Here is a 56549-nt window from a genome sequence, read left to right as displayed (position 1 = left end):
TCGGCACGATGTCGTGGCCCTTTATCCTGCCGAGGCCGCCGCGCATGCACTCGCGCTCGCCGAAGCTCTCGGTGTGATCCGCCCTGACACCTCCCCCGGCTATGAGCACCGGAACCGGGTCGCCGCTGTGGTTCATCACTTCGCAGGGCGTCGAGTGGTCACCGGTTATGGCGATGACAACGTCCTCAAGGTCAATGTTGTCAACTATGTAGCCTATCATCCTGTCCGCCTTTTCAATCATCTCTGCCTTGAGCCTCGGGTTGTTGTCGTGGCCAGCGGCATCGGTCGGCTTGAAGTGCAGGAAGACGAAGTCGTATTCCTTGAGGAGCTCCACGACCTTCCTTGCTTTGGCCATCTCGTCGGTGTTGTACTCGCCGGTGGCTCCGTCGGGGGTGTATATGTCGAAGCCTATCGCCCTGGCGACGCCCTTAACGAGGGAAACCGCAACAACCGCTGCCGCTTTCACCTTCCACTGCTCGGTGAACTTCATCGGTATGTCGGGGTACGTCCCGGCGCCCCTAACGAGGAGGTAGTTGGCCACGGGCTTGCCTGCCTTCCTGCGCTCCTCATTAACTGGATGTCTTTCGAGAACCTCATGTGCCTGCCTGACGAAATCGTTGAGTATCTCGGCAACGCGCCTGCTCTCCTCGTCCTCCCAGGTGAACTCGTGGGGCGGCTTTCCGGCCTCGTGGGGGTCGTTCTCGCCGACGCGGTATCCCTTGGCCATGCCCTTGAGCACGAGAACGGCCCTGTGGCCGGTCGCACCGACGAAGATGAACTCAACTGGAAGCTTCACCTCCTCCTGAATGGCCTTCGCCAGCTCGTGTGCTTCTTCAGTGCTTATCCTCCCGGCCCTTCTGTCAGTTATGATGCCATTCTCGATGGTCGCGAAGTTCACGCGGAAGGCCAGGTCGTCCCTATCGAGGTCAAGGCCAACGCCAACAGCTTCCAGGAAACCTCTCCCGCGGTAGACCTTGTAGGGGTCGTAGCCAAAGATGCTAAGGTGGGCGGTGTCGCTACCGGCAGGCTGACCGGGCTTTATCGGATCCTGCTGGCCCAACATTCCCCATCTCGCGAGCCCGTCCATGTTGGGCGTGTTTGCGTACTCAAGAGGGGTTTTCCCGCCGAACTCCTTTACCGGCCTGTCCCCGAGACCGTCAAGGATTATGAGAAGTCCCTTTCTCTTCTTCATGTCTATCACCTGGAGTGAGTAGCGGCCTGGAGTTAAAAGCTTTGTTGACCGGATTTGGACTGTCACCACCAGGCGTTTCAAAAAAGCTTTTAACCCTTCCCCCTTTCTCCCACTGGAGGTGAGGGAATGAAAATAATGTGGGCCCCGTGGCGCATCGAGTACATACGCTCACCAAAGCACGACGGCTGCATATTCTGCGATTTCCCCAAAGAAAACCGCGATAGGGAGAGGCTCATCCTCTACCGCGGGGAGCACTGCTTCATAATAATGAACAACTACCCGTACAACCCGGGCCATGTTATGATAGTCCCTTACCGGCACGTTGGGAAATGGGAGGATTTAACGGACCAAGAGCTGCTTGAGATGATGCAGCTTTCCCAGCTCGTGATAAAGGCCCTAAGGAGGACCATGAACCCCCACGGCTTCAACATGGGTGTGAACCTCGGCCGCGTTGCCGGCGCTGGAATAGACGACCACGTGCACCTCCACATAGTGCCGAGGTGGAACGGAGATACAAACTTCATGCCGGTGATAGCCGACACCAAGGTAATACCCGAATCGCTTGAAGAAGCCTACGATGAACTCAAGGCAGCGATAGATGAAATAGTTGAGGAGACGTTTAAATCCTCCTGACCTTTATCTTAAACGTATCGTCCAAGGGAAGACCCTCAAAGAGTTCAGGACCTATCTCCAGCACCGGGAGGTCCGCCTCGACCACCGTTTCTTTGTTGAGCGGATCCCTCACCGTGAGCCTAACGAGCCTGCCTTCCCTCACGGTCACAGAGAGCCTGACACCCTTCTCGGACACACCTTCGAGGACGAAGTCCTCGCCCCTGAGCTCCCAGACTATCCTCTTGATGAGAGCCGGGGCGCTCTCGGGGGTAACGTGATGAACCACGCCCTCATCGGACTCCAGCTCCAGCACCGGGCAGGTCGCTTGAGCACTGCAGAAGTCCTTTATGGCCTCCGCTATTCCTCTGGCGAAGTTCTCCAAGGGCTTGCCCATGAGAAGCTCGCCGAATCCAGACCAGCTGGCGGTCACCTTAAGCCTGTTTCCCTCCATCTCAAAGGTTACCGTAAGCACGCCCTTCTCCCCGGTAAATGTGTACACTGCACCGTTCTTTCTGAAGCCCAAGGCCAGCTTGAACTCATAACCAAAGTCAAAGATGAACCGGGGGACCTTGAATCTAACCGTGTCATCGTGTAAGCTCTCGAAGTAAGGGAAGAACGGGAGGGTCTTTTTAGGTTCGCTAAGGATTACCTGGAGGCTCTCCCATGAATGGGGCAGTTCCACCTCACAGCTCTTGATTTTCATAATTACTCACCGGGGATTTGTAGAGAAAAGCCATGTAAAAAGGTTTCTTAAACCGTTGGTTTGGAACCCGCCAGGGCCTTCCACTTCTCCCTCGTCCTCCTCCAGCAGCCGGGCGGCATCAGCTCGCCCTCCGGACAGTAGCCGAGATGGATGCATCTCGGCCCGAGCTTTGCCCACTTTATCACCGGCCTGAGTTCCTCGTTCCTCGCTATCTCTTCGAGCATCTTCCACGCGACTTCCCGTATCTCCCACTGGGCCCTCTCACAGGCCCTAAGACCGAGGAAGTGCTTGAGCTCGCGGAGGTTCATCGTAACGACAAGCTTTGTCCTGACCGCCTGAGGGAGTATAAAGCGGGCATCCTCCTGGTGTCGGCCGCGCTCGATACTCTTCCTGTACAGCTCAATGCTCTTCTTCATGAGCTCCTTCCACTCCTCAAGGAGCTCGGGGTCTTCCTTTATACCGTTGGGGATCACGAAGGTCTCCTCTATATCATTTAAGTTTAATTTTATATACCTCTGTGACTGTTGGGTATAACTTGCAAGCCTGTGCCTTACGAGCTGGTGCGAACAAACGCGAGAACACCCCTCTATCGCAAAGGTCAGCGTTGCGTGCTCCAAGATGGACTCGTGCCCGTAGCCGAGAACCTTGGGAAGGTGCATCTCGACGTCCTTCTGACCCATGCGCTCGAAAGCCTCCGTCTCCCATTCATCCCAGTAGCTTATCAATGCTGCCCATGTGACGGTTTCCAGGGGCTTTTTTGTATAATTGACAAGGGTAACCTTGATTCCATTCCCCATACGTGCCACCAGAGATAGAAGAGGGATGAGTTTATTAGGTTTACCGAGGGGTTAAAGAGGGCTGTTTGAAGGGCAAAATACCCCCGACACCCACTCGGCTGAATTTTCTTCAATGGACACTTCATCAGCCCCAGAATTTTCAAAGCTTTTCATAAGCCCGCCGGTTCGGGGTACTGGTTCTGTATAAAAGACGAAAAGAACAGAGACCAGTGTTCCAATCAGGAAACCGGTACTGGCTCCTCCGCGGACTGGGAGATCTCATCGGGCAGGGAGAAGAAGGCCACTATCTCAAGGATTGCCGCTATAACTATGAGCAGCATGCCAATCATGACTATCATCAGTATCGCTCCCACCAGGTACAGCAGTGCCGTCGTGTGGAACAGACCGACGCCCGTTTCCTCTGAAATCATGTCATAGCTCTGCTTCATGAACCAGACACCGACTATCATCAGGATCGCGGCTATTATGCCCCCGGCCCCCAGCATTCCGAGGCCAATCCCAGGGGATTCTATCATTCCCATCCCGAGTATCGATCCCCAGACTGTTCCGACCCAGACGAGGGTGGCTATTATGCTGAGTATCGCCGCCCAGAGGTATTTGCTGAATATCTCGTCCCTGCCAGTGGCCTCTGCGATGTTCTTCACCGCAAAGAGCTTCAGGATGAAGCCAATGAAGCCAAGCCCCACCACAGTAAGTATGGCTCCTATGCCACCCAACATCTTCGCGTTCTTAAGGTCTGCCATTCGAACCACCTCAACGTTAATAAAAGCTCTAATCTTATAAAAGGATTTCCACTTACACCAATAAAATCTCGGACACATTTCCATCCGAACTGCATTGATGGATGTATATATGCTTCAATGCCCATTACATTTGGAAAGCTCCCGAGCGTTAGTGCTCAAAAGATTTCAGCCGGAAGCAGATTTATCCGACGAAAGGGTTATTAAAAGGGAGCGCCAGCATTAAACGGTGATGCACATGGTGGTTAGCCTTGCAGGAAGGGACGTTCTCTGCCTTCAGGACTTCACGAGGGAGGAGATTGAAACTATTCTCAAAACCGCCGAAATGATGAAGATATGGAACAAGATAGGCAAGCCGCACCGCGTTCTTGAGGGTAAAACTCTGGCCATGATCTTCCAGAAGCCCTCTACCAGGACGAGGATTTCCTTCGAGGTTGGAATCTACCAGCTCGGAGGCTACGGCCTCTATCTCAACGCCCAGGACCTTCAGCTCAGGCGCGGCGAGACGATAGCCGACACCGCCCGCGTCCTCAGCAGGTACGTCGACGGAATAATGGCGAGGGTTTACGCCCACAAGGACGTTGAGGACCTCGCCAAGTACGCCGACGTTCCCGTTATCAACGGCCTCTCCGACTTCTCCCATCCGTGCCAGGCTCTTGCCGACTACCAGACCATACTTGAGAAGAAGGGCAGGATTCAGGGACTCAAGGTCGTCTACGTCGGTGACGGAAACAACGTCGCCCACTCCCTCATGATAGCCGGAACCAAGCTTGGGGCGAACGTTGTCGTCGCAACTCCGGAAGGCTACGAGCCGGACAAGAAGGTCATCAAGTGGGCGGAGCAGAACGCGGCCGAGAGCGGCGGCTCATTCGAGCTCCTCCACGACCCGATTAAAGCCGTCAAGGACGCTGACGTCATCTACACCGACGTCTGGGCGAGCATGGGTCAGGAAGCGGAAGCCGAGGAGAGGAGGAAGATATTCCAGCCATTCCAGGTCAACAGGGAGCTCGTCAAGCACGCCAAGCCGGACTATATCTTCATGCACTGCCTCCCGGCTCACAGGGGCGAGGAGGTCACCGACGACGTCGTTGACAGCCCGAACAGCGTCGTCTTCGACGAGGCCGAGAACAGGCTCCACGCCCAGAAGGCCGTCATGGCCCTGGTTATGGGTGGCATTAAGGTTTGAGGGCTTTTTCTTCACTTTGTTTTCCTTCTAACACTTGGCCTTCCCTGAAAGTCAGTTTTTATGGGGGCGGTTTGTGAAAGTCTTCTTCCATAAAACGGCACTTTTGTGAAAGTACGGTTTCACAAATGGGCTGATTTGTGAAAGTGGGTAATCCGTTGTTGTGATGCAGTCCCAGCTGACGAGGAGAACTGGGGATAACTACTTCTCCAATTTTGATTGGTAACTCGCCCTCCACTGCCTCAAGAGGAGAGAACTCGAAAAGGCAGAGAAAACCTTCACGAGGCTTTAGCGGACGAGCCTTTCAAGGTCGTTCAGGTCCATCATCTCCTCGCCTTTTCCTTCAATCCTCTTTGCGACGAGCAAAAACCTCTTGTTCTCGGCGTTGAAGCTCTCTGCCTTCGCCTTCAGATCTTCAAGAACCCTCTCAGCTTCCCTCTTCTTCAGCTCGCTCCACTTCACCTCGACGAAGAGCAGGCCGTCTTCAAGCTCCGCGACGGCATCTATCTCTTCCCCCTTGTGCCACCACCTTGCAACCTTCCTCTGCCCGAGGTCGAGGATTCTGAGCCTGAGCATCTCCCTAACAAGGCGTTCGAACATCTTGCCATAGTAGGCGTTAAGCTCGCGCTCAATCTTCTTCCATACCTCACCCACCAGTCCGAGCTCTAAGTCGGCCAAGTTGGGATAGACGAAGCGGAACCAGAAGTTGAAGAAGTTGTCCCTGATGTAGTAGCGCCCCCTCTTTCTCCTCCCGTAGGGGAGCTCGTAGGCAATCAAATCAAGCCGCTCAAGGACGTCGAGGTACCTTGAGATGTTGCCTCTGTCCAGGCCAGTGAAGCTGACCAGCTCCCCAAGGGTTTCATAGCCGAGGGAAATGCCCTTGAGTATCAGCTTGTAAACCCTCGGCTCCCTAAGCTCCTCCCGTAGAAGGAACTCTGGCTCCTCGTAGAGGACCTCACCCTTCCTCAGGACCTTTTCCCTGACGGCTTCCTCAGCGGACAGGTTCTTCACGATATCGAGGTAGAACGGAACCCCTCCAAAGATGGCGTAAACCTTCACGAGCTCCTCCATGTCCCTATCCGGGAGCATCCTGACTATTCCCCTGATGTCGAACGGCTCAACCTTCCACTGCCCCGTCCTCCTCCCGTAGAGCGGGCTCTTGTACTCGAGTGTCCTCTCCATCATCCCGATGGAGGAGCCGCAGAGCACGAGGAACACCCCAGTATCAATGAGGTGCTCGTCCCAGACCTTCTGAAGAACGCTCAGAATCCCGGGATTGAGCTTCATCAGGTACTGAAACTCGTCCAGAACTATGAGGACCCTCTTGCCACGCGTTTCGTCGGCAAGGTAGCGGAGGAGCTTCCCGAAATCGTTCACGTCTCTGAAGTATTCCCTACCGGTGAGTTCCGAGAGCTTTCCCGCGAGTTCTTTAACGTTCTCATCCACAGAATCAGCTGTGGCAAGGAAGTAAACGCCCCTCTTGTCCTTCAGGAACTCCTTGAGGAGCATCGTCTTCCCGACCCTTCTCCGCCCGTATATTACTATGAGCTGGGCCCCGCTTTTCTTCCACTTTCTTTCGAGGAACGCCAGCTCCCGCTCCCTGTCCACGAACATGAGACCACCGTTAAAATGATGTTCACAAAGTATAATAATCTTTCTACATCATTCTGTCCCGACGAAGAACCTTTTAAACCCTTCCCCCAACTCCCAAACATGCTAGAAAAGCTCTTCAGCCTCGGCTACTCAAAGACCTTTGCGGAGAGGTATTACGCCCTCTGGGGCGAGAGGGCTTTAGCAATAGCCGAGGCGATGGAGAAGCCCCTGCCGAGGTGCTTCCGCGTTAATACACTCCGAATAGAGGTTCCAAAGCTCACCAAGCTCCTCAACAAGAAGGGCTTCCAGTTTAAGCGCGTCCCCTGGGCGAGGGAAGGCTTCTGCCTCACGCGCGAGCCCTTCTCGATAACCTCCACTTCGGAATACCTGAGCGGCCTCCTCTACATTCAGGAAGCAAGCTCAATGTATCCTCCCGTGGCTCTTGATCCGAAGCCCGGCGAGACCGTCGCCGACATGGCGGCAGCGCCGGGCGGGAAAACCTCTTACCTCGCCCAGCTGATGGAGAACGAGGGCATCATTTACGCCTTCGACGTCGGCGAGGAGAGGCTTAAGGAGACGAGGCTTAATCTTTCTCGCCTTGGCGTTACCAACACGGTTCTAATCCACCGGTCGTCCCTCTACATCGATGAACTCGGAGTTGAGTTCGACAAAATTCTCCTCGACGCACCCTGCACCGGCTCAGGGACGATACACAAGAACCCCGAGAGGAAGGCCAACCGCACTATGGACGACGTGAAGTTCTGCCAGAACCTGCAGATGAAGCTCCTTGAGAAGGGTCTAAGCGTCCTAAGGAAAGGTGGAGTCCTCGTCTACTCCACCTGCTCCCTTGAGCCGGAGGAGAACGAGTTCGTGATCCAGTGGGTTCTCGACACCTTTGACGTCGAACTGCTCCCGCTCCGCCATGGCGAGCCAGCTTTGACGAACCCCTTGGGAATAGAGCTGAGTGAAGAAATAGCAAAGGCGAGAAGGTTCTACCCAGACAGGCACGGTACGAGCGGCTTCTTCGTGGCAAAGATAAAGAAGCTGTGAGTTAGGCCTTGGACTCCGCGGCGAGCCTTTCTTCGAGCTCACTGAGCCTCCTAAGGACGTCCTCGCTGAGGTGCTTTTCAAGCTCTTCCCTCGCGGCCCTCGCCAGCTCGAACTTTGAGTCATACTTCCCCAGGGAAGTCCAGTGGATTTTCTTGCCCTCAAGGAAGACGTCTATGTCACAGAGCCTCTTGTAGCCGACGTATTCGATGCCCTTGAGGAGGAACTTGACGCGCACGGGGTCTTCCCACGTCAGGAGTTTCAGCTTGTAGACCGGGACGCGCATGAAGGGCCTCGGGTAGTCCCAGTCCCAGCCCTCACCGACGATGAATCCAAGGTCGAGGTCTTCGATAACCATCATGAGCCGCTCGATGTTCTCCTCGTAGCGCTTGTCGGTGTCGTAGATTTTGATGGTAATCTCCTTCCACTCGGGCATCAGCTTGAGGAGCAGAATAGGGATATCAAGGCTGAGCTCTCTGTAAACCTGAAGAAAGTTCCTCCTTATGAGAACCGCGCCCTCTATCTCATCCGGGCCTATCGGTGAGCTGAGCCTTTGCCTCGTGATTCCTATTATCGTGTCTCCAGCCTCGCCCTCATCAAGGGCCGCCCTTACATCCATCACCTCACCACTGTACTTCTCGGCTATGAGCTTCAGAGCCTCATCGACCTTTTGGGGAACGCGGAGAAAGATCAGTGTGCTCTCCACGTGAACCTTCTCCACGGGGAGGTTACTGTTTATTACTTGGCTTAGAACCAGGGGAGCGTGAGACTTTATCAGAAAACCTGTCTCAGGCGGGAGAGTCTCCTTCTGCCACTTGTCGGTGACGAACAGGACGGTTTCGAACTCGCTGCTGTTCCTTATCGCGGTCTCGGTAGCAACTTCATCCACACCGAAAACATTCTTTAGGGCACCTTTAACCACCTCAGCGTGGGCCGTTCTTAGAAACACTATGGATGGCCCAAAGCGGAGAACCCTCATCACATACCCCTCCACATCTTGTAACCCCTATCAAAGTCCGTTCCTCCGGGATACTTTACCTTGTACGTCCTCTTGCTCGGGAGGAGAACGAAGTTGACGCCGAGAACACCGTTTAAGCCCCCCTCAATCAGCTTGAAGTTGTGGCCGTAGAGCCTGAAGTCGGCATCTTTATCGACCACATCCTGCCAGCTGTGGCCGAGGGCGAACCTGACTCCCTCTATCTCGACGACAGTGCCGGGCTCGACGACGGAACTCCCAAAGAACTCCTGAAGGAGTCCGGGGTCATCCTCGTTGCCCGGGACGATGTAGAGAACCGCACCGGATCCTTTGAGGACACGCGCCAGTTTTCTCAGAGCGCCCCTGTAAAGGGGCACCAGCTCGGGCTTTCTCTCAAGCTTTACGTTGTCGGCCACGTCCCCAGTGTGGATTATGTAGTCGGGCCCAATCCTCTCTATGAGCTCCCCGATGAAGTGGTAGACGCTCTCTGGAGTGTCGCTTATGTGCATGACCTTGGTCTCATCGGAGGAAGAGAGCACTTCCAGCACCTTTTTCCGGAAGATTGGTAGCTTGAACTGCATTGATAGGGGTAGGAGCAGGGCTTATATATACCTTCCCACAAGTTTCAAGGGGTGTTACCATGAAGGTTCTCGTTCTCGGTGCCGGAAACGTTGGGAGGGCAATAGCGTGGGATTTGAGGGAGGAGTTCGACGTCCACGTTGGAGACGTCAGTGAGGAGAGACTGAAGACCGTTTCTGAGTTCGCAACCACTCTCAAGGTGAACGCGGCGAACTTCGATGAACTGGTCGAGGTCATGAAGGGATTCGAGCTGGTTGTTGGGGCCCTGCCGGGCAGGTTCGGGTACCAATCCGTTAAGGCGGCCATAAGGGCTGGCGTTGACATGGTTGACGTTTCGTTCATGCCCGAAAATCCGCTGGAACTTCGCGATGAGGCCGAGAGGGCACAGGTGACGATCATATTCGACGCGGGCTTTGCTCCAGGACTGAGCCACATCCTGATGGGCAGGATATGGCAGGAAATGGACGAGCTGAAGGAGGGCTACATCTACGTTGGAGGCCTTCCGAAGGAGCCAAGACCACCACTTTATTACAGAATTACATGGTCACCAAAGGATTTAATTGAGGAGTACACGAGGCCGGCAAGGGTCATAAGAGACGGTCAAATCACCTCAATCGACCCCTTCGAGAGGATTGAACGGGTCTCAATCGGCGACTTTGAGTTTGAGGCCTTTGTGAGCGACGGTCTGAGGAGCCTCCTGGAAAGCGTGAGGGCAGATCGGCTTGAGGAGTGGACTCTCCGCTGGCCGGGGCATCTGGAAAAGATGAAGGTTCTGAGGGAGCTTGGATTTTTCAAACCCGAGCACGTTGACAATACTCTCGACGTTATAGTCCCCCTCATGAGCTACGAGAGCCCGGACTTCTCGATAATGCGGGTTATTGGGAAGGGCACTCTCGACGGGGAGCCAAAGGAGATTGGCTACCTCCTCTACGACGAGGAACGGGGCGGATTCACCTCAATGGCCCGGGTCACGGGGTTCACCGCCGCGATAGTATCACGGCTCGTTGCCGAGGGTGGGTGCATATACGGCGTCATTCCCCCGGAGATACTGGGCATGCGCATAGATACCTTCACGAGGATAACCCAGGAGCTCGCTGAGAGGGGAATAACCATAGAGAGGTGGGAGAATGCTCCACCTGGTGATAGCTGAGGCGGAGCTTGAGCTGGCGCCCAGGAGCATACTGGACCACCCCGCGATAGTCAACCATGCAAAGAGGAGGGGCAAGAGGCCGGAAGAGATAATCCTCGATGCCACCTATCACCACTCAGCCTTGAAAAAGCTCGAAGATGGGGACAGAAGGGGAAGGCCGGACATAGTCCACATCTGCCTACTGAACGCCCTTGAGAGCATAGCTAACAAGGAAGGCCTGCTGAGGGTCTACGTCCACACGAGGAACGACGAGGTAATCTACATAAAGCCCGAAACCCGCATACCGAGGAACTACAACCGGTTCGTCGGGCTGATGGAGAGCCTCTTTCAGAACCGCGCCGTTCCAAAGAACCTGGAACTGCTCCGCATGGAGGAAAAATCCCTTAGAGAGCTCATAGACGAGATAAGCCCCGACGAGGTCTTCGTGATGCACGAGGAGGGGGAGCCGACGAAGCCGGCAGACTTCGGGAGAACCCTGGCATCCATCGAAAACCCGGTGGTCATTGTTGGAGGATTCCCACACGGGGACTTTAGAAGCAAAATACTGGGAAAAAAGATAAGCCTTTACAAAGCCCCGTTGATGGCATGGACAGTCATGAACGAGATAATCATCAACTTTGAACATTGGGTCCCTTAAAAAAAGCGAAAAAGGGACATAATGTTTTTATATTACCTCGGGTTTAATTCCCCGTAAGCTTCCTTGAATAACAGGCTGGAAACATCTCCACGGGGGTGCGAATCGATGAGAAAAATAAGCTTCCTGATGGCGTTTTTGATAACGGGGTACATCCTCGGAATCTGGAACTTTCTGGTGCTGCCGAAGTACTACATAAACTTCGGACTGAAGGGGTTCCTGATATCGCTGATACCGATGCTTCTGGCGCTGTTTTTGATATACAGTGAGGCAGAGAGCACTAAACGCACCAGGTACCTGATATACGAGCTGTTCTTCAAGATATCCCGCACACCGGCACTGATATTCGTCCTCATTATGTTCCTGCTCGTGATGCTCGGAATCACCACCTACTACTCCTCCTACAGCCTCCTGTACATCTTCGGCGTTGGTCACAGGTACGTTCCGGCTATAGCCCTCGGGACGATACTCATCTCGGTGATCCTTCTTCTCCTCGCCAAGGGCAGGACTCTGGAAGTCATCTCGGTGCTCTCGGTGCTTTTCGTGCTCTTTGCAATAGCCTCCGCAGTCATCATCAGGAACCAGGCGCTCGACACCGTCACCGCCCCGCAGGCGGTTCACTACATGGAAAACGCAGTCTCGGCGATAACCTCCTTTGACCAGCCGCTATCCCTCAGGGGAGTCCTCTACATGCTCATCTCGGTGCTCATATCATTCGGCCTCGGTGCCGGCGTTTACTACGTGGTGGGAAGCTTTACCCCCGAGGAGCTTGACCTCAGAAAGGTTCTTGCGGCCGTTTTCGTCCTCCAGATAATACTGAGCTTCGCGGCGGCCTTCACCGTTGCCTACTCCCTCGGTGCCGCTTACCAGGGGTTCGGAAAGGCCTTCCACAACCCCAGCATTCCTGCGGAGGAGTCCATGAAGCTCTACCTCGGGTTCCAGAACCTCAAGGAGTACGCCACCAACAGCGAGAAGAGCCCGATGGACTCGATTGAAGTGTTCTATTCAATTCCATATGTGCTCAGGGGCAACATCGCCAACGCCGACAGGTTGATATACCTTCTCATGCTGTCGCTCTACTTCGCCGGGCTGACCACCATCATAGTCCTCATAGAGATGGGCAGCCAGATACTCTCCGAGGTCATGCAGCTTGGAAGGAGCAGAAGCCTGACGCTGGTGGCACTCCTCGGCCTTGTGCTCTCCGCAACGATGGTAATAGGCGACATCAGGACAATGTTCGTCGTGGTGCCCTTCAGCGTCGGTGCAATAATAGCCGCGGTCGAGGCATACCCGCTTCTCTCGGAGGAACTTGCACACAACAAAGGGGCTGTGGCTGGCATAATGGTTGTCCTCTTCCTCATAGGACTGCTCACGCTGTACTACGCGCTCAGGGCACCGAGCACCACTGTCAAGATAGGCGCACTCCTTGGCCTCGTCCTCCTCGTGCCGGTGTTTATGAACAGCATGCTGATGAAGACCCGCCGCTGACTCTTTCCTTTATTCAAAAATTTTTTAAAGACCCTTCCCAATCGGTTTTAGAACGCTTATGGGAGGTCTGAAAAATGGGAGACAAGACCAAGGTTCAGGTTAGCAAGCTCAAGCCGGGAAGGTACATCCTCATCGATGGAGAGCCCTGCAGGATCGGCAACATAACCGTTTCCTCACCCGGAAAGCACGGTTCAGCCAAGGCCAGGATCGAGGCCGTTGGAATCTTCGACGGCAAGGTCAGGAGCATCGTCAAGCCCACCAGCGCTGAGGTTGACGTTCCGATCATCGACAAGAGAACCGCCCAGGTCATCGCCATGACCCCGGACACCGTCCAGATCATGGACATGGAGACCTACGAGCTCTTCGACGTCCCGATCGAGACCGGCGTCGCCGACGAGATCAAGGACCAGCTCAAGGAAGGCATCAACGTCGAGTACTGGGAGACCCTCGGCAGGATAAAGATCATGAAGCTCAAGGGCGAGTGAGCCCTCTTCTACCTCTTTAACCCCCCAGACTTTTCTCGGAAAGTTAAAAGCTGGGAAGCCCCAGGGCCTGCATGTCTTCACCCATTCGTGAGCATTACACCTTCCGCTTTCAGCGAGAGTTCAAAAAGAGAAAAGGGCTGATTTAAGGCAGTCAGCGCGGCAATCAGCCGTACAGCAGCTTTCCACTTTTGGGGTCGAAGATGTACATCCTGTCCATCCTCGGCCTCCAGTAGACCTCCTCTCTGCCCCTCTCCACACCTTCCGGAAGCCTGAGTACGAGCTCCACACCGCCGTAGGCGATGTGACCGTAGCTCTCCACGCCGAGCTTCTCAATACCGAGGAGTCTGCCCCTTACAAAGCCATCCTTCGGTTCGGGGCTGACTTCAACGTGCTGGGGCCTGAAGCCGAGAACCGCGGTGCCGCGGACGTCTATGCTGGCGGGCAGTTCCAGCACGAACTCCCCAGCATCGAAGAGCACCCTTCCGTCCCTCTCCCCAATCTCGCCCTTCAGGAGGTTCATGGGAGGGCTTCCCACGAACGTTGCAACGAATGTGTTGGCAGGTTTGTAGAAAATCTCATCCGGCGTGCCCACCTGCTGGAGAACGCCCTTGTCCATGACCGCTATCCTGTCGGCCATCGTCATCGCCTCAACCTGGTCATGGGTGACGTAGATGGTGGTTATTCCGAGGTCATAGCTGAGGAGCTTTTTGAGCTCGAAGCGCATCTGGGTTCTTATCTTGGCATCGAGGTTGCTCAGCGGCTCGTCGAGCAGGAAAACCTCCGGTTCCCTAACCAGCGCCCTGGCCAAGGCCACACGCTGCTGCTGACCGCCGCTCAGTTCGCTCGGCTTTCGGTTGAGGAGGTCGGCTATTCCAAGGAACTCGGCTACCTCCCTGACGCGCCGTATCCTCTCCTGCTTCGGAACCTTCCACATCCTCAGCGGAAATTCTATGTTGCCAAAAACCGTCATGTGCGGATAGAGCGCGTAGCTCTGGAAGACCATGGCGGTGTTCCTCTTGGTGGGGTCTATCTCGTTGACCAGCTGGTCTCCTATCCATATTTCCCCTTCGGTGGGTGTTTCGAGGCCGGCTATCATCCTGAGTGTCGTCGATTTTCCGCATCCGCTCGGTCCGAGGAGCACCATGAACTCCCCGTCCCTAACCTCAAGGTTCAGTCTGTTGACAGCGACCACTTCGCCAAACTTCTTGGTAACGTCCTTAAGCAGAACCCTCGCCATCAGCCTTTCCCTCCCGTAATGACTATACCCCTAATGAGATACCTGTTCAGCACGAGGAAGAGCAGTATCGTGGGTGCCGAAGCCACCAGCGAGCCCGCTATGATGGGGGTGTACTCCGTCCACATGCTCCTCTGGAAGGCGAAGCTGAGACCGACCGGCAGGGTGAAGTTTTCCGGCGAACGGAGGAAGATGAGCGGTCCGATGAAGGCGTTCCATGAGCCGAGGAACTGGTAAACGGCGACCGCACCGAGGGCGGGCTTGGCCAGCGGCAGTGCTATGTAGAAGAACGCCTTTATCGGACCGCACCCATCCAAGCGGGCGGCTTCGAATATCTCGTTGGAAAGCGAGGTGAAGTACTGCCTCATAAGGAAGATGCTCGACACGTTCACTATTCCCAGCAGTGCCAGGCCGAAGATGTTGTCTATGAGGCCGAGCTTGTACATGATGATGTAGTTCGGAACCAGCGTGACGAACATTGGGATCATAAGGAGCGAGAGCAGTGCGGAGAAGATCACGTCCTTCCCCGGGAATTTGAGCCTGGCGAAGGCATAGCCGGCCATGCTGGTGAAGAGCACGTTGCCCGCGACTATCAGTCCCGCGTAGAGAGCAGTGTTGCGAATCCAGCGCGGGAACAGGTCGAGCCTGAAGAGCTTCTGGTAGTTCTCAAGTGTGAATGGGTTGGGAACCCACTCCGGGGGATATGCGGAGGCCTGTGCCCACGTCATGAAGGAAGCGACAAGTGACCTGATGAAGGGCATCAGATAGACCAGTGCAAAGGTTATCAGCACGGCGTAGGTTATGACAATCCAGATACGTCGGATGAGCCTCTCCTTCTCCTTCGGGGTCATCTCATAGCCCTCCCGTACTTCTTCTGGAACAGGTAGGTGGTCGTAAATATTATCGCGAACAGGAACCAGCTTTTGGCCGCGGCAACGCCGGGACGTATCCTGGTGAACGCTTCGTTATAGATATCCAGCGCAACGGTGTAGCCTGCCCCTCCCGGGCCGCCGTTGGCCCCTGCCATTATCCACGCGAGGTCGAACATCTGGAGGGCCCCTATGAGTCCCATGACCACGACGTAGACGACCATCGGCCTGAGCATCGGGATCGTTATGAAGAAGAACCTCCTTATCGGGCCTGCACCGTCAAGCATTGCCGCCTCGTATATCTCCTTTGGAATAGCCTGCATTGCCGCCAGGAAGGACACCATGAAGTGGCCGCTGGTTCCCCAGATGGCGACGGTGGCTATGGCAAACAGGAGGTAGTCCTTGTTGTTTATCCAGTCCACCGGCTCGAAGCCCGGGATTACGTGGGCCAGGACGTAGTTTATGTAGCCATTCTTCATGAAGAGCCATATGAATATCAGCGCCACGATGACCGAGGAGGTCGTCGCAGGCAGGAAATAGGAGACTTTGAAGAACTGCTGGCCGCGAATCTTCTGGTTGGCAAAGGAAGCCAGCACTATTGCCAGGAAGGTCTGGATGGGCACGACGATGAGTGTGTAGAGCAGGATGTTCTTCAGGCCGGTGTAGAAGGGCACGAGAAGATAGGGAGCGCCGTGAAGCCCCCTGATCAAGTCCCTTATCACGATCTCAAAGTTTTGAAGCCCGACGAACTGCATCTCGCCTATGTAGTCCCACTTGAAGAAGCTCAGATAGAAGGCAAAGAACATCGCGAAGTAACCAAAAACCAGGTTCAGAATAACGGCGATTGAGATGAGAGTTAATCCGGCTACAATCTCCTTATTCCTAGCCTTCTCGTAAAAGGAAGAAAAAGACGAAAACATGTTCTCACCTCAGCTGCTCAGTTCTTCCTGGACGACCTGCTTCATAACCTCAATGGCCTCGTCCACGCTCATTTCGCCCCTCATCGCTGCGGCCATTGCATCGCTGAACTTGCCCTCAAGCGGTCCGGACTTCGGACCCCAGAGGAAGACTATCATCTGGTCGTACTTGAAGGAGAGGGTCTTCTTGTGCTGGGGCCACATGTCGGGATCGTTCTCGAAGCCCTTTATGCTGGGCAGGGTCTGACCGCCCTTGACGACGAGCTCCTTCTGTCCCTCCGGCCCGAGGAGGAACTCAACGAACTTCCAGGCCTCCTGCGGGTGCTCCGTCTTGGCGTTTATTCCCAGAATGACGGTGTAGACCATGGTCACCCTCCCGTTCTTTCCGGCAGGAACGGGAGCGATGTCCCAGTCCTCACCGTACTTGAAGTCGGGGAACTGGTCGGCGAGGAAGGGGATCATCCAGTTTCCGCTGATGACCATTCCAACCTCCTGCTGCCCAAAGGCGTCACCAAGCCAGCCCGCTCCGACGTCGCTCGGCTGGACAACGTACGGGGTAAGTCCCTGATTCTCCCGCTCTATCTTGCCCTTCCTGTAAAGGTCGATGTACCACGTGAGGGTCTCCTTTACGACCGGGTTGTCAAACCAGGAAGCATCCTCGGGCTTCTCGAACCATGGCTTGGGAGCACCGTTGCTGACCGCCACGGGGACGTACCTGTTGAAGCCTCCGAGGTATATGGCCAGTCCGGGCTTTCCTGTCTTGTCGGCTATTATCCTGGCGTACTCCTCAAGCTCCTCCCAGGTTTCGGGCGGCCTGGTGAGACCCGCCTGCTCGAAGAGCTTCTTGTTGTAGAAGAGGGCCAGCATGCTCCAGTCCTTCGGTAGGCCGTAGAGCTTTCCGTCCTTCATGAATGGCTCCAGCAGGAACGGATAGAACTGGTCAATGAAGCTCTGGTCAGCGAGGTCGGATATCGGATAGAGGGCGCCCTTGTCGATGAATATCGGGGCCCAGGCACTGTCAACGTAGAAGACATCTGGGGCAACTCCAGCACCGTAGGATGCCAGAATGTTCTCGTGGAACATCTGGGTGATGACCTCGTACTTGATGCCGATGTTGGGGTTCTGCTCCTCGAAAGCTTTAATCATCTTCTCGTAGTTCTTCATCTCGGTTTCTCCGGCGCTCCAACCGGCGAACCTTACGAAAACTTTCTCCTGCACCTGCGTCTCAACTTTGGTCTCGGTTTTAACCTTGGTTTCCGTGACGGTCGCCGGCGTTTGGGTTCCGGTCTGCTCCCCGCCGCCGATGCACCCGGCAGCCACTACTGCCAAAAGCAGAACAAAAACCAAAAGACCACCAGCAAGGACTTTTTTCATACCTCCTCACCCCTCGACATACGTGCATGGAATAATATGGGCATTCAATGTTTATACTACAATACTATTATATAAACCTTACTGAATTAGTATCCAATATATTTAAATAGTATTGAAGCTCAAAAATACGTAGTAGCAGTGACCTGTGGAGGGGTGCAGATGGAAAATTATGCTTTTTTGATTGAAAAACTGCAGGAACTCGGGCTCACCAAAAGGGAAGCTGAGGTTTACCTCACGATCCTCGTAAAGGACGGGGCTACCGTGAAGGAGCTTCTTGAGTCCCTCGACATTCACCAGCCACAGCTCTACAACATCATCCAGAGCCTGATACGAAAGGGATTCATCAGGGCATCCGCTGGAAGGCCGAGGGTCTACACGGCGAGCGATATAGGCGCCCTCATTGACATCCAGAAGATGAAGTTTGACCTCCTCCGGAGCGTTCTCCAGGAGGAACTCATGAAGATCAAGGGGAGAACCGAGGAAGAGGGGCCATACATTTCGCTTGTGAGGAGCCTGGAGGGCGTCTTGGCAAGCGTTATAGAGATAATAAACTCCGCGGAGGTCGAGATCAGAGCCGAGCTTCCCTATCCTGTCTTCAGGGAGCTCAAACCCTACCTGCTGGGGGCCCTCCAGCGGGGGGTGAACCTGTACCTTCTGGTTTATCCCACCATAGGTACTCCAGAGGAGTTCGAGAGGTTCAGGGACCAGGTCAAGATACGAACCTTTGATCTTGGGAACTTCCTTCTCGTCATATCTGACCTCTCAAGTGCGGTTTACTCAAAACGGCGCTTCTTCAGCGTCCACAAGCTTCCGATCTCCAGCAACGAGATCTACGGGTACGTGATACAGGAAAAAGACCTCCTCCTCAGGCTTCTCAACATCCACAACAACCTCTGGCTCAAGTCAAAGGAGGTCATGGGCTGGATTCCCAGGGTCGAGCTGTATCCTAAGGTGTTCATCGAGTTCTCGATGGCGCTCAACGAGCTTGAGACCCTGCTGAAGCTCGGTTATACCCCCGTGGTGACCGTAGAGGGCAGGGACGTTAAGAGCGGCTATCCCGTGAGCATCACAGGAAAGGTGCGTTCGATAAACCGTTTCGGGATAGTCAGCAACTTCGTCCTCGAAAGCGAGAACGGAACCTTTACCGTCGGGGGTTTTGATGCAGAGGTGGAGGACATCGAGGCGCAGAGGGTTGTCATCAGGGAGATAACAAAATAAGGTGACAGCGATGTCAAGGATAGCACTGATATGGGACTTCGATGGGGTTCTCGTTTACACGCCCCACGAGGAGGCCTGGAGAAAGGCGGCGGAGATCTACGGGGCCAAAATCGACCACGAGTTCTACGTGAGGTACGTCTCAGGAAAGCCGCGCTACGAGGGTGCGCACAACATACTGGAGCTGACGGGCATCTACGAGCGCCACGGTGCCGACACAGAGGAAAAAAGGAAGAAACTCCTCACGGAATTCGCCGAGTTCAAGAACAGGATGGTCAACGAGATGTTCGACAGGGGGGAGTACGAGGTCAACCATGGGGCCGTAGAGTTCCTGATGAGGGCAAGAGAACTGGGAATACCAAGCGCCCTGGCTTCCGCCTCAAAGAACGCCCCAAGGCTGGCGGAAAAGGTCAGGATTGGGGACAAGAGGCTGATAGATCTCTTCGATGTCAACGTCAGCGGCATGGCACCCAGCAAGAAGGAGGTATTCCGGCTGGCAAGGAAAAAGCTCACGGAAATGTTCCCGGAGGTGGAGTCGTTCTTCGTAGTTGAGGATGCCCCCGCAGGTGTAAAAGCCGCCAAGGAGCTCGGGATGCTTGTTTTGGGATATGAAAGAGAGGCAGAGCTTGAGGGGGCAGACCTTAGGTTCAGGGACTTTGAGGAGGTCTCCATCGAGCGGCTGTTAGGGCTGAGCGAAGGGAAGGAGGGGGAGTGATGAAGTTTCGGTTTAAGCTCTCCAGGTATTCACCCGAAGAGGAGGCGGTCTACGGGACGATACTGACCCTGGGAAACGGACACCTCGGTGTTCGGGGTGAGGTTGAGCTTGAACCAACGGTATACGGCACGACCATAGCGGGTGTTTATGATGATGCCCCTTACTTCTACCGTGAAATAGTCAACGCCCCCAGGGTCGTGGGGCTTCAGCTGATGTTCAACGGTGAGCCCCTAAACCTGAGCACCCACAGAATTCTGCGCTACGAGAGGGAGCTGGACATAAAAAAAGGAACCTTAAAAACGTGGGTGGAGCTTGAAACCAAAAAAGGCGTTAGAATAGGCTATGAGAGCACGCGGATAGTCCACGGAAGGAGAAAAAACCTCGTTATTATGAAGTTCAAATTTAAGGCCAGTCAGGACGGTCTCCTCACGATACTGAGCCCGATAGAGCTCGACACGGCCAACCCCTCCTACAGGGGGGAGATACTCGTTAGACACTATTCCGTGGAGGAGCTGGACTGCGACGGGGAGGGAGTGTATGCCCACGTCAGGACGCTGGACGGAAAGTACCACGTTGGCATAGCCAGCTCAATTTTCACCCCCGTGAACCACGAGAGGAGCACTGTAAAGAGCACCAGGCTCATAGGAGAGGTTCTAACGCTGAACGTTGAGGGTGGGAAAGAGTACGAGTTCGTGAAATACGTCGTTGTGTCTTCCAGCGGCGGAAACGACATGAAGAGTGCCGTTCTTGAGGAGCTCCGGGAGAGCAAAAGGGCGGGTTTTGAACAGCTATACGAGGAACACGTGAGTCACTGGGACAGGATCTGGGAGAGGGCCTGGGTGGACATAGAGGGCGACGAAGATGCCGAGAGGGGGCTTGCGTTCAGCCTCTTCCATCTGGTGCAGTCGCTTCCCCACGACAGCCACATATCCCTGACCGCGAGGGGGATACACGGCTTTGGCTACCGCGGGCACGTCTTCTGGGACACCGAAATCTACGCACTCCCGTTCTTCATGGCAACGATGCCCGAGGAAGCCCGGAGAATGCTCGTTTACAGGTACAACAACCTCAATGCAGCCAGGGAAAATGCGAGGCTCAACGGCTACGAGGGCGCACAGTTCCCGTGGGAATCGGCCGACGACGGCAGAGAGGCAACACCCCCTCTCGTGCCGCTGGATATGAGGGGGGAGAGGATGGTGAGGATATACACCGGAGAGGAGGAGCACCACATAACGGCGGACATAGCCTACACCGTTGACCTCTACTACCGCCTTACCGGAGACGAGGAGTTCATAACCCGCCACGGGCTTGAGATCATCCTGGAGACGGCGCGCTTCTGGGCGAGCAGGGTGAGGTACGACGATGGAAAGGGCTACGTAATAGAGAGGGTCATCGGTCCGGATGAGTACCACGAGCACGTCAACAACAGCTTCTTCACCAATCTGATGGCCAGGCACAACCTGCTCCTCGGAGTCTCGTACTTCAGAGAGGGCATTGGAAAGGACAGGTGGAGGGAAGTCATCGAGAGAACCGGGGTGACCGAGGGAGAAGTTCAGAAATGGCTTGAGATAGCCGAAGGGCTGTACATCCCACCGCAAACCGATGACGGGGTTTACGAGGAGTTCGACGGGTATTTTGCACTGAGGGACTACACGGTTGACCCCTACAACCTGGGGGAGGAAAGACTGCCGGAGGAGATAAGGAAAGACCTCGGCAGAACCCGACTCATCAAGCAGGCAGACGTCATAGCCGCCCAGTACCTCCTGAAGGACTGGTTTGACCTGGACACCATCAGGAGGAACTTCGAGTACTATATCGTCAGAACCACCCACGCGTCTTCACTCTCAATGCCCACCTACGCCATAGTCGCATCGTGGCTCGGGGACATGGAGCTCGCGTACGACTACTTCATGAAGTGCGCCTACATAGACCTGAAGAACATCTACGGAAACACCGCGGACGGGTTCCACCTGGCAACCGCCGGCGGTCTGTGGCAGATACTCTTCAGGGGCTTTTGCGGTGTCGATTTCAAGGAAGACACGCTGAAGATCAGCCCGAACCTCCCGGAAAAATGGGAGTCAGTGAGGCTGAGGTTCTTCTTCAGGGGCTCGTGGCTTGAGCTGAGGGTGAAGCATGGCGAAGTCCGCATAAAGATGTTAGAGGGCACGAAACCGATACGTGTGGAAGCCTTCGGAAGTGGGGCGGTTCTTCAGCCGGGGGAAGAGGCCCTACTCCGGCCCTAGCCCCCACAAAGGTTTTTAATCGTGCCCTCCGAAATTTCCCCGGTGGGAGAGATGGAGTTCCTTTACACGTACGAGACGCTCAAGCTTGAATTTCCGCTCTCCGAGCCGGAAAGGGCAACGTTCGTAATCCTGGGCATTCCCTTCGATGGGACAACCAGCTTTAAGCCCGGGGCGAGGTTCGGGCCAACCCTGATCAGGCATGCCACCCTCAACCTTGAGAGCTACATCCTCGACTATGATGTTGACATATCCGAGCTCCCAATAGCGGACATAGGGGACATCGCCGTCGTCGCCGGAGACCCCCGGAAGACTGCAGACAGGGTCAGAGAGACCCTTGAAGAGCTCAAACGCATAAACCCCAACGCCCTGCCGATACTCCTCGGTGGCGAGCACTCCCAGACCCTCGGCGCCGTTGAAGCCCTTAGGCCGGCCAGCTACGTCGTCTTCGACGCCCACCTAGATCTGAGGGACAGCTACGAGGACAACCCCTACAACCACGCCTGCGTGGCGAGGAGGATAGGGGAGCTCGGAATAAGGGAAGCGATGTTTGGGATAAGGAGCGGAACGAGGGAAGAGGTCATCTACGCCGAGGAGAACGGAATCCCGTGGGTGCACGCGAGGGATTACGACTTCGATGCCTTCGTCGAACTGGTGAAGCCCCTCCCCGAGCCGGTGTACCTCTCGATTGACATAGACGTCTTCGACCTTTCGCTCGTTCCCTCAACCGGAACCCCCGAGGCCGGTGGACTGGGCTTCTGGGAAGTCGTGGAGGCCATGGAATGGCTCGTGGAAAACAAGAGCATAGCGGGCTTCGATATAATGGAGGTTGGCGGGCACGAACTCGGGGACATCACCGCCCTGACGGCTGCGAAGCTCCTCTTCCACTTCATAGGAGCGAAGGGAGGTCTCTAGCAATAATTTTCCTTTCTGGGCTTCACAGCAAATTGAAAAAAGAGAAATCAGGAAGTTTTCAGCTCGTGCTTCATCTTCTCGTAGCTCTTCATCCTGTCCTGTACTGTCTCGGTTCCCAGCAGCTTAGTCCTGAGGAACGGCAGCCACAGGGTCTCAGTGATGACGGAGGCAAGGACGACTATGACCGTGGTGGCCAGGATAACATCGCCCCAGTACACGCTGAGCTCTCCACCGGGGTACTTCATCGCGAGGGACAGGGGAAGTGCCGCCAGGGCTGAGGGCACTATGCCCCTGGGGCCTTCGAGGGCTATGAAGAGATATTCCCTCGGACTCCACCATCTGAGAAGGGGAAGCGCTGCGAGGGGCCTCGCAACCACCATGATAAAGAAGGCCACGAGTACGCCCTTCAGAATGTTCCCGGTCAGGAGGTCGAGGTTCAGGCTGGCGCCGAGGAGCACAAAGATAAACACCGTGGCTATCGCTGCGAGGCTCTCGTTGAACTCGACCTCCTTCTCCACCGCCCTGAGAACCCTGTCCATGATGGCCGGGTTCTCCCTTTTTCCTATTATTTTGTAGTTCCCGAGGACTATCCCAGTGACCGTTGCGACGAGATATCCTGAGGCCTGGAGGGACTCTCCGAGGAAGAAGCCGGTGAAGGCCAGGAGGAGCGAGAATATCTCTATCTCTGGGAACTCAAATAGGGAGGTCTTCTTAATGAACCAGTAGCCGAACATCCCAAGAACAAAGCCCACCGCTATGGACACCACGACCTCGTAAAGGAAGTACAGGAAGGCCCCACCGTAGAGGCCGGCCACCGAGCTCAGCGAGGCAAAGATACCGCCGCTGGCCTGGGGAACGAACATCGCTATCGCGACGGTTGTCAGGACTATACCGAGAGGGTCGTTGAATATGGACTCCGTTACTATGGTCGTCTCGATGTCCTGCTTAACCCTGTGCTGGCGGAAGAGGGGTATCAGCGTCGCCGGGTCAGTGGCACTTATTATGGCACCGAAGAGGAAGCCGACAAGAAATGGGGCATCAAAGACCCAGGAGAAGAACCACGCAGAGAGAAGAGCCGTTATCAGAAGTCCGACCGTGTCGAGGGTCACTATTGTGCTCATGTTCCGTTTCAGCATCCTCCAGCTCAGATTGTGTCCCTCGGTAAAGAGTATCATCACCAGGCCAAAGACCCTGACGTAGTCAAAGAGCTCATGCGCAACTTCCCTCGGCATCCACATGGTTATCGGGCCAAGAACCATCCCGAATACTATGAAGAGAGGAACGTATGATATGTTGAACCGTCTGCTGAGAAGCATTGAGATTATACCCGCACCGAGTACCGCTATGAGCACCCTCGCTATAACATCCGTTGGCACCATTGGAATCTCCCCCGTCCTTTGGCCGGGGTTCTACGGAGAATATTTAAACGTTTGGTTTGTTTGGCACTCCCAGGCGGACGGATTGGCTGGTACAATGTTCTAAACGTTGCCTCGATGTCCCGTTAAACCCACAAAGTCTTAAATAGAACTTTTTTCATCCTTCAACATTGGTGATCCCTATGGAAGTGGAGTCCGCCCTTGAGAGGTTCCACTCACTCACCCTGACCGATATCATGCCCCGGTTCGAGACGATGCCCATAGTCACCGCGGATGCCGACCTGCTCAGCGTCCTCAAGATACTGAGGAGTAGGCACCATGTCTGGGTCGTTGACAGCAGGGAGAACATGAAGCTCGTGGGCGTCATCAGGTACATCGACGTTATAGACGTCCTCCTTCCCCCGGGGGCCCACAAGTTCAAGCTGGGGATGACCAGCAAGATAATGCGCTCGATGCTCGGCGGCGCCACCAAGGCGGAGGATGTCGCTGAGAGGCACGTGCTCACGATAGACAAAGATGCCACGGTACTTGATGCCCTGATGAAGATGCGCAAGTACAGAATACAGGTACTGGCCGTCGTGAAGGACGGAAAGCTGGTCGGCGAGGTGAGCCTGCGCATACTGATAGACGAGCTGCTGAGACTGCTCCGGGTGGGTGGAGCGCAATGGAAACGGTGACCTGGCTCCTGTTCGCCATAGGAATATCCCTGATCCTGGCGAAGATAGGGGACAGCATAATAGAGAGACTTGAGCTACCGGGCGTTCTTGGAGAGCTCCTTATGGGGATGATCCTAGGAAACCTCGTCTATTTTGGGATAGTCGCTCCCCAGTACCTCCCGATAGTCAGCGGAGAGGGCTTTACCACAGATTTGACCGTCGTTTCCAACTTTCTGGCCAAGCTGGGTATAATATTCCTGCTGTTCCTCGGTGCCCTCGACGCTGACATTGAGCAGCTCAAGAAAACCGGACTCACCGCAACGGTCTCCACCCTCCTGGGGGTATTTGTGCCGCTCTTCATAGGGTGGTTTGCCCTTATGGAAATGGGATACCCCAGCAGGGAAGCCTTCGCGGGGGGTGTCCTGCTGACGGCCACGAGCATCGGGCTGACGGTCAGGGTAATGATGGACTTGGGCGTGCTCAAGAGTGAGGTCGGAGCCGCTTCGCTCAGCGCGAGTGTTATGGACGACTTTCTCGGCATAGCGCTCGTCATATTCGCCGTTGGAAGCGGGAGTCTTATAGAGCTGAGTGAAAAAATAGTCGCCTTCTTTGTAATAACCGGCATCCTCTGGTGGTTCCTCGTTGAGCACTACATAAAATTCGCCGAGAGGCTGCACGTCGAGAAGGGCATACTGGGAACCGTTCTCGGCATGATGTTTCTCTTCGCGGCCCTCGCCGAGGGCTGGTTTGCGGCAGCCATCGAAGGAGCGTTTATGATGGGTCTCGTGCTCTCAAAGCTCCCCGAAGGAAAGCGCATCATGGATGACGTAAAGGCCATAGGTTACGGCCTTCTCATACCATTCTTCTTCGTCCACACTGGAGCGATGTTGAACCTCACGGTATTTGGGGACGCAAAGGCCCTCGTTCTGGCGGCAGTCCTGACTGTCATAGCGGTTTTTGGAAAGGTCGCCGGAAGGGGATTCGGGGCATGGATAACGGCCTGGGGAAAGGGAAGGGAGTTCCTGTTCACCGGGGAGAACTTCTGGATGTCCCTCCAGATGGGCATCGGCTCGGTTCCGAGAACGGAGGTCGCCCTCGTTGACCTCATGGTGGCAATACACGGAGGCGCGATCAGCCCGCAGCATGCCCCGGAGTTCATAGCGGCGACGCTGATATTTATAACGGTCTCGGTGCTGATAACGCCGCCCCTGCTCAAATGGGCGTTCAAGAGAGAAATCGAGGAGAGCAGGAGTACAAAAGCCGCCCAGAAGGTCGAGAGGATACAGGCAACCAAAGAAAAGATAAGGGAAATAAAGGGCTCATCCTGAGCCTTTTCCTTTACAATCAGCCGAAGAATGCCCCCATGGCGCTCATTTCCTCCTCGCTCATGGACTTTATCCTGAACTCAGGCATCTTGGGGAGAAGAGCCTCGTACCCCTCCCTTGTTATCTCCTCGGCCCGCCCGTTCTTGACGTGGTAGAACATGCCGTAGTCCGGGTCGCGGTACGCAACGAGGAACTCCCCAACCTCAACGTCATCGAAGCTCACGAAGATTACGTTACCCCCTGTGTAGGGCTTCCTGCACTTGAACGGGAAGCTTGAGGAGTTAAGCATCGCATCTCCTAGGGCCTGGTTGGCCTTTTCTCCGTTTATCTCGGTCCAGAACTTTCTGCCTTCAAAGTCGCCCTCAACGACGATGAGGAACCTCTTTCCATCGAGCTCGACGATGGGAGCACCTTTCTGCGCGAGTATCCTAAAGAGCTCACCTATGGTCTCGGCATTTCTGAGGGAAGCAACAAATCCTTCAACCTTCATAGTCCCACCAGAGACCCTTCCGAGTGAAGGGTATAAAAGCTTAAGCTTTTTATTTGTGATGCCCATACCCCATTGATGACATCGAAACGCGGCTATCTTAAAAAGTGGGGTGTTGTCATCGCTTTTTCCATCCTGGCCGGCCTAGTGGGTGGCTTGGGTGCGATAGTCTTCAGGGTGTTCATAGGCGTCGTTCACAGGCTTTTCTTCGAGTGGCTGCTTCCGAACGTCTCTTACAGTGTGGGGGGCTTCAACGTCGGATACATACTCCTCCCCACCCTTGGCGCGTTCATAGTCACGTTCTTCGTGATCAAATGCCCCGAAATCAAGGGGAACGGCATCCCGGAGGTCATAGAGGCGGTCATATTTAAAGGCGGCAACATCCCCGGAAAGTTTGCCGTTCTGAAAACGGTAGCCACGGCCATAACCATAGGCTCCGGGGGGAGCGTCGGGCGCGAAGGGCCAATAGGGTTCATAGGTGCGGCCTTAACGTCAATCCTAGCGCGCTGGTTCGACATGTCCAAGGAAATGAGGAAGCTCCTCGTGACCTGCGGCCTGGCGGCAGGTATAGCGGGCACCTTCAACACCCCGCTGGCAGGGGCGATGTTCGCCCTTGAGGTCGTCTACATGGGTGCCTTTTCGATAAACCTCGTGCCCATATTCATCGCCGCCGTCACCGGCAACGCGATCACCTTGGCCGTTCTCAACAGGGCGGTGGAGATAGATATCCCCGGCGGGATAGGACACACAATCTTTGAGCTTCCCCTGTTCTTTCTCCTTGGGCTGTTTCTCGGCGTCCTCGCCGCGTTCTATGCCCGGTTCCTTTATGGGATGGTGGATAGGTTCTCAAAGGCCAAAGTGCCCGAGATTATGAAGCCGGCAATAGGCGGCTTTGGTGTCGGTGTTCTCGGGATGCTGTTCCCGGCGTACGGCATATTCGGGATAGGCTACGAAGGCATGAGGATGGCGTTCTACGGGGAGCTGGCGATAGGGCTCCTCATAATTCTCGGACTGGTCAAGATGCTGGCCACCGCCCTGACCCTCGGCTCCGGACAGAGTGGCGGTGTCTTTGCCCCGAGCCTCTACATAGGGACGATGTTCGGAGCGGCCTTCGGCCAGGTCGTAAAGGCATTCCTGCCAGCCCACGCCTCCAGTCCCTCCGTCTATGCCCTTGCGGGGATGGCGGCCTTTTTCAGCGGCATGACTCAGGCACCCCTTACCCAGATACTCATGGTCACCGAGCTGACGAGGAGTTACACCGTTCTCCCGCCGGTGATGACCTCCGCAACCATAGGCTTCCTCACGGCGAGGTTCTTCCTCAAGGGGGAATCCATCTACACCCTCAAGCTCACCAGAAAGGGCTACCATGTAACGACGGGAAAACCGGTCATCCTTGAGACAATATCCGTCGGGGAGATAATGACGGTGAACCCCGTCTACGTTACCGAGGAGCAGACCCTCTTCTACGTGGAGCACCTGATAGGGGAAACCGGACACGACTGCTTCCCCGTGGTCAACGAGAACATGGAAGTGGTGGGAATAATCGGCATAAAGGACATCCTGAAAAAGTCCTCCAGCGTTAAGAGAATGCCTGTGAAGCGCTTCCTTCGCCGCTCCTACGGAGTGACGTATCCGACGGAAACCGCGGAGGATGCCTTTGAAAAGCTCATGGCCTACGACCAGAACCTCCTGCCCGTGCTGGAAAGTCCCAGGAACAGGAAGCTCGTCGGAGTCGTGACGAAGAGGGACATATACCGCGCCTACTACCGGGGCTTGGAGGGTATGTACATAGAATGAGGTGATCCCATGCACGTAGATGCAGACCTTCACATACATTCCCACTACTCGAAGGCCGTCTCAAAATCCATGACTGTTCCAAACCTCGCCGAGAACGCCAGGTTCAAAGGCCTCGGGATAGTCGGGACGGGGGACATACTCAACCCGAAGTGGGAGGAGGAACTGTTGAGGTACACAGAGAAGGTCAGCGAAGGAACCTACGAAAGAAAGGGAATCCGATTTCTCCTCACGGCAGAGGTCGAAGACAGCAGAAGGGTGCACCACGTCCTGATTTTTCCGAACATCTCCACCGTCAGGGAGATGAGGGAGGAGCTGAGGAAGTACTCTGGAGACATAGAGACCGAGGGAAGACCGAGGGTTGGCCTTTCAGCGGCGGAGATAGCCGACATTGCTAATGAACTCGGTGTCCTGATAGGGCCGGCGCACGCCTTTACGCCCTGGACGGCCATCTACAAAGAGTACAACAGCCTCAGGGAGGCATACCAGGGGGCGAAGGTTCATTTCCTTGAGCTGGGTCTCTCGGCGGACTCAGAGATGGCGGACAGGATAAAGGCCCACCACTCCCTGACCTACCTCAGCAACAGCGACGCCCATTCCCCTATGCCCCACCGCCTCGGGAGGGAGTTCAACCGCTTTGAAGTGAAGGAAGCGACATTCGAGGAGATACGGAAGGCCATTCTAAAGAGGGGAGGCAGAAAGATCGTCCTCAACGCCGGCCTTGACCCGAGGCTGGGCAAGTATCACCTTACGGCATGCTCCCGCTGCTATGCCAAATATTCTCCTGAGGAGGCGAGGGGGTTCAAGTGGAAATGCCCGAAGTGTAGCGGCAGAATAAAGAAGGGCGTTCACGACAGAATCCTTGAGCTGGCCGACACGGAAGATAGGCCCAAGGACAGGCCGCCATACCTTCGTCTGGCTCCCCTAGCTGAGATAATCGCCATGGTCATAGGGAAGGGAGTCGAAACGAAGGCCGTGAGGATGATCTGGGAGCGCTTTTTGAAGGAGTTCGGGAGCGAAATACGGGTTCTCGTCGATGTCCCGCTTGAGGGTCTGGCGGAGGTCCACGAGGAGGTTGCAAAGGCCGTGTGGGCGTACAGGGAAGGCAAGCTCATAGTGATACCCGGCGGTGGGGGAAAATACGGAGAGATACGACTGCCAGAGGAGATAAGAAAAGCCAGAATAGATGATCTCGAAACCCTTGAGGTCGAAGTCCCAAAGGAGGAATACCGGCCGAGGCAGACGAGTCTCATGAAGTTCCTAGGGGGGAGCCGGAGGACTAAGTGAAGCACCTGCCCCTTGCGCCGATTCTTTTTATAGCCTCTCTGCAGGCTTCTCTCAGCTTTTCCGCGTTCTCCTCTGGAATTCCATCGTAGGTGAAGTCCCACGTCCCCATCTCCATCCCCGCAGCATATTTGATCCTGCCGTTCTCCCTCAGGATTGGATAGAACTCAACGTGGAGGTGATAGAAATCATAGTTTCCCCTGAACGGGGCCTGATAGACCATCATGGTGTACGGCATGTCCCTCTTCAGGACGGTGTTGAGGGTTCCAGTCGCAACGCGGAGGGCGTCGGCCAGATCTGTGAGCTCCTCATCCACCAGCTGGGTGAGCCACTGGACGTGCCTTTTCGGATAGACATGGACTTCAAAGGGCCAGTTTGCAAAGAACGGAAGGAACACGGCAAAGCTTTCGTTCTCGTATACCGCCCTTTCACCTTTCAGCTCCTCGCGCAGGAGCCTGCAGAAGAGGCACTCGCCGGTGCGTTTGGAGTATTCCCTGGAGTTCTGGACTTTGAGGCGAACCTTGAGCGGTATGAACGGTGTCGCGTAGAGCTGGCCATGGGGGTGGGTCAGACTAACGCCGATTTCCTCACCTTTGTTTCGAAAGATTGAAACGTAGGCAACGTGGGGGTTTCTCTTCAGTTCTGCGGTTATGTTTTTCCATAATTCAACAACTCTGGCCACGGCATGGATGGGAAGCTCATCGAGATCTCGGAGGTCGTGCTCGGGCGTTTCGACTATCACACTGCACTGGCCGAGTGCCCTCGCCTTTTTGTAAAATCCGGCCCTCTCGGGCTTGGGGGCATCGAAGGACAGCATAGGAAACCTGTTCGGAAGCAGAAGAACCTCCCAGCCGTAACCGGTCTCTTCGCTCCCGGGGCAGAAGGGGCAGAAGTTCCTCGGCCTCCACGGGCGTTTCTTCCTCACCGCCGAGACCATGACCCACTGACCGGTCAGAGGATTGTACCTCAGCTCCCTCATCTTTACCACGCACTTACCTTGGTGTCAACAACATAAAAGCTTGGCGAAGGCTTTAAATCACATCACCCAACTGGGAGTGGGGGTAAAGGTGGAGAGGGAGATAATCGAGCTCTTTATGAAACACCTCAGAATGCAGGGTGATTTACCTCTGGGGGACGACGCGGGAGCGATTAAGCTCGGGAACGAGTGGTTCGTAGCGACGAACGACATGCTCGTGAGAAAAACGGACGTACCGGATATAATGACGCCCGAGCAGGTCGGGTTTAAGGCCGTCACCATGAACGTCAGCGATGTAGCCTCCATGGGGGCAAGACCCCTGGGATTCCTCTTCTCCCTTGGAGTCCCCGAGGACATTGACATGGACTATCTGGATGGGGTTGCAAGGGGAATTGGAGATGCCCTCGAATTCTACAACCTTCCCGTCCTGAGCGCCGACACCAACGAGGCAGACGATTTGATAATAGACGGAATCGCCCTTGGGAGAACGAGGAGGCTCCTAACAAGGAGCGGGGCAAAGCCGGGGGACCTCGTCTGTGTAACAGGAGACATAGGACGGGCTTTGGCAGGACTCCTCCTCTGGAAGCACGGGGTTGATGTGCCCGGAAGGGTAAGGAAATCCCTCTATGAGAAGCTCCTCGAACCCAGGGCTCGGGTTACGGAGGGGGTTGAGCTGAGCACCTCAGCGAACGCTGCAATAGACATCAGCGATGGGATCTCCAAAGAACTCCACCTGCTGGCAGGAATGAGCCGGGTAAGGATAGAGGTCGATGCCCGGAGGCTACCGGTGAGGGAAGAAGTCATTGAAGCCGCCCAGGCACTTGGACTGAGCGCCATCGAGATAGCCCTCGCCAGCGGAGAGGAGTTCGAACTCGTCTTCACGATACCCGAGAAAATGGTAGAGAGCCTCCGGATGGAGTTCACAGTAATAGGACGCGTCGAGAAAGGGAGCGGCGTATACATTACCATCGATGGAAAAAGACAGGAGATGCCCCTTCTCGGCTGGGAACACCTTCACAGAACAGCAAAGGGGACGTATAGAGTGTTGTTCCGATAACGTTTTAAAATCCCGAACCGACTTAAGGTAGGTCGTGACTATGCTGGAGAGCCTTATCGCATCAGCGAAGCAGTATTTTTCAGTGGTAGGAACCGCTTCCCTTAAGTACCTGACCCTGGCATTCCTCACGTACTATGTTAGCGTTGTTCTCTACGGCATCCGCTGGAAGCTCGTTCTAAGGGGTGTGGGGAAGGACGCCCCCCTTCACGAGCTCGTCAAGGCCATACTCGCCTCAATCTTCATGAACAACGTCACCCCAATGAGCAGGAGCGGAGGGGAGCTGCTCAGGATGGCGTGGGTGTCCAAGAAGGCCAACATCCCCGCAGGAGTCTCCGCGGTCAGCATAGTCTACGAGCGCATACTCGAGACGATTCCGGTATTTGGCCTGTTTCTCGTTGGGATGATGTATTTCTCATCGGAGGAACCGATCCCCTTCGTGATCCTGGGCATAGCAGGCATATTCCTGATATGGGTTAAATGGGACTCCTTCGTCAGGCTCTCACTCCGCCTGTTCAGAACCCCCGTGACCCCCGAGGAGATGGAGAAAATAACCTCCCTGAGAAACATGCACAGCCTCAACATCATAGCGGTTCTCCTCAGTTCCACGGTCTGGCTCCTCGACGTTGTTCGGCTGAAGCTTATTACACTCGCCTTCGGGCTTCACCTTGCCTGGAGCTTTATAGCGGTCATCTCAATAGCTAACCTCCTGTTTGGCCTCATCGCCTTCACTCCGGGCGGTGTTGGGATAATTGAAGGGGGTCTGGTGGGAACACTCACATACTTCGGAATCCCAATGGCGCTCGCGGTTTCGATAACCCTCCTAGAGCGCTTTGTGTCGTACGTCGCCAGCAGCCTAGTGGGACTAGCGGTCCTCCTGACGTCCGGAGGGGTCGAAATATGGAAAGCCTTAAGATCGCAATAGCATCCGACTGGTTCTACCCTAAAATCGGGGGAATAGAGTCTCACATTGATGAGCTCGCCCGCAACCTCGCTCTCATGGGACACGAACCCTACGTCCTGACACACGATTACCGCTATATGAAGCCATACATAGACAGCTTCCCCTATCCGGTACTCAGGTTTCCTGGAACCCTGTACTTCCGCAAATACCACTCAAGTGTGGGCTTTACACAGTTCTGGAGGATAAACGAACTCTACAAGGAACTGGACTTCGACATCACGCACGTCCACAGTATATACTCCCCCCTCGCGATCGCGGTTTCCAAGATATCCCGGGGAATACGGAACGTCCCCGTTGTGGCCACAAACCACTCGTTCTATGGAAAGCCCCCCCTCTATTCTCTCATCGGAGCATTTGTCAGACATCACCTCAAGAGGATAGACACCTTCGTCGCGGTCAGCACTCCCGTGGCTGAGGACACGCGGAACCTGCTCGGGGAGAAGCTCCGGGGACGTCCAGTCATCGTGGTGCCCAACGGGATAGACGTCAAGAGATGGCGCCCTCCGGAACCAGAAGAGAGGGAAAACGCCAGAAAGAGCCTCGGTGTCAGGGACGAAATCGTCGTCCTGTATCTGGGGAGAATGACCGAGAGGAAGCAGGCCCACAGGATACCTCTTATGATAAAGGGCGCTCTCAAGAAGAGCGGCATCCCCAAGAGAAAGGTAAGACTCGTCATGATAGGTGACGGCCCCATGCGCCCCCTCCTTGAGAAATACCTGCGCGAGACGGGTATTGGTGAGATAACCGAGCTCTACAACTTTATCGAGAGGGGGCGGCTTCTGCCCCTTTACTGGGCGGCCGATATGGTGCTGATGCCCGGAATACTCGAAGCCTTTCCGGTCGTCGGGCTGGAGGCCATGTCAACCGGGAGGCCCGTAATCGGGAGGAACGAGAGCGGCCTATCGGATATGATAGTCCACGGGGTCACCGGCCTTTTAGCGGAGAGCGAGGAGGGCATGATGGAAAACCTCGCCGTCTCGTTCCAAGACAGGGAGAGGCTTATAGCGATGGGCACGGAAGCCCGCAAGCGCGCGGAAAAAGAATTTTCGTGGGACGTTGTTCTGCGTAAGCTGCTGAGGATATACAAACGCACAATCGACATGAGGGACGAGGTCGACAGGAGATACGTCTTCTACAAGATGGTCCGGGGGATTGGCCCATGATGGTCTCGATAACCTTCGATGTGGAGCACGACTGTCCGCCGTATCTCACGACCATGAGGGGGATGGAGGAGGGACTGCCAAAGCTCCTCGACTTAATGGCAGAGAAAAGGGTGAGGGCCACGTTCTTCTTTACAGCCGAGATGGCGAGGCGCTTTCCGGAACTCGTGAGGCGCGTCATCGACGAGGGACACGAGCTGGGGAGTCACAACTACAACCACGAGCGGCTGGACAAGCTCACCAGAGAGGAAGGCGAAAAGGCCATCGAAAAGTCGCTTAAGGTACTGCGTAAGTTTGGGGACGTGGTCTCATTCCGCGCCCCCAACCTGCAGTTCCCTAATTACTATTATGATATACTGTCAAAAAACGGCATTCTTGTGGACTCCTCGAAGGCAACGTACAAGGGCTACCGCGGGGGTGTGAGGTTCTTTGGAGATGTCCTGGAGGTCCCCGCTTCAACCACGTCCTCCGTCATACGACTCCCCTGGAGGATTCAAAGGATTATTCACGGCCGCCTGAGAGAACCCCGAGTTTACTTTGCCCACCCATGGGAGTTTGTCCCCATGCAGAGGGAAAAGATAAGGTGGGACTGCAGGTTCAACACCGGGGATCAGGCCATCTCCCTCCTCGGAAGGCTGATAGACCACTACAAAAGAGAGGGGGCAGAGTTCCTGACGATAAGCGAGTACTACGAAAGGTACCAAAAACTTAAACGGAAGTGAGCCTACTATTCTCCGGTGAGACCTATGCGAGAGGCCATGCACTGGGAGCCGCTTGAGGGCGGAAGGGTGAGGTGCAGACTGTGCCCCATCAACTGCATAATAGATGAGGGCCAGCGCGGTTCCTGTCGGGTGAGAAAAAACATCAACGGAAAGCTTTACACCCTTAACTATGGAAAAGTATCGTCAGTTGCAGCGGATCCCGTTGAAAAGAAGCCCCTCTTCCACTTCTGGCCGGGCTCGTGTGCCCTTTCAGTAAGCACGGTTGGGTGCAACATGCACTGCAAGCACTGTCAGAACTGGGAGATAAGCCAGACGGACGAGAGCTTCCCGTACCTCCATGATGCCACGCCCGAGGGGATAGTCGCCTTGGCCAAAAAATATGAGTGTGAGAGCATAGCTTACACTTACAACGAACCAGTCATCTGGTACGAGTTCGTCCTTGACACGGCCAGGCTGGCCAAGAGGGAAGGAATCTACAACCTCCTTATAACCAACGGCTACATAAACGAGGAGCCCTTCAGGGAGCTCGCCCCTTACATAGACGCCATGAACATCGATATCAAAGCCTTCAGCGACAGGTTCTACATGAGGATAGCCAGCGTCCCAAGCGGTGAGCCGAGCAGGAGGACTGCGGAGATGGCCAAAAAGGAGTTCGGAATCCACGTTGAACTGACTTACCTGATAATTCCTACGCTGAACGATGGGGAGGAGGAGATCAGGGCGTTCGTCCGCTGGGTGATTGAAAACCTCGGCGATGATACCCCGGTTCACTTCTCCAGGTTCTTTCCCCATTACAGGCTGGGCCACCTTCCGCCGACTCCAGTCGAGACGGTTGAAAGGGCGTACAGAGTGGCCAGGGAGGAGGGACTCAAGTTCGTCTACATCGGCAACGTGCCCGGTCACGAGGGCGAGAACACCTACTGTCCCGGCTGTGGCAAACCTTTAATAGTCCGCTGGGGATTCAAAATCACCGAGTATCATGTGAAAGACGGAAGGTGTGAATACTGCGGTGAGCCCATCCCCATAGTGGGCACGTATCGAAAAAAGCGATATAGCTGGATGTGGTGGTGAAATTGGCCGAGATTGAGGTTATTTTTTACATTGAGGGCATAGGCAACGACAAGAAAGTTTTAGAAAGGGCTCTGGAGGAGACTGCAAAAAACCTCCAGAATGAAAAGGGCGTCAAAATTAAGTACGTAAATCTGGAGGAGGTCATGGAAACCCCGGAGGAGGAGCTTCTTAAGTATTCGGGGGTCATAGAAGCCCGGTTGGAGGGGACCCTTGGGGATATAGTCCGGCTGACCCTGCGGTACTCTCCGGCAGTTGTGGAGGTCCTGAGACCCGGAAAACTGGAGATTGAGTCAAAGGATCTCATGAAAACCCTTGGAGAAATCTCACTGTTCATGGGAAAGCTCATGAAACAGTTCGGCGGCCTGGCAGTTTATCCCAGGCTCGACGACATCCCTGACCCGAGGATAGGCTATTCAAGGGAGGAGATTGAAGAGCTGATCGTTGAGGACAGGAACATCCTCTACCGCTTCGTCGTTGAGGTCTTCGGAGAGAACGAGGAGGGCATAAAGACCACCATGGGAAAGGCCCTCACCATTGAAGGATGCAAGATAAATAAGCTCGTCGTCCAGGGACAGATGGAGGGGGATAACTTCAAAGGCCTCCTCGCGGCGGAGCTTCTGTCACCGTTTGAGACGCTCGTTCAGCTGACCGCAAAGTACGCCCCCGTTGCTATCTCCATAATAGAGCCTGAGATTATAGACATCACGGCCAACGAGCTCCAAAACACGCTGACAGACCTCGGTGGCTTCGTTAATGAACTGGTTACAAGGCCTGTGAAGAGGCAGCTCATGGAGAAGAAGAACACGGAGTTCAAATTGAACCCGTGATATTATCGGCAAAAGGCGAAAAGCCTATAGGCATTTAATTAAGCTTCCTTTCATTTTTACGGCAATGAGCGAGCTTTTTTTAAGCAGAGAAAGGGTCTGAAAGCGAAAAGTATATATACCCTAACCGGGTAGAAAGTCATTGACAATGCATATTAGACCATCCTAGGGCGTAAGCCCAAAGTTAAGGAGGTGTTGGGAAAATGAAAGTGAAGAAGATCGCGGCCCTTGCAATTGGTGCCGCAATGGTTGGAGCCACCATGGGCTTTGCCAGCGCTCAGCCGACCGTTCCGAACATACCGAAGGACTTCTTCGTTAACGCCGATGGAACCCCGAACGTTAAAATCGTCGTTGGAAGTACCGCTGCTGCTATGGACGTTGCCAGCGCCGCTGACATTGCCGTTGCCCTTGGCAGCCTGCTCTACACCACCGAGCAGGCCGAGATCCAGAACGGCTACGTCAAGGTCAAGGCCGAGTACCCGCCCGCGACCATCGACAGCTGGGCCATCTACGCCTACAACTACACCACCATGACCGTTGACCACGGCCTCACCATCAACGGTAGCGAGAACTGGGCCACTACTTATGACGAGCTTCCGGGGGACTACTGGTGGAACGGCGCCGCCTACGTTGACACCTACGCCCAGTGGAAGGACTGGTTCACCGTCACCACCACCCTCGCCGACAGGGACAAGATAAACGACGAGCAGCTCATCGACTGGCACATCACCCTCAGCAAGATAGGCCTCAGCTCCAAGGACCCGAGCACCTGGGACGAAACCAGGCCGCCCAAGGACGCTGACCTCGTCGTCACCCCGGGCAACGTCACCGTCTTCGTTGACTACAAGCTCTACAACTACAGCGTGACAACCACCGAAGAGATTAGGGCCGAGTACCCCGAGTGGGGCGTTCCGGCCGAGTACCAGAACGTTACCAACTACTACATCGGCGACGCCGCAAACGTTGCCGCTGACGGGGGAACCATCGTCAGCACCTACAGCGAGGGCGTCGGTGCCGGTGACACCTTCACGGTCTTTGGCGAGACCTACTACGTCCTCAGCGTTGACAACGGCCAGTTCACCGCCGGTCTCGACAAGGGTACCGCCTGGTACCAGGTCGGCCAGCCACAGGCCATCGAGGGCACCGACTGGATCGTCACCGTCCTCGACATAAGCATCATCGACCAGAGGGCCCTTGTCACCGTCAAGAACGCCGTCACCGGCCAGGAGAGCGACCAGCTCATCCTCACCAAGGACTCGGCCGTTGACGTCTTCGGCGACGGAAGCGTTATCCTCACCCTCAGGGACACCTTCGTCGGTATCGACGGCCACCTCATCGCCAGCATCGAGGCTCAGGTCGACGTCAAGACCTACGCCAACGATGGAGTCAGCAACATCATAACCTACGACGGCAAGACCTGGGAGATGACCATCAGCACCGCCAACGTTAGCGGCACCTGGTACATCACAAACATCACCCTCACCAACCTTGATACCCTCGAAGGCAACCCGGTCGACATCTTCGGCACCTACAACCTCTGGTACAAGTTCGAGCTGAAGACCCTCAACGAGGCCGATGTTAACTACGACATCGACGGCAACGGCACCATCGATGACGTTGACCGTGTCGTCGCCTACGCTTACATCTGCCTCAAGGAGAAGGAGGGCACCGTCGTCGAGAAGGAGCTCGCCGCTGGCGACCAGGTCCTCGACACCGACTACTACGTCGAGGGCATCTACGGCGACGTCACCATGCTCAAGCCGGTTACCCAGCCGATAACCGTCATGGACTACGAGGTCAACATGGACGACCCGGGAAGCAACCTCATCCTCATCGGCGGTCCGGTTGCCAACAGCATCACCAAGTACCTCGTTGAGCAGAACATCAGCCAGGTCGACTGGTACAACAGCCCAGGCGACATCGAGTACATCCAGAACGCCCTTGGAGGCTACGACGTCGTCATCGTCGCCGGTGCTACCAGGGACGAGACCAAGGTCGCCGCCGAGGCCCTTATGGAGTACATCGCTGGCCTCTGAAGGCCTTCCCTTCTATTTTAATTCCCTTTTCTGGGGGTTTTAGAATTGGATCAAAGGAGACTCGCAGCGGTTCTTGTAGTCCTCATAGTCGTTGTGGCTCCAATCAGCTACGTGCTGTACTCGTACCATAACTTCAGCACCGTCCTTAACCCCGGAGCGCCGAAGGCATCAACTCACTACGTGATGATATACACCCCCTCCGGCCAGTTCTACGCCCTGACCGCAGAGCAGTACCAGAAGCTGATCGAGGAGGGCACTAAACCCCCTGCAGGTTCAAAGCTTTTCAACATCACGGTGGACAGCTACATCACGGGCAGTCCAGAGGTTGACCTCAACCTGACGCTCAGGAGTGTTTATGAGTACTTCACAATCGTGATGGGAGACCCCTCCGTGACCAACTGCAAGGACTCCCCCCAGCTGTACGTGGGTGACTGCAGGTACAGAACCCTCGCCGTTTCGGAGATATCCGGCGTGGTCTCCAACATATTCACGACAAACTACTACATCAAAGGACTCCAGATGGGATACGACAACGCCACAGCCAAGCAGTACGCATTTAACCAGACGTGGCTCAGATACAGAAAAACCTATCTGAACTTCTGGACCAAGGTGGACATCGGGCGCGGTAAAATAGGAAACGAGAACCACCTCGCCGTCATCCTTATCGGCCCCGCAGAAGACGCTAAGGAGAACAGGATATTCGCTCCGCGCAAGGGCGTGCTCGTGATAGAAGGAACGACAGACGAGACATTGAGGGCAGAGGTCGTTCTCATCGAGAACATCATCAGGTTCTCATGGCCCCAGAACAGCACGGCCACTACAGGCTGATTATCCCCTCCAGCATCTTCCTTTTCTCCTCCCCCACAACCTCAAAGAACTCATCTTTGTCTCTAAACGGCCTCTTGGAGAGTATCTCCACGACGTTTCTCTTTCCGATGCCGGGGAGGTACTGGAGAACCTTGGAGGACTCGGTGTTCACGTTCACCGGCACAAGGATTCCGGTTATGCTCCTGAATCCATGGTCGACTATCAGAACGTCGTAAAACCTGTTCAGCCCAACCCTCTTGGGAATACCGACTATTAGGGGGTAGCTCCCTATCTGTCTTCCGTATGTGAGCCCGTTGTCGAACACCTCCGCACGGACGTCTCGAAGCACCGTCCCAACGGGAACAACGCGCTTCAGCATTGGGAGGTCTATCTCGTGCCGTATTTTGTACTTATAGTGCTGGATGAGCTTTTTGTGCTTTTCAGTCTTGAGCTTGCCTTTGAGGTGCCACAGCGGCGTGCCTGGGAACACGACAACCTGCCGGATGTTTATGCGCCTCACCATCAGCCCATCATCCAGGAGGCGCTTCAGGAACTGGAACGTTAGCTCGTAGCTCCTCTTGGTCTCCCCCGGAAGTCCGAAGAGGATATTTATTCCCGGAAGAAGCCACGGCATCCCGTTTGGCCCCCTCCTTCCGCCGACCTCGTTGAGAACCTTAACGGCTTCATAGGTTTCCTCAGCAGTCGCGTTGAGGTTGTTAAGCTTGGCCACCCTTGGGTCGGCGCTTTCTAGGCCGAAGGCGACCACGTTACCGGGGGTCCCATATTTTATCAACGCCTTCGCTATCCTGACGGCCTCCTCGGGATAGTTGGCTATAACCGCCGGGTTAGCGTTGTCAACATGGAGAGTCTTGACGTCAGGCGCGGCGGAACGGATTCCTCTAAAGAGCCTTTCAATTGCGTCGGGATTGGGAACCGGAACGCGGCCGTTCGGTTTTGCCATGTAGGAGAATATGCAGCTCTGCCTCCCAACACGGAAGTGCCTAACGCCGAGCCGGTAAAGGGTCTTGACCTCGTCCACGATGTCTTCGATGGGCCTATCCTCTATCGAGCTGTACCTCACGGGTTCAGTGCAGAAGGAACACCCACCTATTCCCATGGCCTTTGGGCATCCACGCTGGGTCTCAATCTCAACTATAACGAAATCGGGATAATCCGGAAACTGCCTAACGACTTCGGCACCGAGAAGAGCGTAGTCCCGCAGTTCACAATAAGTTCTGAAACGGAAGGGGTCTGCCTCGCCGGGATTCTTAATGAAGTCGTGGAGAAACGCCTCCAAGTCACCGTAGACTATGTGGTCGAAAACCGCACTGGCCAGCATCAGTTCGCGGGAACTGATCTTTGTACCGCCGCTGTGTGCTGATCCCATGAACGCAGGCCCGCCGAGTACTTTAATCCCCCCAAACGGCCTGAGGAACCTTGCAACTTCCTCAACCTGTGAGGGCACTGCAGACAGGTATTTGCCCGGAGTGTGGAGCCCCCCTATGTATACCAAAACATCGGCCTTTTCGAGTATCCTTCTTGTCTCCGGAAAGTTTGGAGTTTTGTTCTTGGTAGCTATTCCTCTATCCCCCTCGAACGTTGCCCTGAGGTCATCTATGGTGAGGTAAAACACCCGGGCGTCATGCCTGGCCTTTTTAATGGCACCGTACGCATAGCGGGGGTATATGCCCAGATAAGGGGGAACACCCAGTCCAGCGGGCTCGTCGGTGTAGCCATCGATGATAGCTATTATCATGGTCTGGACTTCTCAAACTCTCTTAAAAAACAATCGCCGGCGAAAGGTATAAACGCTCCCAAGTCGTAATATCAGCAGGGGATCGTGATGAAGAGCCCTCATTACAGAACCGAGGAGGAGAAGGCAAAGTTCCGGAAGATACTGGAAGCGATATCCAAACTCAGCCATAAGGAGATGCTCGCATACTGGATGGATTCAGAAGTAAAGGAAGCGGAGATGTATTACAGGCTCCACCAGCTCAGCAAGGAAGTCAATTGGGATGAGATGGTGTCCAAGCTGTTCTTCCAGCTTTACAAGGAGAGCCTTGGCCACGCAGAGGCACTGCTCAGGATGTTCAAGGAGATATTTCCCAACGAAAAGCCCCCAAGAATTACTCTCCCGGCACTCGAGGTACAGATGTCAAAAGAAAAGCTCAGGGACATGGTTTATCACGGAGACCTTAAGGACATCCTTGAATACCTCATGGGAACTGAGCGCCTGGCACACGACGTCTACCGCTATTTAGCCGAGAAAACGGAGGACGAGAACACCAAGGCAACATTAATATGGCTCGCCAACATTGAAAACGGCCACTACCAGAAGCTGAAGAACGTGTACACCACCCTGTTTGGCGAGGAACCGTCGGAGTGACTACTTTAGGATTCCCTCGGACCTCAAGAACTCCTCAATCTCCTTGACATCCTCGGGGGACAGCTGAAAGACTCGCTCCCCTGCATGAGGTATCCTCAAAAACACGTCCCTGACCTTCTTGAACTCCCCCCTGCTCAGGCCCAGCATGTGGTGGGACTTCTTCAGGGCTGCCAGGGCAGTGCTCCGGCGGTGCTGGAAGAGGGCCCTCACTAAGTCCTCGCTGAGCTCTATTCTCTCGTCCACAGGCTTGGGTTCAAGAACCACCACGGCCGAGTCAACCTTCGGCTTGGGCCAGAAGGCCCCTCTGCCTATCTTCTCCACAAGCTCAGCGTGGGCCTTAGCCCGGATCATGAGAGAAAGACGGGAGTAATTTTTGTCCCCGGGCTTTGCCACCATCCTCTGAGCGAACTCCAGCTGGTATATGAGAACCGCCCGCTCAAATTCATGTTTCAAAAAGCGGAATGTTATGGGCGACGAAATCTGGTACGGGAGGTTTGAAACTATCTTGTTGAACTCTGGGAACTCGACCTTCAGCGCATCGCCCTCTATTATCTCAACGTTTGGCCAGTCGTACTCCTTTTTGAGTACCTCAACGAGTCTGCGGTCTTTTTCGATGGCGTAAACTTTTCCGGCACGTTTGCTGAGGGCATCTGTGAGGACTCCAAGGCCGGGCCCAATTTCGAGGACGTGGTCTCTTTCGCGCAGTTCCGCCCGCTCAATGTTCCTCTCAATTATATCGGGGACTATCAGAAAGTTCTGACCAAGGTCGGAGTTTGCCTTCAAATTGTATTTGGAAATAAGGAAAAAAAGGCGCTCCCTCATACGCGGAATATCCTCCTTGAACCGACGAAGAGCCTGTACCTGTCCTTGCCTTCAAGTTCATCGACGACTCTCTTGGCTATCATCTTTGCCGGGTCGGGAAGCCCCTTAACGCGGTGACGAAGGTCTTCGAAGCTCTTGAACGGCTCCTTTTTGCGCTCGTCGATTATCTCCCACATGTGCTTCTTTCCTATGCCGGGGAGCAGTTCCAGGCTGTGGAGTCTGTTGGTTATGGGGGGAGCAACGTTGAAGAACTGTATAAATCGCTCCTCGTTATTCTTGACTATCTCCTCGACAACGTACGGGAGCTCGGCTTTAGCGGTGGCAGTGAGGTCATCGTAGTGAATCTTCTTGTTTATCATGAGAATCTTATCCCTCTGCCCCTTACCGATGAAAACCCTTTCATAGAGCATAAGATCCTCCTTCGGGGCAACCTCAAGGAGTGTGAAGGCCTTTTCACCTATAACCTGCGCCACGGGCTTACCGCTTCTCCTTCCGGTGCTTAAATCGGTGTAGCCCTCCGGCAGATAGTCCAGCACGTAGGCATACTCCTCATACTCAACATTCCGCCTCTTCTTTTCGAGGCTTTCCCTGTAAGAATGTCTCCGGTACCTATCCATAGTCTCTCCCCCAGAAATTATACCCCCCGGAGTTTTTATACTTTGTCTAGGAAAAGGAAAAGAAGAGGTCACTCCCTGTAGTCGTCGAGGAGCCTTATTATCTCCCCGGCCTCCTCTTTGGTGGGCATGTAATCCTCCTTGCTGAAGATTATGCGTATATCAAAGTAGTCCTCGGGCATCAGATCAACGAGCTTCGCGGCGAGCCTTTCGTCGATCCAGTCGAAGAGCCCCATAAGCTTTTCCTTCAGCTCAATCGCCTGCTCTGGTTTAAGCTTGGCAAAGCGCTCGGCATGCTCGAGGCTAACCCTGGCCTCGTAGAACATCGGCTCCTCAGGGTTCTCCTCCATACCCTCCGCCTTGCGCCTTTCGAGGAGCTCCTTGGTCTCGGCTACCGTAAGGTACCGCTCCTCCAGCTTTTTTCTCCCAATCATGCTCATCCCTTCTGGGCCCTGAGGTGAACCGGGTGGATGAAGAAGGTCTTAACCTTTCCGCCGTCCTTAATCTGGACGACGTAGGCATCGCCGCGCTTGCCGACAACGGTTCCGGTTCTTCCGTGGAACCTCGGGTCGGGCATTCCCCTGTGGTAGCTCGGCTCGATAACTATGTGGACCTTCTGCCCGGTCTCGAACTCCTGAAGGAACCTGGTGAGAGGCGGAAGCCCCCTTCTCCTGGGGCTCTTGCTGAGCTTACCGCGGGTCTTCCTCCTAAAGCTGTGGGCCTTTTTGACCATTCCTATCACCTCACAGATTTTTTTATCCATCGCGCAACGGACGCAGAGGCGTATCCAGCTTTTCAAACCTTTTCGGCATATCAACTAAGCCTGTTATGGCTTCGCTATCCAATCGGCGAGAACCGTTTATAAAGTTTTCAGTCATCGAGAATGTTCAGCACGTCCAGCCTTTCACACCATGCCGATTTTCCGAGTAGATCGCTCACCGAAGGCTTTGTGCGCCCCCTGTCCCCGGATATAAGCTCCTTGATGTACAGACCCCCGTCCGTGACGAGCTGGAGCTCAAAGTGATTCCCATCCAGCCACCTTGCCTCGGCCTCGTGAACCCTCCTGATCCTGACCCTGTCGGCCCTGGCCTTTCTCACACGCCATGGAGTCCGCTGATGGATCTCAATGCCTCTGAGCTTTTCTGCAACAAGTTCAGCCTCCTCCGGGGTCACCCCCTCATCAACACGAACGAGGGCGAGGTACTCTTTGCGGTGATTCCGGGTGAGGACTTCCTCGGCCTCTTTTGGAGAAACGAAGCGAAGATTCAGAACCTCGACCTTTCCGCTTGCGTTTATCTCCCTCGCTATTGCGTCCAGATCAAGGCCCCTGCGCCTGGGACGTTTGATTTCAACTATGAAAGGTCGCCCGTTTCCGAGCATCCGGACGTCAACATCTTCCCTCCCGGCACCCTTGAAAACGCACTTTCCTCCGGATGCCCTCGAAAACGCACGGCAGATTATTGAGGCGACGCTGTCCTCGAATTCAGGCAACGGCGTCTGCGGAATGCCACGCAAGAGCTTCCGGTAGCGGCCGTAAACGTAGAGAGGGTTTATCTGGAGCTCAATTTCACCGGAATACGGTTCAACGATGAAAACCACGTCGGGACTGCCGGAGGTCTCCTTTCCCGTTGCCCTCCCGAAGGCCTTTCCAAGCTCGCGGTTGAACTCACGGTTTATCGGCTCGGCGGTCTCAATTCCAAATTCCCGCCAGATGTCCTCTTCCATCTCACGTACTTCCTTCGGAAAGCGAGAACCTACGAGGAACGTCTCGAACTCGATGCCGGAAGCGGCCTTTTTCATACTCCCGACAAGCTCGGGGATTCTCTCAAATACGTTGGCACACAGCTCACACTTTTCCGGCTCTTGAATCGGAGGCAGACCTCGCCTGGAGCGCTCCATGTTGAGGACAAACCGTATAGCCCTTCCGCGCTCCTCGTTCGTCCCTCTGCCGAGCTTTGCAAAGAGCCTGCCCAGGCAGTGATTGCAGAGTCCGCGGGACTTAAGAACCATTTCGGTGTTCTCGATTATCATGCTCCCACCCTAAGCTTTATATCCCACCATTCAAAGCTTCTCGCGATGATGACTCGTAGGCAGCGCATAATAAAGCTTTTGGAGGAGAGGGATTACTCGCCGGGAGAACTTGCGTTAGCCCTCGAACTGAGGGGCAGGGGGGCGAAGAAGGTCATAGTCGAGGATCTGAAGGCCATCCAGAGAACCCTAAAGCGTGAGGGAAAGGTGCTCCTCATAAAACCCGCCCAGTGCAGGAAGTGCGGATTCGTTTTCAGGCCTGAAATCCACCTTCCCTCCCGCTGTCCAAGGTGCAAGTCGGAATGGATAGAGGAGCCAAGGTTTAAGATTGAGGCCAAGTAGTTGTCATTACGACGGGATTCCTTGATAATCCCGGCCGAATTTTGTCACTTGTCCAGCCCGAAGGTTTATATTGGATTGAACGCACTATTCCCCGGAGGGAGAGCTATGCGCAAAGTTGAGAGGTTTATTAAGGATAAGAATCTAGAAGTCGGGGATTACGTCCGGATAATCGAAAAGGAGAACGGAAACACGAGTGTCTATGAGGGTATCGTCATGAACCCCTACGAGCTCTCCAGCGGCGAAACCCTCACGCTGAAGCTCGACAATGGGTACAACATCGGAATACTCGTTGACCAGATAGTGTCGGTTGAAATCATTGAGAAGGCTGCCCCTAAGGAAGAGCTCCAGTTCGAGGAGGTCTTCCCCAAGAGGCCAGGACTCCCCAGCGTTGCAATAATAGGAACGGGTGGAACTATAGCAAGCAGGATTGACTACAAGACCGGTGCCGTCCATGCGGCCTTCACAGCTGAGGAGCTCGCCAAAGCCGTCCCGGAGATATTTGACATAGCAAACATAACGCCAAAGCTACTCTTCAACATAATGAGCGAGGACATGCGCCCGGAGTACTGGGTCAAGATAGCCCACGAGGTCGCCGGAATGCTGAACAACGGTGAAGACGGCGTAGTCATCGCCCACGGGACTGACACGATGGCCTACACCGCCTCGGCGCTCAGCTTCATGCTCCGCGACCTGGGCAAGCCGGTTATTCTAGTCGGCTCCCAGAGGAGTTCCGACAGGCCGAGCAGCGATGCTGCCATGAACCTGATATGCTCGGTGAGGATGGCCACTGCCGACTTCGGAGAGGTCGCTATCGTCATGCATGGCGAGACCGGTGACACCTACTGCCTGGCCCACCGTGGAACCAAGGCCAGAAAGATGCATACGAGCAGGCGTGATGCCTTCCGGAGCATAAACGATATTCCCCTCGCGAAGGTATGGCCGGGAGGTAAAATCGAATTCCTCAGGAACGACTACAGGAGGAGAACCGAGAGCGAGGTCTGGGTGGACGACGAGATGGAGGAGCGCGTAGCCCTCGTCAAAGCGTTTCCGGGAATTCAGCCGGAGGTCATAGACTTCTTCGTCGACAAGGGCTACAAGGGAATCGTCATCGAGGGTACCGGACTGGGTCACGTCCCAACGTACCTCATAGACTCGATAAACCGCGCCACAGAGGATGGCCTTACCGTCTGCATGACCAGCCAGTGCCTCTACGGCAGGGTGAACCTCAACGTCTACTCCACCGGCAGGAGGCTCCTTAAGGCAGGCGTCATACCATGCGAGGACATGCTCCCTGAGACAGCGTACGTCAAGCTCATGTGGGTTCTCGGTCACACTGACGACCCGAAGGAAGTCCGCGAAATGATGCTGACCAACTATGCCGGCGAGATAACGCCCTACACCAGGTTTGACACTTTCCTGAGGTGATGATGATGGCGTACGATTACGAGAAGCTCGGTCTCAAGGTTGGCCTTGAAATCCACAGACAGCTGGATACAAAAAAGCTGTTTTCACCCGTCCCGAGTGAGTTCAGAGACGAGGTTGACTTCACCTTCCAGCGCAGACTCAGGCCGACCATAAGTGAGCTCGGTGAGGTTGACCCGGCAGCGCTTGAGGAATTCAAGAAGGGGAGGACGTACATCTACGAGGGCAACTACGAGCTTACGGATCTCGTTTATATGGACGAAGAACCTCCCCACATGCCGGACGAAGAGGCGCTGAAGGTCTCACTCCAGATAAGCTACCTCCTCAACGCCACCCCCGTTGACGAGGTTCACTTCATGCGCAAGATAGTCATCGATGGCTCAAACGTCTCCGGCTTCCAGAGAACGGCGATAATAGCCATGAACGGAAGAGTTGATACGCCATGGGGAAGCGTCGGCATTCCAACGATCTGCCTGGAGGAGGACGCGTGCCGTATCGTCGAGAGGCGGGGTAAAGAGGTGGTGTACCGTCTCGACCGCCTTGGAATCCCGCTCGTTGAGATAGCAACGACGCCGGACATACACCACCCGGAACAGGCGAAGGTCGTCGCCAAGTACATAGGCGATGCGCTGAGGGCAACGAGGAAGGTCAAGCGCGGCCTTGGAACCATCAGGCAGGACCTGAACGTCTCCATCAAGGGTGGTGCAAGGGTTGAAATCAAGGGCGTGCAGGAGCTGGACATGATTCCGGTCATAATCGAGCGCGAGATCGAGAGACAGCTCAACCTGATCGAGATCAGGGACGAGCTCAAAAGGAGAGGGGTCACTCCGGAGGACATAACGGAAGAGTTCCACGACGTCACGGACATATTCGAAAACACAGGATCGAAGATAATAGCGAGAACCATAGAGAGGGGCGGAAAGGTTCTGGCGATAAAGCTCCCCAAGTTCCGCGGCCTGATCGGAAGGGAGATACAGCCTGGAAGGAGGCTCGGCACGGAAATGGCAGACAGGGCCAAGAAGTACGTGAAGGGCATATTCCACATCGACGAACTTCCGAACTATGGAATTACCGAAGAGGAGGTCAGGAGAATCGTCGAGAGGCTCGGCCTGGGAGAAGACGACGCCTTCGTTCTCGTTGCCGCCGAGGAGGAGACCGCAAAAAACGCCCTCCGCGAGGTACTTCAGCGGGCAAGGGAAGCCATAGAGGGCGTTCCCGAAGAGACCAGGAGAGCCCTGCCGGACGGAAACACCCAGTACATGCGCCCATTACCCGGAAAGGCGAGGATGTACCCCGAGACGGACATACCCCCGATACTGATAACGGACGAGATGAAGGAGGAGATACTGGCGAATCTGCCCGAGCTCCCGCAGGAGCGCGTTGAACGCTACGTGAGGGAGTACAGGATAGACAGGAGCCTTGCGGAAACCCTCGTCAACGACGAGCGTGACGAGCTCTTTGAGGAGCTCATACAGAAAGGCGTCAAACCGTCTTTAGCCGCTTCAATACTCGTGGTGGTTCTCAAGGGCCTCAAGAAGGAGGTACCTATAGAGAACATCAGGGACGAGCACATCAGGGAGGCCTTTGACCTCTATCTGAGCGGAAAGATCGCCAAGGAGGCCTTCGAGGACATATTCAAGGAGCTGGCGAAGAGCCCCGAGAAGACCGCAAAGCAAGTCGCTGAAGAGAAGGGTCTGACGCTCCTCAGCGAGGAAGAGGTTGAGAGGATAATCGACGAGGTCATTCAGGCGAACATTGAGGTCATCAAGGCCAAGGGGATGGGTGCGATGGGCATGATCATGGGCAGGGTGATGGCGAAGCTCCGCGGAAGGGCGGACGGAAAGCTCGTCAGCTCGCTCGTGAGGAAAAAGATTCAGGAGGCCACCTCCTGAGGCCCTTCTTCTTTTCATTAAACGCCCAGGAACTTGCGAACTTTGAATTTTAGATAGCCAAAAAATGCACTGTTGAGGTATGAGTCCGTCGAGTGGGCGAAAAGCGTTCTTGCTGTCATGTGGTCTTTGAAGTGGAGAAACGCCAGCTCGCGAAGATCCTTCTTATCGAACAGCAGAATAGTATTGGCAAGTACTCGGGCACCAAAAGCGTCCAGGGGGTCATAACGTACCCTGGCAAGCTTTCGAGGAGCCCCCAGTTTAACCGTACGGTAGTTTCTGGCGATTATCTCGTCGATAAGCGTGAAGGTACCCTTTCTGAACCCTGCGGGGTGGTCTTTAATCTCGATCTTCGTGGGCTGCACAACCTTATCGAGCACGTAATACTCCGGGAACAGTTTTTCGCGGATCTTAACCAGCTCAAGAAGGTTGAAGAGGGCCATCAGATACGTCTCGATGACGGTTTCCGGCGTTATGTCCAGATAGTAGAGCTCGTCGAGAAGGACCCTTTTTCCTTCCGGACACTCCATCCGCAGAAGCCTTGTCCCGTGGGAATCAACGATGTAGAGGCCACTATCGATGAGAAAGCTCTTGTACGTGGGGGACTGAATAACCACGTCCTCGAACAGCAGTTCAAACAGCTTCGAAGTCGAGCTTACAACAATCGATTTGCAGGTGTGCCCGTCCATTTCAACCGGGATCATTGGAAACTCCCCAACATGTGTTAGAGAATCTCCTAAATTAACTTTTCTTGACCCCATGTCAGGAAATTAGCAAAAATATCAACAAAAATGAGCAATATGGGATTAAAAATCCAGAAGGAGTTACAAAGAAGGCACATTATAATACGGCTTCCCATTCCACAAAGCGGTTTAACAGGGGTGAACGTTTTAAACCCTGAAGAGTATTCAGTGCGATGGACATCGCGGCGAGATTCAGGTCGGTGTTCCGGGTATGGAAAGCACAGATAAAGTCCCTCACGTATATGCAGGTTAGATGCGGCGTTCTTTCCGAATGCATAAAGTGGACTGAGAGACGTCTCAACTCCCTGGGACTCCAATACACCATTCTTATCGACCCAGACCAGTATACTCTGACTGCAGTAGCAGAAGCTTTTTATGAAAGAGGTAAATTTTTGGGAGTACTGGAGCTGAAGGACGAACTGAGCCGTGCGTTCTACCTGATTGAGTCAAACCTCCCGATAGACCTCAGGGACATTCCTGGACTGGAGTTCACCCTGACCTTCAGGGTGCGGAAAAAGGAGGGGTTAGCCGCACTCCTAAAGGTCATACACGGGGGAAGGGCCGGTGGGGCGAGACACAAACACCGCTCCACGCTGAACTTCCTAACCAGCTTCTTAGGGAGCATCATCATATCAACAGTGATAGATCTCGAAAGCTACTGGGCTCAGCTCATCGTCATGCTCGTTCTGACTGCCCTTCTGTTCCTGATACTCGACTACCCGTTCTCTCTGCTCTACTTTAAGGGCGTGGAAGTTGTTTCCACCAGGAATCGCGAGGAGAAGATTCTAATAGTCAAAATAAAAGGGCCGAAGGAGAGAAGCGTTTAATGGGGAAAACTAAATTCAGCGCCCTAGCTCGGCGTGAGCCTTTGCGAGATGCTTCGCCGCTATTGCCGCCAGAAGGGAGAGTTCTCCGGCGAGAACCGCACCGGCTATTATCTCGGCGAACTTCTTGGCATTCGTCCCTGGTGGGTCTCCTCCGCCGGCGACACCCATGATGCTCAGCGCCTCCCTCTGGGTCGGAACGCGCGTCCCCCCGCCAACCGTCCCTATTTCAAGGCTCGGCATGGTGACGCTTATGTAGAGGTCTCCCTCGGGGGTTACCTCAGCCAGGGTTATTCCGTGGGAGCCCTCGGTGATCTGCGCCTCGTCCTGGCCGGTGGCGAGGAATATCGCCCCGACTATGTTGGCAAAGTGGGCGTTGAAGCCGTAGCTCCCGGCCTGAGCCGAGCCGACGAGGTTCTTCCTGTAGTTGACTTCGGCTATGAGCTCCGGCGTGGTCTTAAGCTTCTTCTCAACTATCTCCCTCGGGATAGTGGCCTCTGCTATAACCGTCTTTCCGCGGCCGTTGATGAAGTTCATAGCGTTGGGCTTCTTGTCGACGCAGAGGTTGCCTGAGAGGGCGAGATACTTCACGTCAGGGAACTCCTCCTCGATGACCTTCATTATCTCCTCACTCGATATCGTCACCATGTTCATGCCCATCGCATCGCCGGTCTCGAACTCGAAGCGGAGGTAGAGGTTGTTGCCAACGATGTAGGGCTTAACGTCGCGCAGCTTCCCGTGTCTGGTGACCTTGCTAACGGCTTTCTCCTGGAGGTAGTCGATGTTGGCCTTAACCCACTCGGCAACCTCTCTGGCCCTTCTTGCGTCGGGGCACTTGAGGAGAGGCGCACGGGTCATCTTGTCACCTATTATGGTCGTCTTGACGCCTCCCGCGGCGGTGAGCGCCGAACAGCCGCGGTTGACGCTTGCAACGAGCGCTCCCTCCGTTGTGGCGAGCGGAATGTAGAATTCGCCCTTTGCATACTCGCCGTTAATCCTGAGCGGCCCCGCAATGCCCATCGGTATCTGGACGACGCCTATCATGTTCTCGATGTTCTTGCCTATAACCTTCTCAGGGTCTATCGAGTAGTACCCTATGTTCTCAAGGCTGACGCCGAGCTTCTTTTCGAGCGCCCTTCTCCTTATTTCGGTGGCTAGTTTTTTATCGCCGTCTGTGTATTTTTCAACCTGGTGGAGCTTTATCTCTCCACTGGCTACCTTATCCACAAGCTCTTCCACGTTCATAGCAACACCCCCAGAAATCAGCTGAATATCCATTCCTCAAGTATTTCCCCCGTTTCGCGAAGGGCTATCGCCGCATCGCTTTCGGGGAGGTATTTGATTATGGGAACGCCCTCGTTTATGGACTCGGGGACGTTATAATCGAAGGGAACCCATCCAATGACAGGGACATCAAGGTCGCTTTCCACCGCATTCACTATTTTCTCAACGACATCGGCGGATTCCCTCACCTTGTTCAGTATGACGCCGATGTTGAGGTTGTACCTCTCACCCAGAACCTTCAGCTTTTCAATCTCGTTTTTTACCATGGTCTCGAAGGAATATATCGGCGAGCGCTCAATTTCAACGACAATCAGCTGGTAGTTGGCAACCTCAAATGTTGGAAGGGTGTCAAAGGGTATGCCCGTCGGGGAATCCACAAAAACTACGCCAAACTTGTATTTGACCCTCTCCAGTATGTCAACGAGCCTTTTGGGTGATATCCCGAGGACATCCTGGAGCTGGGTGCTCCCGGGCATGACATGGACTCCGGTCTGGGGATGCTTGTATATTGCCCACTCGGGGTCGATATCGGGGTTTCTCAGAAGGGAGTGGAGGGTGTACTTTACAGTATCGAGGGCAAAGTGAAAGCCCAGATTAGGGAGGTAAAGGTCACCGTCAATCGCCAGAACACGGTATTCCCTCATCGCGAGGTACGTACTGAGGTTTGCGGTCATCGTGGTCTTTCCAGCGCCGCCCCTCCCTGTCACCACTATCAGCGCCATCGTTAAACCCCCTTATCAAGTGGAAATACTCAAAAGAGGATATAAGGTTTCCGATGGGCATGGGAAACACCCCTTACCGCACCTACGGCCGCAAAAGGTTTATATCGTCCCCCATTCAGATTTTCATTGTAAGGTTAAGGAGATGATTGCCATGGCCGAGAAGATGCCCGCTATTGTAAAAACCAAGCCCGCTTACGGTGCTGAGCTCGTTGAAGTTGACGTTCCAAAGCCCGGGCCCGGGGAGGTTCTCATCAAGGTTCTTGCAACGAGTATCTGCGGGACTGACCTTCACATCTACGAGTGGAACGAGTGGGCCCAGAGCAGGATCAGGACTCCCCAGATCATGGGGCATGAGGTCGCCGGTGAGGTAATTGAGGTTGGCCCGGGTGTTGACACCCTTGAGGTCGGCGATTACATAAGCGCTGAAACCCACATCGTCTGCGGCAAGTGCTACGCCTGCAGGCACAACCGGTATCACGTCTGCCAGAACACCAAGATATTTGGGGTCGATATGGACGGTGTCTTTGCCGAATATGCAATAGTGCCCGCCCAGAACGCCTGGAAGAATCCGAAGGGCATGAAGCCCGAATACGCCACCCTCCAAGAGCCCCTTGGCAATGCGGTTGATACGGTTTTGGCCGGCCCGATAGCCGGGATGAGTACCCTCATAACGGGCGCCGGGCCACTCGGATTGCTCGGAATAGCGGTCGCCAAGGCGGCGGGGGCATACCCTGTTATCGTGAGCGAACCGAGCGAGTTCAGGAGGAAGCTGGCCAAAAAAGTCGGAGCGGACTACGTCGTCAACCCCTTTGAGGAGGACCCTGTCAAGTTCGTGATGGACGTGACCGATGGGGCTGGTGTGGAAGTCTTCCTTGAGTTCAGCGGGGCGCCAAAGGCACTTGAACAGGGCCTCCAGGCCACCACCCCCGGAGGGAGAGTCTCCCTGCTCGGCCTCTTCCCACGCGATGTCACCTTTGACATGAACAACCTCGTGATATTCAAGGCCCTTGAGGTTCACGGCATAACGGGCAGGCACCTCTGGGAGACCTGGTACACGGTCTCAAGCCTGATCCAGAGCGGCAAGCTCAACCTTGACCCGATAATCACCCACAAGTACAGGGGCTTTGATGACTTCGAGGAAGCCTTCGAGCTGATGAGGGCAGGCAAGACCGGAAAGGTCGTCTTCTTCCCGCACAAGGGCTGATTTATTTCCCCATTTCTTTCACCGCAATTTTTAAGTAACTCTTCTCAAACTCAACCCAAGGAGGTGGCCCTATGGAGCTAAGCTATCAGGAAAAACTCACTCTCATAAAGCTCAACGAGGTTAAGAAGGTCAAATTCGAAGAGCTCGTCGAGAGAACCGGCCTTGATCAGGTAGCTGTTATGCGTTCTGTCCTTGGACTTCAGAGCAAGGGACTGGCGAGACTTCAGGAAAAGAGCGAAAGGATAGCGAAGCTGACCGAAACCGGAAAAAAGTACGCTCAGATCGGCCTTCCGGAGTGGCGGGCTCTTGCGGTTTTGAGGGAGAAGGGGAGGGCAACCTTGGACGACCTCAGGAGCGTCCTCAGTGAAGATGAGCTCAAACCAATAGTCGGCCTTTTGAGAAAGGAAAACTGGGCGTCCGTGAGGAAGGAAGACGGAAAGCTCGTTCTTGAGATCACCGAGAAGGGGATGAATGCGGGCGAGAGACCGATTGACATGGCACTCAAACTCCTTGCCGAGAAGAAGGTCGTCCCCCTGGACGAGATTGAGAAACTGGTTCCTGCCAAGGAACTCAAGAGAAGAAGGATAGCCGAGGAAGACACCGCGACCGAGAGGTTCGTGGAGATCACCGCCGCGGGGGAGGAACTCGTAAAGAGGGGCATCGAGCTGAAGGAGGAGGTCTCTACCCTCACCCCGGAGCTGATAAAGTCCGGCAAGTGGAGGGAAGTTGAGTTCAAACGCTTCAACATCCATGCCCCCGTCAGGAAACTGTACCCCGGCAAGAAGCAACCGTACAGGGCATTCCTCGACAAGCTGAGGAGAAGGCTCATCGAGATGGGCTTCATTGAGATGACGGTTGACAGTCTCATAGAGACCCAGTTCTGGAACTTCGACGCGCTCTTCCAGCCCCAGAACCACCCGGCAAGGGACTGGACGGACACGTATCAGCTCAAATACCCGAAGAGCGGCCACCTGCCCGGAGAAGACCTGGTCGGAAGGGTAAGAGCCTCCCACGAGCACGGCGGGAACACCGGTTCCAGAGGCTGGGGCTACGTCTGGTCCCCGGAGAGGGCAATGCTGCTGATGCCGCGCGCCCACGGAACAGCACTGGATGCAAGGCAGCTCGCGAGGGGCGTCGAGATACCGGGCAAGTACTTCACCATTCAGCGCGTCTTCCGTCCCGACGTTCTGGACAGGACTCACCTCATAGAGTTCAACCAGATCGACGGCTTCGTCGTTGGAGAGGATTTAACCTTCAAGCACCTCCTTGGAATACTAAAGCGCTTCGCCGTTGAGATAGCCGGGGCCAAAAAAGTCAAGTTCCTGCCCGACTACTATCCATTCACGGAGCCGAGCGTCCAGATGAGCGCGTATCATCCAGAACTCGGATGGGTGGAGTTCGGTGGAGCCGGAATCTTCCGCGAGGAGATGACAAAGGCCCTTGGAGTTGACGTCCCGGTAATAGCGTGGGGAATAGGAATCGACAGACTTGCTATGTTCAAGCTCGGAATAGACGACATCCGCTACCTTTTCAGCTACGACCTGCGCTGGCTGAGGGAGGCGAGGCTCGTCTGGTGAGGTGATGGAAATGCCAAAGTTCGACGTTTCCAAGGCTGACCTCGAGAGGCTGGTTGGAAGGACCTTCACCGTTGAGGAGTGGGAGGACCTTTTCCTCTACGCTAAATGCGAGCTGGACGACGTCTGGGAGGAGGACGGTGAAATCTACTTCAAGGCGGACTCGAAGGACACCAACAGGCCCGACCTCTGGAGCGCCGAGGGCATAGCGAGGCAGATTAGGTTTGCTCTCGGCCTGGAGAAGGGCCTGCCGAAATATGAAGTTGAAAAGAGCGACGTCACGGTCTATGTTGACGAAAAACTGAAGGAGATCCGCCCGTATGGTGTTTACGCAATAGTCGAGGGACTGAACCTTGATGAGAAAGCACTCAAACAGATGATCAACCTTCAGGAGAAGGTGGCGCTGACATTTGGGAGGCGGAGAAGGGAAGTCGCGATTGGCATCTTTGACTTCGACAGGGTGAAGCCGCCGATATACTACCGCGCAGCAGAGAAGACCGAAAAGTTCGTCCCGCTGGGCTTCGATGAGGAGCTGACGCTGGAGGAGATCCTTGAAAAACACGAGAAGGGAAAGGAGTACGGACACCTCATCAAGGACAGGCCCTACTACCCGCTCCTCGTTGACAGCGAGGGCAAGGTTCTCTCAATGCCCCCGGTTATAAACTCCGAGATAACCGGCAGGGTGACCACCGAGACGAAGAACGTATTCGTTGACGTTACCGGCTGGGATTTGGAGAAGATAACCCTTGCCCTGAACGTGGTGGTTACCGCCCTGGCGGAGCGCGGGGGGAAGATTAAGAGCGTCAAGGTTGTTTACAAGGACTTTGAGATTGAAACACCCGACTTGACTCCAAAATCCTTCGAGGTCGAGCTGGACTACATCAAAAGGCTCACCGGCCTGGAGCTGGACGACGAGGACATCAAGAACCTCCTGGAGCGCATGATGTATCAGGTCGAACTCACCGACGGAAAGGCAAAGCTCCTCTATCCGGCCTTCCGCAATGACATAATGCACGCAAGGGACGTCCTTGAGGATGTCCTCATCGCTTACGGCTACAACGAGATCGAGCCGGAGGAGCCAGAGCTGGCTGTGCAGGGCAGGGGGGACAAGTTCGTCGAGTTCGAAGACGCCGTCAGGGAGCTGATGGTAGGATTCGGCCTGCAAGAGGTTATGACCTTCAACCTTACCAACAGGGAGGCGCAGTATTCAAAGATGAACATCCCCTGCGGGGAGCAGGAGGAATGCGGTGACTACTTCACACATCCGCCTGGAGAGCTCGTTGAGATAGAGAACCCGATAAGCCCCAAGTGGTCCGCCCTGAGGGTCTGGCTCATCCCCAGCCTGCTTGACTTCCTGAGCCAGAATACCCACGAGGAGTACCCGCAGAGAATTTTTGAGGTCGGAAAGGTTACCCTGATCGACGAGAGCAGGGAAACGAAGACAGTGAGTGAGAGCAAGCTGGCCGTCGCCCTTGCTCACCCGCGTGTGACCTTTACGGAG

54 protein-coding genes (2 of these 54 only partly in view) are annotated in these 56549 nt (G+C 54.9%); 31 read left to right on the top strand and 23 right to left on the bottom strand.

Features of this window, described 5'->3' with window-relative positions; genetic code table 11:
• On the bottom strand, positions 1-1192 hold the 5' portion of the coding sequence (locus F7C11_RS06720) for a 2,3-bisphosphoglycerate-independent phosphoglycerate mutase (RefSeq protein WP_297092317.1). 44 nt of this gene lie to the left of the window's left edge; only the first 1192 of its 1236 coding nucleotides appear in the window; the start codon lies at positions 1190-1192; its stop codon lies off the left edge, out of view.
• 126 nt (positions 1193-1318) lie between these two features.
• On the opposite strand from F7C11_RS06720, the gene F7C11_RS06715 reads away from it, so the two are divergent.
• On the top strand, positions 1319-1825 hold the full coding sequence (locus tag F7C11_RS06715) for an HIT domain-containing protein (RefSeq protein ID WP_297092169.1): 507 nt from the start codon (positions 1319-1321) through the stop codon (positions 1823-1825).
• Here F7C11_RS06715 and F7C11_RS06710 read toward each other — a convergent pair.
• From F7C11_RS06710 to F7C11_RS06700, 3 genes are all read right to left on the bottom strand, one after another.
• The gene (locus F7C11_RS06710) at positions 1812-2507 is read right to left on the bottom strand and encodes a hypothetical protein (RefSeq protein WP_297092167.1); all 696 of its coding nucleotides are present in this window, start codon (positions 2505-2507) and stop codon (positions 1812-1814) included. The genes F7C11_RS06715 and F7C11_RS06710 overlap by 14 nt on opposite strands.
• 47 nt (positions 2508-2554) lie before the next feature.
• On the bottom strand, positions 2555-3304 hold the full coding sequence (thyX, locus tag F7C11_RS06705; RefSeq protein WP_297092314.1) for an FAD-dependent thymidylate synthase: 750 nt from the start codon (positions 3302-3304) through the stop codon (positions 2555-2557).
• Positions 3305-3522: 218 nt separating this feature from the next.
• The gene (locus F7C11_RS06700; protein WP_297092165.1) at positions 3523-4047 is read right to left on the bottom strand and encodes a DUF996 domain-containing protein; all 525 of its coding nucleotides are present in this window, start codon (positions 4045-4047) and stop codon (positions 3523-3525) included.
• 235 nt (positions 4048-4282) lie between these two features.
• On the opposite strand from F7C11_RS06700, the gene argF reads away from it, so the two are divergent.
• A complete protein-coding gene (argF, locus tag F7C11_RS06695; RefSeq protein ID WP_297092312.1) occupies positions 4283-5230 on the top strand; it encodes an ornithine carbamoyltransferase in 948 nt (315 codons plus the stop codon).
• A gap of 285 nt (positions 5231-5515) precedes the next feature.
• Here the strand turns inward: argF and F7C11_RS06690 are convergent, their stop codons facing one another.
• The gene (locus tag F7C11_RS06690; protein ID WP_297092163.1) at positions 5516-6841 is read right to left on the bottom strand and encodes an ATP-binding protein; all 1326 of its coding nucleotides are present in this window, start codon (positions 6839-6841) and stop codon (positions 5516-5518) included.
• 99 nt (positions 6842-6940) lie between these two features.
• On the opposite strand from F7C11_RS06690, the gene F7C11_RS06685 reads away from it, so the two are divergent.
• Positions 6941-7870, top strand: a complete 930-nt coding sequence (locus F7C11_RS06685; RefSeq protein ID WP_297092161.1) for an RsmB/NOP family class I SAM-dependent RNA methyltransferase — start codon at positions 6941-6943, stop codon at positions 7868-7870.
• A 1-nt stretch (position 7871) separates the two neighbouring features.
• Here F7C11_RS06685 and F7C11_RS06680 read toward each other — a convergent pair whose 3' ends face one another.
• Positions 7872-8846 carry a hypothetical protein gene (locus F7C11_RS06680; protein ID WP_297092159.1) on the bottom strand — a complete coding sequence of 325 codons (975 nt, stop codon included), beginning with the start codon at positions 8844-8846 and terminating at the stop codon, positions 7872-7874.
• The gene (locus F7C11_RS06675) at positions 8846-9424 is read right to left on the bottom strand and encodes a metallophosphoesterase (RefSeq protein ID WP_297092157.1); all 579 of its coding nucleotides are present in this window, start codon (positions 9422-9424) and stop codon (positions 8846-8848) included. Before F7C11_RS06675 ends, F7C11_RS06680 begins: the two co-directional genes overlap by 1 nt.
• A 59-nt stretch (positions 9425-9483) precedes the next feature.
• Here F7C11_RS06675 and F7C11_RS06670 point away from each other — a divergent pair, with 59 nt between their 5' ends.
• The 4 genes from F7C11_RS06670 to F7C11_RS06655 all read left to right on the top strand — a co-directional run bounded on the left by F7C11_RS06670 (position 9484) and on the right by F7C11_RS06655 (position 13179).
• Positions 9484-10572, top strand: a complete 1089-nt coding sequence (locus F7C11_RS06670) for a saccharopine dehydrogenase family protein (protein WP_297092155.1) — start codon at positions 9484-9486, stop codon at positions 10570-10572.
• A complete protein-coding gene (locus tag F7C11_RS06665) occupies positions 10550-11209 on the top strand; it encodes a 16S rRNA methyltransferase (protein ID WP_297092153.1) in 660 nt (219 codons plus the stop codon). The genes F7C11_RS06670 and F7C11_RS06665 overlap by 23 nt, the downstream gene beginning before the upstream one ends.
• A 105-nt stretch (positions 11210-11314) precedes the next feature.
• Positions 11315-12694: a sodium-dependent transporter gene (locus F7C11_RS06660; protein ID WP_297092150.1), complete on the top strand. Its 1380-nt coding sequence runs from the start codon at positions 11315-11317 to the stop codon at positions 12692-12694.
• Between the two features lie 74 nt (positions 12695-12768).
• Entirely contained in the window at positions 12769-13179 is a 411-nt protein-coding gene (locus F7C11_RS06655; protein WP_297092148.1) for a translation initiation factor IF-5A, read from the top strand.
• Positions 13180-13342: 163 nt separating this feature from the next.
• Here F7C11_RS06655 and F7C11_RS06650 read toward each other — a convergent pair whose 3' ends face one another.
• Genes F7C11_RS06650 through F7C11_RS06635 form a run of 4 tightly spaced genes read right to left on the bottom strand, consistent with a single transcriptional unit; the run spans position 13343 to position 17573 of the window.
• Entirely contained in the window at positions 13343-14416 is a 1074-nt protein-coding gene (locus tag F7C11_RS06650; RefSeq protein ID WP_297092146.1) for an ABC transporter ATP-binding protein, read from the bottom strand.
• Positions 14416-15264, bottom strand: a complete 849-nt coding sequence (locus F7C11_RS06645; protein ID WP_297092144.1) for a carbohydrate ABC transporter permease — start codon at positions 15262-15264, stop codon at positions 14416-14418. The genes F7C11_RS06650 and F7C11_RS06645 overlap by 1 nt, the downstream gene beginning before the upstream one ends.
• Complete coding sequence (locus F7C11_RS06640) at positions 15261-16202, bottom strand: carbohydrate ABC transporter permease (protein WP_297092142.1); 942 nt, start codon at positions 16200-16202, stop codon at positions 15261-15263. Before F7C11_RS06640 ends, F7C11_RS06645 begins: the two co-directional genes overlap by 4 nt.
• A 9-nt stretch (positions 16203-16211) precedes the next feature.
• Positions 16212-17573 (bottom strand): ABC transporter substrate-binding protein, encoded by a 1362-nt coding sequence (locus F7C11_RS06635; RefSeq protein ID WP_297092139.1) that lies wholly within the window; start codon positions 17571-17573, stop codon positions 16212-16214.
• Positions 17574-17732: 159 nt separating this feature from the next.
• On the opposite strand from F7C11_RS06635, the gene F7C11_RS06630 reads away from it, so the two are divergent.
• Genes F7C11_RS06630 through speB form a run of 4 tightly spaced genes read left to right on the top strand, consistent with a single transcriptional unit; the run spans position 17733 to position 22658 of the window.
• The gene (locus F7C11_RS06630; RefSeq protein WP_297092137.1) at positions 17733-18791 is read left to right on the top strand and encodes a TrmB family transcriptional regulator; all 1059 of its coding nucleotides are present in this window, start codon (positions 17733-17735) and stop codon (positions 18789-18791) included.
• Between the two features lie 10 nt (positions 18792-18801).
• Positions 18802-19503, top strand: a complete 702-nt coding sequence (locus F7C11_RS06625; protein ID WP_297092135.1) for an HAD family phosphatase — start codon at positions 18802-18804, stop codon at positions 19501-19503.
• A complete protein-coding gene (locus F7C11_RS06620) occupies positions 19503-21746 on the top strand; it encodes a glycoside hydrolase family 65 protein (protein WP_297092133.1) in 2244 nt (747 codons plus the stop codon). Before F7C11_RS06625 ends, F7C11_RS06620 begins: the two co-directional genes overlap by 1 nt.
• Before the next feature lie 51 nt (positions 21747-21797).
• A complete protein-coding gene (gene speB / locus F7C11_RS06615) occupies positions 21798-22658 on the top strand; it encodes an agmatinase (protein WP_297092310.1) in 861 nt (286 codons plus the stop codon).
• A 47-nt stretch (positions 22659-22705) separates the two neighbouring features.
• Here the strand turns inward: speB and F7C11_RS06610 are convergent, their stop codons facing one another.
• Complete coding sequence (locus F7C11_RS06610) at positions 22706-24037, bottom strand: sodium:proton antiporter (protein WP_297092131.1); 1332 nt, start codon at positions 24035-24037, stop codon at positions 22706-22708.
• 179 nt (positions 24038-24216) lie between these two features.
• Here F7C11_RS06610 and F7C11_RS06605 point away from each other — a divergent pair, with 179 nt between their 5' ends.
• Positions 24217-24711, top strand: a complete 495-nt coding sequence (locus tag F7C11_RS06605; RefSeq protein WP_297092308.1) for an HPP family protein — start codon at positions 24217-24219, stop codon at positions 24709-24711.
• On the top strand, positions 24699-26018 hold the full coding sequence (locus tag F7C11_RS06600) for a cation:proton antiporter (protein ID WP_297092128.1): 1320 nt from the start codon (positions 24699-24701) through the stop codon (positions 26016-26018). Before F7C11_RS06605 ends, F7C11_RS06600 begins: the two co-directional genes overlap by 13 nt.
• 16 nt (positions 26019-26034) lie before the next feature.
• Here F7C11_RS06600 and F7C11_RS06595 read toward each other — a convergent pair whose 3' ends face one another.
• On the bottom strand, positions 26035-26505 hold the full coding sequence (locus F7C11_RS06595; RefSeq protein ID WP_297092126.1) for a hypothetical protein: 471 nt from the start codon (positions 26503-26505) through the stop codon (positions 26035-26037).
• A 75-nt stretch (positions 26506-26580) separates the two neighbouring features.
• Here F7C11_RS06595 and F7C11_RS06590 point away from each other — a divergent pair, with 75 nt between their 5' ends.
• Together F7C11_RS06590 and F7C11_RS06585 are read left to right on the top strand one after the other, a co-directional pair.
• Positions 26581-28299 carry a chloride channel protein gene (locus F7C11_RS06590; RefSeq protein ID WP_297092123.1) on the top strand — a complete coding sequence of 573 codons (1719 nt, stop codon included), beginning with the start codon at positions 26581-26583 and terminating at the stop codon, positions 28297-28299.
• Between the two features lie 9 nt (positions 28300-28308).
• Positions 28309-29583 (top strand): TIGR00375 family protein, encoded by a 1275-nt coding sequence (locus F7C11_RS06585; protein ID WP_297092121.1) that lies wholly within the window; start codon positions 28309-28311, stop codon positions 29581-29583.
• Here F7C11_RS06585 and galT read toward each other — a convergent pair.
• Positions 29576-30559 carry a galactose-1-phosphate uridylyltransferase gene (galT, locus tag F7C11_RS06580; RefSeq protein WP_297092306.1) on the bottom strand — a complete coding sequence of 328 codons (984 nt, stop codon included), beginning with the start codon at positions 30557-30559 and terminating at the stop codon, positions 29576-29578. The two genes, F7C11_RS06585 and galT, sit on opposite strands and share 8 nt — an antisense overlap.
• Before the next feature lie 88 nt (positions 30560-30647).
• Between galT and F7C11_RS06575 the strand changes: the two genes are divergently transcribed.
• The 8 genes from F7C11_RS06575 to F7C11_RS06540 all read left to right on the top strand — a co-directional run bounded on the left by F7C11_RS06575 (position 30648) and on the right by F7C11_RS06540 (position 39215).
• Positions 30648-31613, top strand: a complete 966-nt coding sequence (locus F7C11_RS06575; RefSeq protein WP_297092304.1) for a thiamine-phosphate kinase — start codon at positions 30648-30650, stop codon at positions 31611-31613.
• A 40-nt stretch (positions 31614-31653) separates the two neighbouring features.
• Positions 31654-32535, top strand: a complete 882-nt coding sequence (locus F7C11_RS06570; protein WP_297092302.1) for a flippase-like domain-containing protein — start codon at positions 31654-31656, stop codon at positions 32533-32535.
• Positions 32511-33737 carry a glycosyltransferase family 4 protein gene (locus tag F7C11_RS06565; RefSeq protein ID WP_297092119.1) on the top strand — a complete coding sequence of 409 codons (1227 nt, stop codon included), beginning with the start codon at positions 32511-32513 and terminating at the stop codon, positions 33735-33737. The genes F7C11_RS06570 and F7C11_RS06565 overlap by 25 nt, the downstream gene beginning before the upstream one ends.
• Positions 33734-34456, top strand: a complete 723-nt coding sequence (locus tag F7C11_RS06560) for a polysaccharide deacetylase family protein (RefSeq protein ID WP_297092117.1) — start codon at positions 33734-33736, stop codon at positions 34454-34456. Before F7C11_RS06565 ends, F7C11_RS06560 begins: the two co-directional genes overlap by 4 nt.
• Positions 34457-34480: 24 nt before the next feature.
• Positions 34481-35527, top strand: coding sequence for an AmmeMemoRadiSam system radical SAM enzyme (gene amrS / locus F7C11_RS06555; protein ID WP_297092300.1), 1047 nt, complete (start codon positions 34481-34483; stop codon positions 35525-35527).
• Between the two features lie 2 nt (positions 35528-35529).
• Positions 35530-36354: a hypothetical protein gene (locus F7C11_RS06550; RefSeq protein ID WP_297092116.1), complete on the top strand. Its 825-nt coding sequence runs from the start codon at positions 35530-35532 to the stop codon at positions 36352-36354.
• Between the two features lie 200 nt (positions 36355-36554).
• Positions 36555-38387, top strand: a complete 1833-nt coding sequence (locus F7C11_RS06545; RefSeq protein ID WP_297092113.1) for an S-layer protein — start codon at positions 36555-36557, stop codon at positions 38385-38387.
• A 45-nt stretch (positions 38388-38432) separates the two neighbouring features.
• Positions 38433-39215 carry a hypothetical protein gene (locus F7C11_RS06540; protein WP_297092111.1) on the top strand — a complete coding sequence of 261 codons (783 nt, stop codon included), beginning with the start codon at positions 38433-38435 and terminating at the stop codon, positions 39213-39215.
• Here the strand turns inward: F7C11_RS06540 and F7C11_RS06535 are convergent.
• Positions 39205-40950 (bottom strand): radical SAM protein, encoded by a 1746-nt coding sequence (locus F7C11_RS06535; protein WP_297092109.1) that lies wholly within the window; start codon positions 40948-40950, stop codon positions 39205-39207. The two genes, F7C11_RS06540 and F7C11_RS06535, sit on opposite strands and share 11 nt — an antisense overlap.
• An 87-nt stretch (positions 40951-41037) precedes the next feature.
• Here F7C11_RS06535 and F7C11_RS06530 point away from each other — a divergent pair, with 87 nt between their 5' ends.
• Entirely contained in the window at positions 41038-41580 is a 543-nt protein-coding gene (locus F7C11_RS06530) for a ferritin family protein (RefSeq protein ID WP_297068884.1), read from the top strand.
• Here F7C11_RS06530 and rsmA read toward each other — a convergent pair whose 3' ends face one another.
• The 5 genes from rsmA to F7C11_RS06505 all read right to left on the bottom strand — a co-directional run bounded on the left by rsmA (position 41581) and on the right by F7C11_RS06505 (position 45047).
• The gene (rsmA, locus tag F7C11_RS06525; protein ID WP_297092106.1) at positions 41581-42402 is read right to left on the bottom strand and encodes a 16S rRNA (adenine(1518)-N(6)/adenine(1519)-N(6))-dimethyltransferase RsmA; all 822 of its coding nucleotides are present in this window, start codon (positions 42400-42402) and stop codon (positions 41581-41583) included.
• On the bottom strand, positions 42399-43019 hold the full coding sequence (locus F7C11_RS06520) for a DUF655 domain-containing protein (RefSeq protein WP_297092104.1): 621 nt from the start codon (positions 43017-43019) through the stop codon (positions 42399-42401). The genes rsmA and F7C11_RS06520 overlap by 4 nt, the downstream gene beginning before the upstream one ends.
• Positions 43020-43087: 68 nt before the next feature.
• Positions 43088-43450 (bottom strand): RNA polymerase Rpb4 family protein, encoded by a 363-nt coding sequence (locus F7C11_RS06515; protein WP_297092102.1) that lies wholly within the window; start codon positions 43448-43450, stop codon positions 43088-43090.
• A gap of 2 nt (positions 43451-43452) precedes the next feature.
• Positions 43453-43749 (bottom strand): 50S ribosomal protein L21e, encoded by a 297-nt coding sequence (locus F7C11_RS06510; protein ID WP_088180131.1) that lies wholly within the window; start codon positions 43747-43749, stop codon positions 43453-43455.
• 137 nt (positions 43750-43886) lie between these two features.
• A complete protein-coding gene (locus tag F7C11_RS06505) occupies positions 43887-45047 on the bottom strand; it encodes a tRNA pseudouridine(54/55) synthase Pus10 (protein ID WP_297092099.1) in 1161 nt (386 codons plus the stop codon).
• 45 nt (positions 45048-45092) lie between these two features.
• Here F7C11_RS06505 and F7C11_RS06500 point away from each other — a divergent pair, with 45 nt between their 5' ends.
• From F7C11_RS06500 to gatE, 3 genes are all read left to right on the top strand, one after another.
• The gene (locus F7C11_RS06500; protein WP_297092097.1) at positions 45093-45386 is read left to right on the top strand and encodes a transcriptional regulator; all 294 of its coding nucleotides are present in this window, start codon (positions 45093-45095) and stop codon (positions 45384-45386) included.
• A 105-nt stretch (positions 45387-45491) separates the two neighbouring features.
• The gene (gatD, locus tag F7C11_RS06495; RefSeq protein WP_297092095.1) at positions 45492-46811 is read left to right on the top strand and encodes a Glu-tRNA(Gln) amidotransferase subunit GatD; all 1320 of its coding nucleotides are present in this window, start codon (positions 45492-45494) and stop codon (positions 46809-46811) included.
• Positions 46811-48700, top strand: a complete 1890-nt coding sequence (gatE, locus tag F7C11_RS06490) for a Glu-tRNA(Gln) amidotransferase subunit GatE (RefSeq protein ID WP_297092093.1) — start codon at positions 46811-46813, stop codon at positions 48698-48700. The genes gatD and gatE overlap by 1 nt, the downstream gene beginning before the upstream one ends.
• A 17-nt stretch (positions 48701-48717) precedes the next feature.
• Here gatE and F7C11_RS06485 read toward each other — a convergent pair whose 3' ends face one another.
• A complete protein-coding gene (locus F7C11_RS06485) occupies positions 48718-49401 on the bottom strand; it encodes a hypothetical protein (RefSeq protein ID WP_297092092.1) in 684 nt (227 codons plus the stop codon).
• 212 nt (positions 49402-49613) lie between these two features.
• Between F7C11_RS06485 and F7C11_RS06480 the strand changes: the two genes are divergently transcribed.
• The gene (locus F7C11_RS06480) at positions 49614-50267 is read left to right on the top strand and encodes a hypothetical protein (RefSeq protein WP_297092090.1); all 654 of its coding nucleotides are present in this window, start codon (positions 49614-49616) and stop codon (positions 50265-50267) included.
• A gap of 15 nt (positions 50268-50282) precedes the next feature.
• Here F7C11_RS06480 and hmgA read toward each other — a convergent pair whose 3' ends face one another.
• Positions 50283-51509 carry a hydroxymethylglutaryl-CoA reductase (NADPH) gene (gene hmgA, locus F7C11_RS06475; RefSeq protein ID WP_297092088.1) on the bottom strand — a complete coding sequence of 409 codons (1227 nt, stop codon included), beginning with the start codon at positions 51507-51509 and terminating at the stop codon, positions 50283-50285.
• Between the two features lie 17 nt (positions 51510-51526).
• Entirely contained in the window at positions 51527-52270 is a 744-nt protein-coding gene (locus F7C11_RS06470) for a MinD/ParA family protein (RefSeq protein ID WP_297092086.1), read from the bottom strand.
• A gap of 151 nt (positions 52271-52421) precedes the next feature.
• Between F7C11_RS06470 and tdh the strand changes: the two genes are divergently transcribed.
• The 3 genes from tdh to pheT all read left to right on the top strand — a co-directional run.
• Positions 52422-53474, top strand: a complete 1053-nt coding sequence (gene tdh / locus F7C11_RS06465; protein ID WP_297092298.1) for an L-threonine 3-dehydrogenase — start codon at positions 52422-52424, stop codon at positions 53472-53474.
• A 71-nt stretch (positions 53475-53545) separates the two neighbouring features.
• Positions 53546-55051, top strand: a complete 1506-nt coding sequence (locus tag F7C11_RS06460) for a phenylalanine--tRNA ligase subunit alpha (protein WP_297092084.1) — start codon at positions 53546-53548, stop codon at positions 55049-55051.
• 10 nt (positions 55052-55061) lie between these two features.
• Positions 55062-56549, top strand: partial view of a phenylalanine--tRNA ligase subunit beta gene (pheT, locus tag F7C11_RS06455; protein WP_297092296.1) — the 5' portion only. 234 nt of this gene lie beyond the right edge of the window; 1488 of the gene's 1722 nt are visible here — the first part of the coding sequence; the start codon lies at positions 55062-55064; its stop codon lies off the right edge, out of view.

Source organism: Thermococcus sp. (genome assembly GCF_015521605.1).
GTDB lineage: Archaea > Methanobacteriota_B > Thermococci > Thermococcales > Thermococcaceae > Thermococcus.
This window is presented reverse-complemented; position numbering and strand designations above follow the sequence as displayed.

Coding starts and splice junctions, on each gene's coding strand:
- galT (WP_297092306.1), bottom strand. CDS start 30,559: ATGAGGGAGCTGAGGTACAATCCTCTGACCGGTCAGTGGGTCATGGTC.
- F7C11_RS06620 (WP_297092133.1), top strand. CDS start 19,503: ATGAAGTTTCGGTTTAAGCTCTCCAGGTATTCACCCGAAGAGGAGGCG.
- argF (WP_297092312.1), top strand. CDS start 4,283: ATGGTGGTTAGCCTTGCAGGAAGGGACGTTCTCTGCCTTCAGGACTTC.
- F7C11_RS06600 (WP_297092128.1), top strand. CDS start 24,699: ATGGAAACGGTGACCTGGCTCCTGTTCGCCATAGGAATATCCCTGATC.
- F7C11_RS06640 (WP_297092142.1), bottom strand. CDS start 16,202: ATGTTTTCGTCTTTTTCTTCCTTTTACGAGAAGGCTAGGAATAAGGAG.
- F7C11_RS06530 (WP_297068884.1), top strand. CDS start 41,038: ATGAAGAGCCCTCATTACAGAACCGAGGAGGAGAAGGCAAAGTTCCGG.
- F7C11_RS06470 (WP_297092086.1), bottom strand. CDS start 52,270: ATGGCGCTGATAGTGGTGACAGGGAGGGGCGGCGCTGGAAAGACCACG.
- F7C11_RS06560 (WP_297092117.1), top strand. CDS start 33,734: ATGATGGTCTCGATAACCTTCGATGTGGAGCACGACTGTCCGCCGTAT.
- hmgA (WP_297092088.1), bottom strand. CDS start 51,509: ATGAACGTGGAAGAGCTTGTGGATAAGGTAGCCAGTGGAGAGATAAAG.
- F7C11_RS06505 (WP_297092099.1), bottom strand. CDS start 45,047: ATGATAATCGAGAACACCGAAATGGTTCTTAAGTCCCGCGGACTCTGC.
- F7C11_RS06570 (WP_297092302.1), top strand. CDS start 31,654: ATGCTGGAGAGCCTTATCGCATCAGCGAAGCAGTATTTTTCAGTGGTA.
- rsmA (WP_297092106.1), bottom strand. CDS start 42,402: ATGAGGGAGCGCCTTTTTTTCCTTATTTCCAAATACAATTTGAAGGCA.
- F7C11_RS06565 (WP_297092119.1), top strand. CDS start 32,511: ATGGAAAGCCTTAAGATCGCAATAGCATCCGACTGGTTCTACCCTAAA.
- gatE (WP_297092093.1), top strand. CDS start 46,811: ATGATGATGGCGTACGATTACGAGAAGCTCGGTCTCAAGGTTGGCCTT.
- speB (WP_297092310.1), top strand. CDS start 21,798: ATGGAGTTCCTTTACACGTACGAGACGCTCAAGCTTGAATTTCCGCTC.
- F7C11_RS06635 (WP_297092139.1), bottom strand. CDS start 17,573: ATGAAAAAAGTCCTTGCTGGTGGTCTTTTGGTTTTTGTTCTGCTTTTG.
- F7C11_RS06655 (WP_297092148.1), top strand. CDS start 12,769: ATGGGAGACAAGACCAAGGTTCAGGTTAGCAAGCTCAAGCCGGGAAGG.
- F7C11_RS06610 (WP_297092131.1), bottom strand. CDS start 24,037: ATGGTGCCAACGGATGTTATAGCGAGGGTGCTCATAGCGGTACTCGGT.
- F7C11_RS06680 (WP_297092159.1), bottom strand. CDS start 8,846: ATGAGGGTTCTCCGCTTTGGGCCATCCATAGTGTTTCTAAGAACGGCC.
- F7C11_RS06515 (WP_297092102.1), bottom strand. CDS start 43,450: ATGATTGGGAGAAAAAAGCTGGAGGAGCGGTACCTTACGGTAGCCGAG.
- F7C11_RS06715 (WP_297092169.1), top strand. CDS start 1,319: ATGAAAATAATGTGGGCCCCGTGGCGCATCGAGTACATACGCTCACCA.
- F7C11_RS06630 (WP_297092137.1), top strand. CDS start 17,733: ATGGAAAATTATGCTTTTTTGATTGAAAAACTGCAGGAACTCGGGCTC.
- F7C11_RS06660 (WP_297092150.1), top strand. CDS start 11,315: ATGAGAAAAATAAGCTTCCTGATGGCGTTTTTGATAACGGGGTACATC.
- F7C11_RS06590 (WP_297092123.1), top strand. CDS start 26,581: ATGACATCGAAACGCGGCTATCTTAAAAAGTGGGGTGTTGTCATCGCT.
- F7C11_RS06510 (WP_088180131.1), bottom strand. CDS start 43,749: ATGGTCAAAAAGGCCCACAGCTTTAGGAGGAAGACCCGCGGTAAGCTC.
- F7C11_RS06500 (WP_297092097.1), top strand. CDS start 45,093: ATGATGACTCGTAGGCAGCGCATAATAAAGCTTTTGGAGGAGAGGGAT.
- amrS (WP_297092300.1), top strand. CDS start 34,481: ATGCGAGAGGCCATGCACTGGGAGCCGCTTGAGGGCGGAAGGGTGAGG.
- F7C11_RS06690 (WP_297092163.1), bottom strand. CDS start 6,841: ATGTTCGTGGACAGGGAGCGGGAGCTGGCGTTCCTCGAAAGAAAGTGG.
- F7C11_RS06595 (WP_297092126.1), bottom strand. CDS start 26,505: ATGAAGGTTGAAGGATTTGTTGCTTCCCTCAGAAATGCCGAGACCATA.
- F7C11_RS06625 (WP_297092135.1), top strand. CDS start 18,802: ATGTCAAGGATAGCACTGATATGGGACTTCGATGGGGTTCTCGTTTAC.
- F7C11_RS06535 (WP_297092109.1), bottom strand. CDS start 40,950: ATGATAATAGCTATCATCGATGGCTACACCGACGAGCCCGCTGGACTG.
- F7C11_RS06460 (WP_297092084.1), top strand. CDS start 53,546: ATGGAGCTAAGCTATCAGGAAAAACTCACTCTCATAAAGCTCAACGAG.
- F7C11_RS06480 (WP_297092090.1), top strand. CDS start 49,614: ATGGACATCGCGGCGAGATTCAGGTCGGTGTTCCGGGTATGGAAAGCA.
- F7C11_RS06605 (WP_297092308.1), top strand. CDS start 24,217: ATGGAAGTGGAGTCCGCCCTTGAGAGGTTCCACTCACTCACCCTGACC.
- F7C11_RS06545 (WP_297092113.1), top strand. CDS start 36,555: ATGAAAGTGAAGAAGATCGCGGCCCTTGCAATTGGTGCCGCAATGGTT.
- F7C11_RS06700 (WP_297092165.1), bottom strand. CDS start 4,047: ATGGCAGACCTTAAGAACGCGAAGATGTTGGGTGGCATAGGAGCCATA.
- F7C11_RS06520 (WP_297092104.1), bottom strand. CDS start 43,019: ATGGATAGGTACCGGAGACATTCTTACAGGGAAAGCCTCGAAAAGAAG.
- F7C11_RS06485 (WP_297092092.1), bottom strand. CDS start 49,401: ATGATCCCGGTTGAAATGGACGGGCACACCTGCAAATCGATTGTTGTA.
- F7C11_RS06685 (WP_297092161.1), top strand. CDS start 6,941: ATGCTAGAAAAGCTCTTCAGCCTCGGCTACTCAAAGACCTTTGCGGAG.
- thyX (WP_297092314.1), bottom strand. CDS start 3,304: ATGGGGAATGGAATCAAGGTTACCCTTGTCAATTATACAAAAAAGCCC.
- F7C11_RS06710 (WP_297092167.1), bottom strand. CDS start 2,507: ATGAAAATCAAGAGCTGTGAGGTGGAACTGCCCCATTCATGGGAGAGC.
- F7C11_RS06585 (WP_297092121.1), top strand. CDS start 28,309: ATGCACGTAGATGCAGACCTTCACATACATTCCCACTACTCGAAGGCC.
- F7C11_RS06665 (WP_297092153.1), top strand. CDS start 10,550: ATGCTCCACCTGGTGATAGCTGAGGCGGAGCTTGAGCTGGCGCCCAGG.
- F7C11_RS06645 (WP_297092144.1), bottom strand. CDS start 15,264: ATGACCCCGAAGGAGAAGGAGAGGCTCATCCGACGTATCTGGATTGTC.
- tdh (WP_297092298.1), top strand. CDS start 52,422: ATGGCCGAGAAGATGCCCGCTATTGTAAAAACCAAGCCCGCTTACGGT.
- F7C11_RS06670 (WP_297092155.1), top strand. CDS start 9,484: ATGAAGGTTCTCGTTCTCGGTGCCGGAAACGTTGGGAGGGCAATAGCG.
- F7C11_RS06675 (WP_297092157.1), bottom strand. CDS start 9,424: ATGCAGTTCAAGCTACCAATCTTCCGGAAAAAGGTGCTGGAAGTGCTC.
- gatD (WP_297092095.1), top strand. CDS start 45,492: ATGCGCAAAGTTGAGAGGTTTATTAAGGATAAGAATCTAGAAGTCGGG.
- F7C11_RS06650 (WP_297092146.1), bottom strand. CDS start 14,416: ATGGCGAGGGTTCTGCTTAAGGACGTTACCAAGAAGTTTGGCGAAGTG.